Origin of the sequence: Phenylobacterium sp. (genome assembly GCF_037968635.1) — a bacterium.
In the GTDB taxonomy this organism is placed as follows: domain Bacteria; phylum Pseudomonadota; class Alphaproteobacteria; order Caulobacterales; family Caulobacteraceae; genus Phenylobacterium.
In genome coordinates, this window is record NZ_JBBKVV010000007.1 from 1 (window position 1) to 49348 (window position 49348).

Here is a 49348-nt window from a genome sequence, read left to right on the forward strand (position 1 = left end):
GAGCCAAGACATCGCCCGAGCGCCGGGCGACCTCGCGCCAGACGATGGCGGCCTCCAGGCGGCGCTGGGCGCGGTCGGCGGCGCCGATGCGACCGGCGGCGATGTCGGCGGCCTTGGCCTCGGCCTTCAAGAGTTCCAGGTCCAGCAGTTCCAGCAGCGAAGAGTCGCCACCAGTCAGACCGTCCCGAGGGGTGTGCATGCCTTCAGCGCCGAACAGGCGCTTAAGTTCACGACCGAACTCGAACATGACGCGGCTCCGATCACCCTGGCGTCTCAACACGGGACGCCCGACTTGGGTTCAGACCGGAAGGAGCAAAGCCGGGTCCGAGATCGTAAACAAGTGGTTAATCAGTCGGTTATGGTTAACAGAGTACGAATTTTCGCGTTTTGGGCGAATTGAGGCCCTTAGCTGAAGATCGCGGCTTCCCCGGCCTCATCCAGCACCCGCCACGCGCCTGCGGCCATATCCGCGGGCAATTCCAAACCCCCGATGCGATCGCGGTGCAGAGCGTTCACGTGGTTGCCCACCGCGGCGAACATCCGGCGGACCTGATGGTAACGGCCCTCGGTGATGGTGAGCGAGGCCTCAGTGGGCGAGACCGCCGTCAGTTCAGCCGGCGCCAGCGGCGTGTCCTCGCTGTCCAGCATCAGCTCGCCGGCGGCGAAGATCGCCGCCTCCTCCCCGCTCATCGGCCGGTCGAGGCTGGCCAGGTAGCGCTTGGAGACATGGGCGCGGGGCGAGATCACCCGGTGCAGCAGGTCGCCATCGTCGGTGATCAGCAGCAGGCCCGAGGTGTCCTTGTCCAGCCGGCCGATGGTGGAGAGGCCCGGCATGCGGGCGCGCCAGCGGGTGGGCAGCAATTCGTAGACGCTGCGCCCAGCCTCGCGGTGGGAACAGACCACGCCGAGCGGCTTGTGCATGATGAGCGTCAGGGGCGCGGGAGGATCGACGGGGTGGCCCGAGATGGTCAGGCGGGTCGGCAGCTCGCGGACAATCGGCACCTTGGCCCCGGCGTCCTTCAGCGTCACCCCGTCCAGCACCACGCCGCCCGCGCGGACCAGGGCGTTGACCTCGCGTCGCGAGCCGTAGCCCAGATTGGCCAGCAGGCGGTCCAGCCTGGCCATCGGGACCTTGCTCACTTGCGGGCCTCGTAAATCTTGTAGCCGCCGGCCTCGGCCCGCAGCTCCACCTTGGAGAAGGCGGCCGCCAGGGGCCGTTCGTACGGCAGGTGCCGATTGGCGGTGAGCCAACAGGTCCCGCCCTTGCGCAGGGCCTTGGCGGCGGTCTCGATGAAGGCCACGCCCAGGGCCCGGTCCTCAGCCCCGCCGTCGTGGAAGGGCGGGTTCATCACGACGAAGTCGAGGTCGGTCAGGCCCGCCTGGCGGACGTCGCCCCAGACGATGGTGGCGCGGGGATCGGTGACATTCTTGCGCGCAGCGTCGACGGCCCGGCGGTCGACGTCCACCAGGGCCAGGCTCTTCACCTCCGGGCTGGCCAGGACGGTGAGGGCCAGGATGCCGATGCCGGCGCCGAAGTCCGCGCCCTTGCCCTTCAGCGGCGGCAGGCTGGCCAGCAGGAGGGCGCTGCCCGGATCGACCCGGTCCCAGCTGAACACGCCGGGCTGGCTCCAGAGTTCGCCCATCTGCTGGGCCGCGCCCCTGGCGAGGACGGCGTCGAGGCCGGCGAGGGTCGGCGGCCGCGCCACCGTGCAGATGCGGTTGTGCTTGCGGGACTCCTCGAAGACCTCGCAGCCGAAGGCCTCAAGGGTCTTCTTCAGGCGGGAGCCGCCCTTGTCCTTGGGGGCGAAGGCGGTGAGCCGTCCCCCGACCTTGAGCGCCCGCAGTCCTTGCGCAAGGGCGTAGTCGCGCTCTGCAGTCCCTGGCGGAGCGGCGATCACCGCCTCGTCCTGGCTTGCCTCGGCCAGGCTCTCCAGGGCCGTCGACCCCGGCAGGATGGGCGAGACCTGGACCGCCCCGGCCGGCACGTCGACCAGGTTGTAGGGCGGGGTCCCGTAGATGATCGCGGCCGGCACCGGCCTAACCCCGCTCCCGGGTGCGGTGGAAGGCCACCGTCGGATAGCGCTCGACCACGTAGCCCAGCTCCCAGGCCGACTTGGCCAGGAACACCGGTTGCTCGTCGATGTCGGTGGCCATGGCGGTCTTGTGCTTGGTGTTGAAGTCCTCGATCTCGGCCTTGGTCCCGGTGATCCAGCGGGCCTCGGCGAAGGGGCTGGCCTCGAACTGGACCTCCAGCTGGTATTCGTTGGCCAGACGGTCGGCCATGACCTCGAACTGGAGCTGACCGACCGCGCCGACGATGAAGTCCGCGCCGAACTGCGGCCGGAAGAGCTGGGTCACCCCCTCCTCCGCCAGGCCTTCCAGGGCCTTCTTCAGGTGCTTGGCCTTCAGGGGGTCCTTCACGCGGACGCGCTGGAGGATTTCCGGGGCGAAGTTGGGCAGGCCGGCGAAGCGGATGGTCCCGGTCTCCGACAGGCTGTCGCCGACCCGCAGGACGCCGTGGTTGGGAATGCCGATTACGTCGCCGGCGAAGGCCTCCTCGGCCAGTTCACGGTCGGAGGCGAAGAACATGATCGGCGCATTGACCGAGATCTGGCGTCCGGTGTTCTGCACCTTCAGCTTCATGCCGCGCGCGAACTTGCCCGAGCACAGCCGCAGGAAGGCGATGCGGTCGCGGTGGTTGGGGTCCATGTTCGCCTGGACCTTGAAGACGAAGCCCGTGACCTCCGGATCGCCCGGTGCGATGTGGGTGGCGTCGCCGCCCTTGGCCGCGGCCACCGCCTTGGGCGGCGGAGCATAGGCGCCCAGGCCGGCCAGCAGCTGGTCGATGCCGAAATGGCGCAGGGCCGAGCCGAAGAACACCGGGGTCATGTGGCCTTCCAGGAAGGCCTGGGGATCGAAGGGCTTGGAGGCCTCCCCCACCAGCATGGCGGTCTCTTCCAGTTCGGCGCGTTCCTCCGGGTCGAGATAGCTGGACACCGCATTGCCGGCGAAGCCGATGGCGGCGGGGTGGCCCTCGTCCTTGTTGTCGGCGGTCTTCTTGGCGAAGGGCAGGAACTGCTGATTGCGCAGATCGAGCATCCCCTTGAACCGGCCGCCCGATCCGGCCGGCCAGTAGAGCGGCGCGGGGTCGAGGGCGAGCTTCGAGGCGATCTCGTCCAGCAGCTCGATGGGGTCCTGGGCCTCGCGGTCCATCTTGTTGATGAAGGTGACGATGGGGATGTCGCGCAGACGGCAGACCTCGAACAGCTTCAGGGTCTGGGGCTCGATCCCCTTGGCGGCGTCCAGCACCATGACCGCGGCGTCGGCGGCGGTCAGCGTCCGGTAGGTGTCCTCCGAGAAGTCCTCGTGGCCCGGGGTGTCCAGCAGGTTGAACATCAGGCCTTCGTGGTCGAAGGTCATGACGCTGGCCGAGACCGAAATGCCCCGCTCGCGCTCGATCTTCATCCAGTCCGACCGGGTCCGACGGTTCTCGCCACGGGCCCGCACCGCGCCGGCCGCACGGATCGCGCCGCCCGCCAGCAGCAGGTTCTCGGTCAGGGTGGTCTTGCCGGCGTCCGGGTGGGAGATGATGGCGAAGGTGCGCCGGCGCGCGGCCTCGGCGGCGGGAGAATTGCTCATGGGCGGGGACTAGCGCAGGCGGGGCCGCGACGCTAGCCGGTCAGCCTAGGCGGCGAGGCGTTTCCAAACCTGACGGTCGGTCCAGATCTTGTCCATCTCCCCGTCGTCCTGGCGCTTTGACAGCCGCGCCATGATCTCGAAGTCGACATTGAGATAGCGCATCGTCACATCCTCCGGGTCGCAGCCGAAGTAGGGCGCGGTGAACAGGGCGGCGTTGATCGCTGGGGCCTTGGCCATGATCAGCAGACCTAGGCGCTTGGCGCGCTCGGGCCGGCGGTGATGCAGCAGGGGGCTCTCGGCATAGAGTTCCTGGCCCAGGCGGCTGACGGCGTTGAACGGCAGGTCACGAAACCGTCGGTTCGTGATCTTGGGCGTCATCTTCATGCCGTCGAGGTTCAGAACCACGTCGTTCATCAGGAAAAGCATGGGCGGCTACGCGAAAGGCTGGGCTGGGGGAGCACAGGGCCAATGTCGCATGGCTGACTTTAAGGCCAGTTCACAAAGGCGGTGAATCGCCCGCTAACCCTGCGCCCCTAAGCGTCTTCCACCGGCTCGGTCAGGAAGTGGCGGCCCTGCTTGTCCTCGATGTCCACCACCCAGAGATCAGGATCGATACGCAGGGATCGCTGGATGTAGCGGTCGAGATCGGCCTCGTTGTCGAACAGGGACGGCCGCATCCAGATCCGCTCGCCGTCCCCACGGGTGGCCTCGGAATAGAGCCGCGTCGTCTTGTCATCGAGGTTCAGCACCTTGACCAGGACGCTCCCGGCCCGGGCGTCCCCCTTGCGGGCTACGACTCCGAAGCCCCCCGCCAGCTCAGCGCGGCGGACGAGAGCGGCCACCCAGATGTCCGTGGACAGCATCATGTCGCAGCAAGGTCTCTCGTAACGGTCCGGAAAGGGCGAGCAGTCTAGGTTCGGATCAAGGTTCCGAACATACGGGACTATGAGAGAGCATGACGAGCACAACGCACAATAAAGTGCGGCGCCCGGCGTGTTGGTGGATGGGGACTGCACTGGCCGTGGCGCTCTGCGTCGCGCCCGGACTGGCGAGCGCGAGCAGCGTCGACCTCTTCTACGAACGCGCCGTGATGACCGCGGCGGACGCCCGATGCGGCCTGTTCTCAGGGCCCGTGGGCTCGGCCCTGGCCGCCGCCCAGGCCCAGGCGCGGGGCGCGGCCCTGCGCGGCGGCGCCGACCGTGCGACGCTCAACGCCGTGGAACGCCGCGCCGCGCAGAAGGCCGGAGCCGTGGCCTGCGACTCCACGGACATCGACGCCGCCGCCGGTCGGGTGCGCACGGCCTTCGAAGGCTACGCCAAGCTCATCAAGATGGACTATCCCGGCGATGTCTCCGAATGGCGCGCCGACCGCAGCTCCTCCAGCGCCGGAGCTCGCTGGCGGCTCATCCAGGACACCACCTTTGACGGCGGCCGCATGGTGTTTGGGCTGGCCGGTCGGGCCGGCGCCAACAGGTTGATGGCCGTGGCCACCTTCTCCGACGGCGGCCAGCCCTACGCCGCGCGCCTCGTGCTGCGCGACGACGCCGTGACGCTCGGACCCTATCTCGACGCCCGGGGCGACAGCCTGGAGCACCTGCCGCTCACCCGCCGCCTGCCGCCCGCCGGCGCCCGAACCACCTATTCCGCCGAGGCGCGTAGCCGGGCGGGCCTGGACCTATTGCCCAAGGACGTAAAGAGCGGTTGGGCCTTCCGCTTTCCGGCGGAGGCGGCCCGAACGCTTTCGAGGCTCGATCCCCGCGAGGCGGTGATGGTGGAGTTCCTGTTCGCCGGCGACGCAACGCAGCGGGCCTATGTGGAGGTTGGCGATTTCGCCGCCGGTCGAGCGTTCCTGCAGACCGCGAGCCGTTAGGTCGTCGTCTCTTCGGTGGCCGACTCAGCCTCCGCCGCCACCGCCATTTCCATCACCGGCAAACGCACTGTGACGGTGGCGCCCTCCCCCAACTGGCTCTCGATGGCCATCTCGCCGCCGTGCAGTTCGGCGAAGGCCCGCACCAGCGACAGGCCCAGACCGGTGCCCACCGCGCGCTGATCGGCGGCCCCGGCCTGCTCGAAGGGCTTGCCCAGGCGCTGCAGGTCCGTCGCGCTGATGCCCACGCCGCTGTCGGCGACGATCAGTTCCAGCATCGGGCCTTCGGCATGGGCCGTTACGGTGACCGTGCCGCCCTTGGGCGTGAACTTCAGCGCGTTGGAGATCAGGTTCAGCGCGATCTGCTTCATGGCCCGGCGGTCGGCGGTGACCTCCAGCGGCTCCTTGGGCATCAGGCCCCGGAGGCTGACGCCCGCGCGGTCGGCCTGGCCGCGCATCAGGCGCATGACGGCGGAGATGGCGTCGCGGGCGTCAAACTCTTCGCGGTAGAGCTCGAACCGCTCGGCCTCGATCTTCGACATGTCGAGCACGTCGTTGATCAGCTCCAGCAGATGTTCGCCGCTTTCGTGGATCAGAGCCGAGTACTCGCCGTACTTCTCGGGCATGGGCCCGAACAGCGACTGCCGCATGATGTCGGAGAAGCCCATGATGGCGTTCAAAGGCGTGCGCAGCTCATGGCTCATATTGGCCAGGAAGCGCGACTTGCCGGCATTGGCGGCCTCCGCGTCGACCCGGGCCTGATCAAGGACCGCCTCACGGGCGCGCTGTGCGCCGGCGTCGCGAATGGAGCCGGTCAGCCGCTGGGGGTTCACGCGGCGCAGGGAGAGCTCGTGCCAGAGGGCCGGCGCACCGGCCGGCGCGAAGCCGATTTCGGACCGCCCCTCGACGAGGGCCTCCCGCAACGCCGCCTCAAGACGGGGACGATCGGCGGGCGTGGCCAATTGCGACAGCGGCCGGCCCGCCAGAACCTGGCCCTTCAGGCCGAGCGGGGCGTTGCCCCAGGCGGTGACCAGCTTGCCGCCGGGTTGGACCACCAGCAACAGGTGCGGCTGGTCCCCGAGAGCCTCGCGCAGGCGAACCTCCATCAGGGCCCGACGGCGGGTGTCCAGGATGACCCGGCGCTGCAGGACGATAAGCGCCAGGCTCAATCCAACGGCGGTGGTGATGATCGCCACGGCCCCCAGGCCTGACGCCAGGCCATGCGGCGGCGCGGGCGGCAGGCTGAGGGTCAGGCCGGCCAGCAGAGAGACGCAGATCGCCGCCAGGCTGATGGCCGCGCCCATGGCCAGGCGATCGATCCGGCCCATGGCGGCGGCCGCCGCCAGGGGCGCCAGGTGCCAGACGGTCAGGGGCCCGGCGACCCCGCCAGTGATCAGCGCGGCCAGGACTCCCCCCGCCCCCCAGTTGAACAGGATCAGACTGTGGGCCGCCACGTGACGTGACCGCGCCAGCAGAAGGCCCGCGAGGGCCGGGGCGCCGCCAAGAGCCAGCGCGATGATGGCCGATGCGGTCTGCAGAACGGGCGCGAACAGCAGTACGCCCACGCCGAGGCTCAGCACCGCGAGCCAGGTCGCGTGCCACCATATGAGCTCCCGCGACGGCTGGCCGCCGGGGGTCCCCATGGGTCGGGTGGACACGTTCTCGACCACGTCTAGTCTCGGGACCTCCGCCCATCGGCGCACGCACGACGCCAGCGCGGAACCTTACCTTTGCAGGTGAGTCCCTGCGAGACTCCTCGCGTCCTGGGGGATGAAGTCCAAGCCCATGATCTTTCAGGAGGAAACGAAATCGTAAGCGCCCGCGCCTCACATTGGGGACCAACACTTCAAAGGCGCGAACGTCTCTCATGGCCCAGCCGGCGGCCCTTCCCGACAATGACGATCTCTCGCCGACCGTCGCGGCCCGCCGGTCGAGCGCCCGCGCGCGACGTCAGGCCGCCCTCGACGACCAGCAACGCTCCTTCCTGCGAATGGTCAGCCACGAGCTGCGGACCCCGCTGAATTCCATCCTCGGCTTCTCGGAGATCATCTCCCAGGAACTCTATGGTCCGGTCGGCGCGCCGCAATACAAGGAATATGCCGGCATCATCCGCGCCAGCGGCCAGCGCCTGCTGAACCTGGTGAACCAGATCCTGGAGATTGCGCGCCTGGAGGGCCGAGCCATGGACCTGGAGCCGCGGGTTGAAGCCCTCGACCACGCCATGGACGACGCCCTGGATGGCCTGCGTGAGGAGATCGCGAACCGCCGCATCGTGGCGACGGTCCGCGACGAAGGCGCGTTGCCAAGGGTGAAGGCCGACCCGCGCGGCCTGCGCACGGTGCTCACCAACCTGATTCACAACGCCGTGGTGTTCTCGCCGGAGGGATCGCACATCGAGATCATCGCCACCCGCGACGGCGACGAGATCGACATCCGCATCCTTGATGAAGGCCCCGGCATCGATCCCGGCGACGTCGCGCGCCTGCTGCGGCCCTTCGAACAGGGCGACAGCGCGCTGACGCGTCGTAGCGAGGGCGCGGGCCTGGGCCTGCCCATCGTCAACCTGCTGTGCCAGGCCATGGGCGGTCGACTGAAGCTGTCGCCGGGACCACAGGGTGGCCTGCTGGCCAATGTCCGCTTGCCCGCCGGCTGAGGCCGCGGTTGCGCGCGGCGGCCTGGCCGCTTAAGTCGCCGACAGCATGCGCACCATCGAAGACGACCTTGCCGACCTGGTGTCGGAGTTCGAGCTCCTGGAAGACTGGGAGGAACGCTATCGTTATGTGATCGACCTGGGGAAGGATCTCGCCCCGCTCACCGACGCCGAGCGCAGCGAAGCCAACAAGGTGCGCGGCTGCGCCAGCCAGGTCTGGCTGGTCACCGAACCGCATGCCGACGGAAGCGTCACCTTCCGGGGGGATTCCGACGCCCACATCGTGCGCGGCCTGATCGCGGTCGTGCTACGGCTCTATTCGGGGAAAACCGCCGCCGCGATCGGCGACTTCGACGCCAAGGCGGCGTTCGAGACCCTTGGCCTGAGCGGGCATCTGTCGGCGCAGCGGTCGAATGGATTGGCCTCGATGGTCGGCCGCATCCGCCGGGACGCCGAAGCGCTGGCCTAGTTCAAGGGCGCGGACCGCTTAGGCCGCGCGGATGCCGCTGCTGGAACCGGTCTGGCCCTGGATGCCGACAACCGCGTCGTAGCCCAGGATCATGTCGACATCGACCCCATTGGTGGCCAGCGGCAGGCGCAGCCAAAGGATCGACATGTGGGAGGCGCCCCGCCACGACAGGCTGTGGACGCCCACGGCGGGCCGGCGCTCCTCGACGATCTTCCCCAGTTCGACACGCCAGTAGTCGGCCGCCGCGCTGTTGTAGACGTCGTCCAGGCCCCGACCCGTGATCTCGCGGCCATAGACGCTGTAGAGGCCCGTGCCGGCCAGGCGCAGGCGAAAATCCACGGGGTCGCGACGCACGTCGATCAGACTGACCGTCGGCAAGAGGCGTTTGAAGTCCTCGGGCTTGATATCGCCCCGCCCCGGCAGCCTGGGCCCACTCCGGAGCCCCGCCCAATAGGCATAGAGCTCCTCATGCGCGCGGGCGGCCGCTGCTGATGATCCGATCTGTGCCGCCATATTCAGATTCCTTAACAACCCCTTGGAATCACGACGAATCACTTATCGCCCGAGCCGCGAATCTGCGGCAAGGCGAAATCGTGACCAGGGCCAAGAAATCCGAATTTGCCGCAGGGGCGAGAGCCTGAGCCGCGGCCCAATTGACGCTGTCTTGCTCCAGACAGCAAAACGCCCGCCGGGTGGGCGGGCGTTCCGTCTTTCAACGCGAAAGAATTTGGAGTGGGTCCTACTTGCGCTTGCGGGGGGCCTGACGGCCGCCCTGGCCCAGACCCATCTGCTTGGCGAGGTCCGAGCGCGCCTTGGCGTAGTTCGGCGCGACCATCGGATAATCCTTCGGCAGGCTCCACTTGGCCCGGTATTCCTCGGGGCTCATGTTGTACTTGGTGCGCAGGTGCCGCTTCAGAGACTTGAACTTGCGACCATCTTCCAGGCAGACCAGATGGTCCGGCGTGATCGAACGGCGCACGGGAACCGCAGGTTCCTTGGGTGCGACTTCCTGCACGTCGGATCCCTGTGAAATACCGGAAAGGGCGCGGTGAATGCTCTGGATGAGCGCGGGCAAATCCGAGGCCGCGACCGAATTGTTTCCGACGTAGGCGGAGACAATATCCGCCGTCATCTCAATGACTTCCGACTTTTCGTCCATATTTCTCGATTCCGTATTGGGAAACTACCCAAGTTGGGGGGATGACTGATTCACGACATCAGTTATGGCGTAATTATAGGGGACTCACGTCAAGCACAAGTGGTGCAAATTGACGCCATCTTGGGCGAACGCGTTCTCTACAAAGACGAACGGGCGTTTTTCCCCGAATGGTGGCGCCGCACCGCAGTAGCGAGAACACGATAATCTCGATGACGACAGTCTGGTCGCCCAGTGATGATCAACAGAGAGTTGAAGGCAACTTCAGATCGGCCTTTTGCTCGCACGGAGCCTAACGGCCGAATTCCTTGGAGAGCGCCAGCATGGCCGCGCGTTGCGGCACCGAGTATTCGTCGACGCCGCCCTCATCGCCATCGCGGATGGCCCTCAGCAACGCAGGTGTAAGGGCCGAGGATAGAGACCAGTTCCAGTAGCGTAGAACGGTTTGCGCGCGATCCACCGCGATCATGTCATAGGTGGTGAGCACCCGTTCGAGGTTCGGGTTGGGACTTCCATCCGCCGCGGTCTCGGGGCGACGCAGGCCGCGCCACAGGGCCCGGACCGCCAGCTTTGGCAGACCGGTGGCCTTGCACAAAATCGCCAGGGGCTCACCGCCGGGATCGGTGAAGATTTTCGCGCCCGTCATCGGCTTCAGGCCGGAGAGGTACGAGATTTCCTCCGCCGTTTCGCGGGTCATCCCACCTTGCGCCGCAGCAACAGCGGCCTCGAGACTGTCGAAGGGTGATTTTTCGATCGCCGCACGGTTGCGTTGCCGGCGCTCGATAAATTGCAAAGCTTTCCGCGCGAGCGGGTCTTGCCAGTTTTCCGCCGCCGCCATGGGGAAGATGTCGCCGGTCGCTTCCTGCAGAACTTCGCGGGAGACGGCGAACCGCTGGAGGATGGTGCGGCGCGCGTCGGCGTCGGCCCACCAGAACAATACATAGGCGTGCGCGGGCCGCAATTCCGGGCGCCGCAGCAGGGACGGGACGGTGCGCGTATCTCCACGTGTGGAGGCGACGATGGCCTCAACGCAGGGGTTGGAGAGCTTGGCCAGGTCGTTCTTCAGCAGGCACTCTATGACCAGGGCCTCGCCGAACTCGATCAGCACCTCGCAGACCACCTCGCTGACCCCGCGCCGCATGGCGATCAGCCGTCGATGTTCCAACCCCGCCGAGCGGGCGCAGTCCAGCAGGTCGCTGTCCGACAACGAGGCGCAGTTCGTCAGCAAGGCCTCGGCGATCTCGACATGGTCGCGCAGCAACAGCCGCACCAGACTGGCGGGAATCTCCGACAGGTTGGCCAGCCGGCGAGCCACCTTCAGGCGATCCTCCGGCTCGGCTTCTCGCAGCATGTCCACCAGCAGATCGGCGGTCATGGCGCGCTCGAAGGCGTTCACCCGCGACGACGGCAGGCAGACGACGTCGGCCATACGCTTGAGCAAGGCGGCGCGCGCCCGGAAGATGGGCGGCTGTCCGGTCTCGGGAGGGGTCGCGGCTGGGTTCACTGAGCTGATCACACCATAGCCGCCTTAACCGGACGTTTTCACATCACTTGAACGTCGGCGCGCTCCACTGCTCCCAGATGTCCGGCACATCGGTGGAGACCTTGTCGGTAAAGGCCGGCGGGCGCTTCTCCAGGAAGGACATCACGCCCTCGCGGGCGTCGGCCATGGCGCCGCGGGTCTGGATTCCCCGGCTGTCGGCGCGGTGGGCCTCCATGGGGTGGTTGGCGCCGGCCATGCGCCACAGCAGTTGCCGGGTTATGGCGATGGAGACCGGGGCGGTGTTGTCGGCGATTTCGCGGGCCAGGGCGCGCGCCGCCGGCAGCAGATCCTCCGGCGCATGCAGCGAACGCACCAGGCCTTTGTCGAGAGCCTCCTGGGCCGAGAAGATGCGGCCGGTGTAGCACCACTCCAGAGCCGTCTGGACGCCGACCACCTTGGGCAGGAACCAGGACGAGGCCGCCTCAGGATTGAGGCCGCGCCGGGCGAAGACCAGGCCGAACCGCGCCTCGGTGGAGGCCAGCCGGATGTCCATGGGCAGTTGCATCGTGACCCCCACCCCCACGGCCGGGCCATTCACAGCGGCGATCACAGGCTTCAGGCTTTCGTAGATTCGCAGGGTCAGCAGGCCGCCGCCATCGCGCTGCACGCCTTCGCGGGTCCGGGCGGCCTTGTCCTCACCGCCGCGGGCGTCGTAGTCGAAGGTCTGGGCGCCGCCGGAGAGGTCAGCCCCGGCGCAGAAGCCGCGCCCGGCCCCGGTGACGATCACCGCCTTGACCGCGTCGTCGGCGTCGGTGACGTCAAAGGCCACGATCATGTCCTTCATCATCTGGGTGTTGAAGGCGTTCAGCTTGTCGGGTCGGTTCAGCGTGATCGTCGCGATCCCGTCCTCGACAGCGTAGGCGAGCGTCTCGAAAGTCTGCGTGGCCATCGTCTTTTCTCCCTGATTTTCTTCAGTTCGCACCGCTTGACGGACGGTCCGTCAAGCACCGCATCGTCGGATCAAGAATGATAATTTGGGAGGAGGCCCGGAGCGCCGAACAGGCGTCCTGGCCCCTGGAGATCAGGACCAGCCATGCATCCGGCCACGCACGCCACGACCCATCCCGACCGCGCCGCCTACATCATGGCGGGAACCGGGGAGACGGTGACCTATCGCGAGCTGGACGACCGCTCCAACCAGGGGGCTCAGCTGTTTCGCTCGCTGGGCCTGAAGACCGGTGACGTCATCGCCATTCTTATGGACAACAACCCGCGCTTCTTCGAGATCGCCTGGGCCGCCCAGCGTTGCGGCCTCTACTACGCCTGCATCTCGTCCAAGCTGACCTCGGGCGAGATTGACTACATCATGAAGGACTGCGCGGCGCAGCTTCTGGTGACCTCGGCGGGCGTCGGCCCGGTGATCGACGAGCTACCGGCCCTGCTGACGGGTGTGAAGCTCTACATGGTGGGCGACGCGCGCGCGCCCTACGCCAGCTTCGAAACGGCCCGGGCCAATATGCCCGCGGCCCGGGTGACTGACGAGGCGGCCGGCCGCGACATGCTCTATTCCTCGGGCACCACCGGCCGGCCGAAGGGCATCAAGCCCCCCCTGACCGGCGGGCCGATCGACGAGCCCGGCGGCGTCGCCAACCTGGCGGCGGGCCTGTTCGGCTTCAAGCCCGACAGCGTCTACATCTCGCCGGCCCCGCTCTATCACGCCGCCCCATTGCGCTGGTGCATGGCGGTCCACCAGTTGGGCGGCACGGTCATCGTGATGGAGAAGTTCGATCCCGAGGCCATGCTGGCCCTGATCGAGAAATACAGGGTCGACGTCGGCCAGTTCGTGCCCACCCACTTCGTGCGGATGCTGAAACTGCCGGAGGAAGTGCGCGCGCGATACGACGTCTCCTCGATGCGCTCGGCGGTCCACGCCGCCGCCCCCTGCCCCATCCCGGTCAAGGAACAGATGCTGGCCTGGTGGGGTCCGGTGATCCACGAGTACTACGCGGGATCGGAGGGCAACGGCTTCTGCTACGTCGGCCCGCAGGACTGGCTGACTCACAAGGGCACGGTGGGCCGGGCGATCCTGGGCGAGGCCAAGATCGTCGGCGAGGACGGCGAGGAATTGCCGCCTCGCAGCGAAGGCACGGTCTACTTCGCCGGCGGCGCGCCCCTGACCTACCACAACGCCCCCGACAAGATCGCCGAGAACACCAACAAGCAGGGCTGGACGACGCTGGGCGACGTGGGCTGGCTGGACGAGGAGGGCTTCCTCTACCTCACCGACCGCAAGAGCTTCATGATCATCTCCGGCGGGGTGAACATCTATCCGCAGGAGCTCGAGAACCTGCTGATCACTCACCCCAAGGTGGCCGACGCCGCCGTGGTCGGGGCGCCGCACGAGGAGATGGGCGAGCAGGTGGCCGCGGTGATCCAGCCGATGGATTGGGACGACGCCGGTGACGCCCTGAAGGACGAGCTGATGGCCTTCTGTCGCGCCAACCTCAGCCACGTGAAGTCGCCGCGCATCCTCGACTTCATGCAGGAACTGCCGCGCCACCCCACGGGCAAACTCTACAAGCGCCTGATCCGCGACGCCTACTGGGGCAAGGAAGGCTCCAAGATCGTCTAGACGGGTTGCGCATAAGGTGTAGTCTCAGCGCCAGCATGAGCCGCCGGACCCGCCTCGCCCAGAAAGTAGCCAATCCCTTCCCGGGGATTGGGCGCGCGCGAGTCTAACCAGACCTCTTCGCTCACCGATCCCCCGCAAGCCTGCGGATGGATCGGTCAACCCCTTTCTCCATCCGCGTCACAGATGGAGACCAAGACATGACCCAACCCGACTGGTGGTACGACGACCTCAAGCAGGTCGGCCTCGATTTCGAGGACGAGCAACAGGTCGCGACCTATGACATCCGCCAGGGCGGCGACCTGGCCGCCGACCGCGCCCTGCTCTCAGGGCTCGGCGTGAACCGCGACACCGCGCTCGCCGACATCGGCTGCGGGACGGGGCTTCTGGCCTGTGCCGCCGGCGGTATGGCCCGCTCGGTCCGGGCCATCGACGTCTCCGACACCATGCTGAACGCCGCCAAGGCCCGGGCTCGGGAGATGGGGGTGACCAACATCACCTTCGAACTCGGTGGCTTCCTGACCTTCCCGGCCTCAGGCGACCTGGACCTGATCATCACCAAGAACGCCCTGCACCACCTGCCCGACATGTGGAAGGCCGTGGCGCTCACCCGCATGCGCGACGCCCTGAAGCCGGGTGGCCAGATCTACATCCGCGACGTGGCCTTCAACTGCACGCCGGACGCCATCCCGCGCACGGTGGAGAGCTGGATCGGCTGGATGACGCGCGAGACCGGCTATAGCCGTGAAGAGGTGGCCTGCCATGTGCGGGAGGAACACTCGACCTTCGGCTGGATCCTGGCCCGGATGATCGACGACGCCGGCTTCCGCCTGCTGCGGCGCACCCATGACGGGGTCTACGCCACCTTCCTGGCCGAGGCCGTCGCCTGATGTGACTTTCCCTGGAGGCGCTCACCCTCTAGAGGTCGAACACCTGTTTCAAAGACGAGGGATTGAACGATGAACGCGGTGGAATTCAAGGACCTGCCCGGCCTGATCGGCCAAGAGACGGGCGTTTCGGACTGGTTGGAAATCACCCAGGAGCGCGTCAATCAGTTCGCCGAGGCGACCGGGGACCATCAGTGGATCCACGTCGATGTGGAGCGCGCCAACCGTGAGATGGGCGGCCCGATCGCCCACGGCTACCTGACCCTGTCGCTGCTGCCCTTCCTGGGTGGCGGGTTGATGCCGGTCAAGGGTGTGACCCGCGGGATCAACTATGGCTCCGACAAGGTTCGCTTCGTGAACATGGTCCGGGTCGGCAAGCGCGTGCGCCTGCGCCAGAAGCTGATCGGCGTCGACGCCAAGGCCGGCGGCGTCCAGATCCGCATGGAATGCACCATCGAGATCGAAGGCGAGGAAAAACCCGCCTGCATCGCCGAGACCCTGTCCCTGCTGTACGGGGCGTAAGCGCCGCGACACTCCTCCCTGCCTTCAGGCGGGGAGGAAACTCGTCCTACCAGTCGGGTGAGACAGCCTCTTCGGCCGAGGCCGCCCGGGCGCCCGTGACGACTTCGTTGGAAGCCGTGGTCACCGGGGCGTAGGGGTTTTCCACCAGACCGATGGTCTCGCGGATGTACTTGGCCTGGGTGACGATCCCGATCTCCAGACGCTCATTGTTCAATTCGACCTGCTGGGTCAGCAGACCGGCGATGAACTGCGCCGGTTGAGTCTCGGTGGCGCCGATGCGGCGGCGCGAGTTGTCGGCCATGAACACCGGTCCGCCCGAATTGCCCGGGAAGACGCTGAAATCCAGCAGGAAGGTCGGGAAGACCTTGGCCGGCGCGATCGGATAGGAGGCCACCCGGCCGGCCCGCAGGATCGGGAACCCGGCGCGGTTGGCGGCCAGGCCGCGCGGGAAGCCGAGCGCCATCATTTCATCGCCCGCGCCCACCTGCAGCGAGGCGAAGGTCTGGTCGTCGGCCAGCCAGCTCAGCGGGATGGCGGCCTTGGCGAATTCGTCCGGCGCGGTGATCGAGATGGCGGCGACGTCGCGGGAGGGGTGGTGCGTCCAGAGCTCACGACCCGCAGCGTCGCGGATCTTCAGGGTCTGGGGCGAATAGGTCCAGGAACCGTCGGCGTTCTCGATCCGGTAGCCGATGCGCGCCTCGGCGCCGGGCATCTTGGAGAGCACGTGGTTGGCGGTGACAAGGACGGTATGGGGCCGACCGTCGGGGCTCAGCGACTGGATCAGAAAGCCTGTGCCGACGGTTCGCGTTCCGTCGCCCAGAGGCTGTTCCACCTGTACCGTCGCGTGGATCAGTTCCACGGATAGGTCATAGACCATCGACGTCCCCGACAAAATTTCCGCAACTCACGGAACCAATTAGAGGGATAGTTCCTTAAGATCGTGGTTAACGCAAAGCGCCTTCTACCCTGGAGCCTCTGCGCCATGTTGCCGCGTGGCCAAAGGGTTACGCCTTGAGCGTGCCCTATCGGTGGGCCATCTAACGGGCATGACCCGTCCCACACCCCCCATCGCCAGGCGAGAGCCCAAATCCATCACCCAGCTCGGACGCACGCGCGTCGACGACTATGCCTGGATGAAGGACAACAACTGGAAGGACGTCCTGCGCGATCCCAAGGTGCTGCGGGCCGACATCCGCGAGCATCTGGACGCGGAAAACGCCTACACCAAGGCCCTGCTGGACGAGCCCACCAAGGCGCTGCAGGACGCGCTGTTCGCCGAGATGAAGGGGCGGATCAAGGAGGATGACTCCTCGGTCCCGGCCTCCGACGGCGCCTGGGACTACTATGTGCGCTACGAGATCGGCGCCGAGCACCCGGTCCACGGCCGCCGTCCGCGCGGCCGCACCGACGGCGAGGTCGTGCTGCTGGACGAGGAGGCGCTGTCCAAGGGCAAGGCCTTCTTCCAGGTCGGCGCGGCCCATCACAGCCCTGACCACCGGCTCTACGCCTGGGCCGCCGATGAGCAGGGCTCGGAGTACTACACGATCCGCCTGAAGGACCTGGCCACCGGCGAGACCCTGCCCATTGAGATCGAGAGCGCCTATGGCGACTTCACCTTCTCCCCCGACAGCCAGTGGCTGTTCTGGATCTGGCGCGACGAGAACGCCCGGCCCTCCAAGGTCTTCCGGCGTCCGGCGCGCGGCGGCGAGGACGTGCTGGTCTATGAGGAGGCCGACGAGGGCATGTTCCTGGGCGTCGGGACCACCTCGGACGACAGCCACGTCGTGGTGCATGTGGGCAACCAGGAGACCACCGAGATCTGGTTGATCCCGGCCGCCGATCCGACCCGCCCGCCCCTCGTGGCCGAGCCGCGCCGGGTGGGGGTGAAGTACGAACTGGACCACTGGACCGACCGCTGGGTGATCCGCACCAATGACGACGAGGCGGTGGACTTCAAGCTGGCGACCAGCACCGCCGAGATCCCCGCCAAGGCCAGCTGGACCGACTTCGTCGCCCACCAGCCGGGCCACTACGTCACCGGCTTCGCGGCCTATGCCGGCCACCTGGTGCGGCTGGAGCGGGTCAACGCCAACGACCGCATCGTGGTGATGGCGCGGGATGGCGGCGAGCATGAGATCGCCTTCGACGAGGAGGCCTGCGCCCTCTCGCTCAGCGGTGGTTACGAGTACGCGACCACGGCGACCCGGTTCATCTACCAGTCCCCCACCACGCCCCGGCAGTGGTTCGACTACGACATGACCAGCCGCGAGCGGACCCTGCGCAAGACCCAGGAAATCCCCTCGGGCCATGACCCGGCGAAGTACGTCGCGCGGCGCCTGACGGCCAAGGCCACCGATGGGGCGGAGGTGCCGATCACGGTCCTGATGCTGAAGGACACGCCCCTGGACGGCTCGGCGCCCCTGCTGCTCTACGGCTACGGCGCCTATGGGCACGCCATGGAGCCCAGCTTCTCGATCCGCAATCTCAGCCTGGTGGACCGCGGATGGATCTGGGCCACGGCCCATGTCCGCGGCGGCTCCGACAAGGGGTGGGGCTGGTTCCTGGACGGCCGCAAGGCGAAGAAGCCCAATACCTTCACCGACTTCATCGCCTGCGCTGAGCACCTCGACGCCAATGGCTACGGCAAGGCGGGCCGCATGGTGGCCTATGGCGGTTCGGCGGGCGGGATGCTGATGGGGGCCATCGCCAACCTGAGGCCTGACCTGTGGGCCGGGGTCATCGCCGCCGTGCCCTTCGTCGACGTGCTCAACACCATGAGCGACACCACCCTGCCCCTGACCCCGCCGGAGTGGCCCGAGTGGGGCAATCCGCTGGAGGACGAAGCCGCCTACGACACCATCGCCGCCTACAGCCCCTACGACCAGGTCGCCGCCCAGCCCTATCCGCCGGTGCTGGCCACGGGGGGCTTGTCCGACCCGCGCGTCACCTATTGGGAGCCGGAGAAGTGGGTGGCCAAGCTGCGGCAGTTCTCGACAGCCGAGGCCCCGATCCTGCTCAAGATCAACATGGACGCCGGCCACGGCGGGGCCTCGGGGCGGTTCGACTTCCTCAAGGAGATCGCGCTCGACTACGCCTTCGCCATCTGGGCTGTGGACAGGGGTTGGGAATGATCGTCAGGCCTTCGCAGGCAACAGATTCCGAGGCCCTGGCGGCCATCTACGGCCATGACGTCCTGCACGGCTTCGGCACCTTCGAGGAGGTCGCGCCGTCGGCTGAGGAGATGGCCGCGCGCCGCTTGGCCATCGTCGAGCGAGGCCTGCCGCACGTGGTGGCCGAGGCGGACGGCGAGGTGCTGGGCTTTGCCTATGCCGGCCTGTTCCGCCCCCGCGCGGCCTACCGTTTCACGGTGGAGGACAGCGTCTATGTGGCCCCCGACGCCCATGGCCGCGGGGTGGGCAAGGCGATGCTGACCCAGGTGCTGGGGGCCTGCGAGGCGCTGGGTCTGCGTCAGGTGATGGCGGTGATCGGCGACAGCGGCAACGCCGGGTCCATCGGCCTGCACACCTCGCTCGGCTTCGAGCCCGCCGGGGTCTGCCGCGGCGTTGGGTTCAAGCATGGCCGCTGGGTGGACACCGTCTGGATGCAGAAGCCGCTGAACGGCGGCGACACCAGCCCGCCGACCGCCGGCGGCCTGACCCTCACCGGGTACTGATCGCGCACATGCCGGTGGTCGCGGAGGGAAGATAAGGGCCTCTTGATCGAGGACCGGGGGCGCGGGGTCGCGTGGAGGGTCGACGAGGACCGCGACGGCAGCGACGTCCCCACCCAACTGCGGGCGGTCTGCGCCGCCAGCCCCACGCCCAGGCCCCACACGCCGGCCACGACAGGGACGCCATGCGCCGCCGACATGCGCCGACACCTGACGGTCAGGGTCCCACGGGGTCCGCCGGCAGGGTGACCTTGCGGGCCCAGCGGTCGGCGAAGAGGTAGAGGGGGCGGAAGGCGTCCAGGAGTTCGGTTCCGAGCGGGGTCAGGGCGTAGCCCTCCGGCCCGAGCGCGACGATCTGGCCGTCGCGCAATTCATTGATCCTGGCCTGGAGCACCGTGGGCGACAGGTCACCGGCGGCGGTTCGCAGCGCGCGGGAGGAAAGCGGCCCGGCGCGGAGTTCCCAGAGAATCCTCAGGGTCCAGCGCCCCCCCAGCAGGTCGAGGAGCGCCATGATCGCGCGGCGGTCTCCCACCCGCGGCGTCTCGGAAGCCTCACCCATGTCACCCGCCCTTGTATCGCTATCGTTTTAATAGCATATGGTCGCTATTCATTTGATAGCGGAAGCCATGACCCATGCCAAGGATCGCCCCTCTCCCGGCCCCCTACCCGGCCGAAGTCCAGGCCCACTTTGACCAGGTGATGCCACCCGGCGCGCCGCCCCTGGTGCTGTTCACCACCCTGGCCAGCAGCGATCGGGCCTGGCGCAAGTTCCGGGCGGGTTCGCTGCTGGACGGCCGGCTGATCAGCCTGCGCGAGCGGGAGATCGTGATCAATCGCACCTGCGCCCGGGCCGGTTGCGAGTACGAGTGGGGCGTCCACATCACGGCCTTCGCCAAGGGCGCCAAGCTGGCGGCGGCCGAAATCGCCGCCACGCTGGACTATCCGCTGGACCCCTCTAGGTGGACGCCCGGCGAGGGGGCGCTGCTGGCGACGATCGACGCCCTGCATGATCGGGCGACGCTGAGCGACGACGAGTTCGCGCAGCTGCGGGCACATTTCGACGACGACCAGATCCTGGAGGTGCTGCTGCTGGCGGGATTCTACCGGACCGTCGCCTACCTCGCCAACGGCCTGAACCTGCCGCTCGAGTCGACCGCCGCCCGCTTCGCCGACTTCGCGAGCGCGTGAGGCTTCGGAAGACGGGGACGCTGTATGAAATTGCTTGTTGCCAACAATCGCGGCCGGTCCGGGTGACTGTAGGGTTGGCCTATTTCATACAGTGTCACCATAATTGACAGTCCCTCCCCACCGCAATTACGCCCTCCTCCCGGTAGAGGAACCTGGGGGTGATGAGGTTTCCCGTCTTGAAGCCGCCCTCCGCCGAGGCTCGGGCCCTGGCGGGGTTGGGCTCGGTGTTGCTGGATGCGGCGCTGGCGGGCGTGCTGCTGTTCATGGTCGTCGATCGGACGGCGCCGCCGCAGGACCTTTTCTGGAAGCCCTTCTCCCTCGACCAGCCCCTCGGCCTGGCGACGTCGGGCAAGTTGGCGCGGATCGCGGCCGACCCGGCGCGGTGCCGGGCCGCCCTGGCGGCGGGTGAGGTCGCCTTCGCGCAGGCGCCGGCAAGACGCGACGGCTTCTGCTCGGTCCTCGACGCCGGCGCGGTGGGCGGCGCTGGACTGTCGCCCGCCGGTCCGGTGATGACCTGCAAGGAGACCCTGGCCTTCACGCTCTGGAACCGGCAGGTGCTGCGCCCGGCGGCGAAGGCGATCCTGGGCGCCGAGATCGCGGCCATCGACCACTACGGGACCTATGCCTGCCGCCGCGTCTATGGCCAGAGCGCGGGCCGGGTCAGCGAACATGCCCACGCCAACGCCTTCGATTTCGCCGGTGTTCGGCTAAGCGACGGCCGCCGGGTGACCGTCGCCTCCCACTTCCGCGACGAGGGCCCGCGGGGCCGCTTCCTGCGGGCGGTGCGCAACGGAGCATGCGGGGTGTTCCGGGTCACGCTGAGCCCGGACTACAACGCCGCCCACCGCGATCACCTGCACCTGGACATGGGGCCCTTCCGGACCTGCCGGTGATGCCCTCGGCGCAACGGTGACGCGGGACCGCGGGCGATGTTGTGGCTGGGGATTGCGGTTGAGGTGGGTGGTGCGCGCTGGAACAGATGCGCGGCCGCGACCGCCTAGGCCGCTGCGTCGGTTTCGGCGATCTTTTCGATGGCGGCGCGGAGCTTTTCGCCGACGGCGGCGGCCTTCACCTTCAGCTCCGCATTGTCGATGGCCTGCATGGAGGCGACGGGATCGATGGCGGCCACTTCGCAGCGGCCGTCGGCAAGCTGTTGCACCACGACGTTGCAGGGCAGCATGGCGCCGACCTTGTCTTCCAGTTCCAGCGCCTCGAAGGCCATGCGCGGATTGCAGGCCCCCAGGATGGTGTAGGGCCGGAAGTCCTCGCCGATCTTGGTCTTCAGAGTCTGCTGAACGTCGATCTCGGTGATGACGCCGAAGCCCTCGTCCGCCAGAGCCGCGCGGGTCGCCGCAATTGCGTCCGCGAACGGCGCACGCAGCGTTCTGCTGAAATAGTAGCCCATCTCAAGTCTCCTGCTCGTCGAGTGACTCTACCAACCCGCGCGAGCCGCCAGGGTTGCCAGATGGCGTGCAGCCCGCGCGATCCCGGCTTTTCATAACCCCGTCTTGGCGTAAATCTGGGTTGGGGTTGGCAACCAAACAGGGTGGGAGGGCTTTTGGGTTATTGCGCCCGCCCCTGTCCTGGCTTGTCGCGACAGTGTTTTAAGAGAGCGTGCCACCATCGAAGGTCCCCCTTTTCTGAACGGCGGCGGCGAACTGGGCGCCGCGATGCGGCGCCATGATTGGGCCGACATCTGGGGTGACCGCGACGCCTTCCCCAGCGTTGCCGGTCAGGGATTCTATCAGTTGCTGGACGAGGTCTACGCCACCGGCGAGACCTATCAGGCGCACGGGGCGGAGGTGCGCTACCGGCGTGAGCCCGAGGCCCCCGAGGAGATTCGCCATCTCGACTTCATCTATGCGCCGATCACCGATGAGGCCGGGGCGGTCACGGGCATTTTCTGCGACGGCTACGATGTCACGACGCGTCGCCACGCCGACGAGGAACTTCGCCGTCTGAATGCGGAACTCGAGCGCCGGGTCATCGAGCGCCCGCAGGCGCGCGGCGTCACCTGGCAGGTCAGCCCAGACCTGCTGGGCGCCCTGAGTTCCGAGGGCTATTTCGAAACCTCCAATCCGGCCTGTCAGAGCATGCTCGGCATGACCAGCCTGGCGCTTCGGGTGCGCGAGATCATCGAGACCTAGCCATGACGTCACGTTGAGCAACGTCGAGGGCCCTGACCGCCCGCAATTCCCATCCGAGCCGGTGGACGCTGTGGTCACGCCCGTGCAGCGGTTCATCCACACCGAGGTGTCCGGCGGACTGATCCTGTTGCTGGCCACCGCCGTGGCGATGTTCGCCGCCAATTCGAACCTTGCCTCCAGCTACCAGGCCCTCTGGCAGGTCAACATCGGCCTGCGGATCGACGGCTTCGTCTTCGAACATTCCCTGCGTCACTGGATAAACGACGGCCTGGTCACGCTGTTCTTCTTTGTGGTCGGGCTTGAGATCAAGCGGGAGCTTGTGCTGGGCGAGCTCAGCGTCCCGGGCGCCTTGGTCCTTCCCGCGGTGGCGGCGGCGGGCGGCATGATCGTGCCGGCGGCGCTCTATCTCGCCCTGGCGTCAGGCCCCGGGGCCTCGGCCGGCTGGGGGTCGGTGATGGCCACCGACATCGCCTTTGTCGTGGGTTGCATGGCCCTGCTGGGCCGCCGGATTCCCCATAGCCTCTACATCTTCATGCTGTCGCTCGCGATCATCGATGACATCGGCGCGATCCTGGTGATCGCGGTGGGCTACAGCCGCGACATCGACTTCCTGGCCCTGGGCCTGGGGGGCGGTGGTCTGGTGACCGTCGCCTTGATGCGCTGGCTGGGGGTCCGCGCTCAGCTCGCCTATTGGGCCGTCGGGGTGCTGACCTGGCTGGCGGTCTATGAGTCCGGCGTCCACCCCACCGTGGTCGGCGTGGCCCTGGGACTGATGACGCCGGCCAGACCGTGGGTGGACGAGGCGCGGTTCGACAGCTTCCTGGATTGGGGACGAAAGGCCGAGCAGCCTGAAGGTCCTGCCAACGCCAAGCCCGAAGTCGTCCATCAACGGCTCGCCCGCGCCGCCAAGGAAAGCCTCTCGGCTCAGCAACAGCTGGAGGCCCTGCTGCACCCGTGGACCGCCTTCCTGGTGCTGCCCCTGTTCGCCCTGGCCAATGCCGGGATCGCGGTCTCGGCCACAACGGGCCTGGATTCCATCGCCCTGGCGACGGCCGTCGGCCTGGCGGTCGGCAAGCCCCTGGGCATCGTGGCCTTCACCTGGCTCGCGGTGGTTCTCAAGGTCGGCGCCAAGCCGCGCGATGTCACCTGGCCCATGTTGCTGGGCGCAGGCATGCTGGCCGGGATCGGCTTCACCATGGCGCTGTTCGTGGCCCAGATCGCCTTCCAGGACGCCGCCCTGAATTCGGCCAAGCTCGGGGTTCTGGCAGGGTCGGTGGTATCGGCGATCGCGGGTCTGGGGCTGCTGTTCGTGGTGGGCAGGACTGCGGCGGGGGCCCGTCACGGCGCGGCGGAAGACTCTCCCAGATAGCGGCTGACCCAGGCCGATATGACCGCCGAGACGTAGAGAGAGTCGGCCTTGCGGGTCAGCAGATGATCGGCGTCGTCCAGCGACACGAAGCTCTTCGGATGCCGGGCGGCGCCGAAGATCGCGGTGGCGCTGTCGATCGAGACCACCTCGTCGGTCGGAGCGTGCAGGACCAGCAGGGCTCGCTTGAGATCGGCGATGCGCGCCGCCTGATCCTGCGAGCAGACGTCGCGAACAAAGTCCGCGCCGAGCTCGAATTTCCGCCCGCTGATCGTCACGGGCACGCGCGTCCCCGGCGCCGCATCGCTGAGGCTGGGTCCCAGGTGGGTCAAGACGTGGTCGGCGGCGAAGGGCGCGCCGATGACGGCGACGGCCTTGACGCTCGAGACGTCCGACGCCGCGGCGAGCACCGCGGCGCCGCCGAAGCTGTGGCCCACCAGGAGTTGAGGGCTCATGCCTTCCCTCTGCATCGCGCGCGCGGCGGAGACGACATCCTGGGTGTCGGCCGAAAGCCCCCCGCCAAAGCGGCCATCGCTTTCTCCCAGGCCGGTGAAATCGAAGCGAAGGACGCCGATTCCGGACGCCGCCAAGGCCCGGCTCACGCGGGTCGCCGCCAGGGACGCCTTGCCGCAGGTGAAGCAGTGGGCGAAGACGGCCCAGCCCCGCACTGGACCTTTTCGCGCCTCCAGCACGCCCGAAAGCTGTCGCCCGGCGGCGTTCTCGAAGTCAAACTTGCGGCTGGCCATGGATCCGGCGCCCCAACCGCAGCTCAGGGTTTCGGAGGGGCGGGGTCGGGGCCGTCCTCCTTACGGGTCGATGGCGGATCGTCGACCGTCGCGCCGCCTTCATTGACCCAGCGATTGAGGTTTCGCGTCTTTGGGTCGCTCGTGGGCGCAACGCCCTTGGGTGCGTCTGGCTTGGCTGAGGTGTCGCGCGACATGGCAGTCTCCATTCCGCCGCCGAGGCGGCGCCTATCATTGTTAATCGTGGAAGGTGTCCGTCGCGGCCTCGGGAACCGGATAACGGGACGGGCTGCGGCAAGCGCCGGTATCAAGGGCGATGGGAAGTCTTGCTTCGCCGGTCAGCGACGCCGGAAGCAGCCAGGCCTTCGCCTCTCCGCCCTTCGCCAGGATGTCCGCGACGGCGCATTGGGCGGAGGCTCTGGCGTCCTCTTCCTTCAGATAGTCGCCATAGAACCTGTCGTCCTTCGTGACCGTCCAGACGCTGGCGCTTCGCGCGACCAGAAAGGTGATGTCCGAGGCTCTCCCACCACTCAAGGGCGTCAGGGAGACCGTGTCAAAGGCAGCGTTCATTTCAATTCATTCTCCAAAGTGAGGTGGCGCGCCGACGGACCGTCCTTCGAAAACCTACGGCCCCAGGGGCGCGGCGGTGATCGCTTCAACCCCCTCCTGAGTGGGCGGGGTGAGGCCCATCGCGCTGGCGACGCGGACATCCCAGCCGTAGACGTCAGGCCGGAAGGTCACGGCGCCATCATCGTCGACCAAGGCGGTCAGATAGATCAGGCGGACCGGGATCGCCGCGCCAAGCGGCACGACACCGGTCTGTCCGGAGGCCAGGATGCGGTCGAAACGGGCGCCATTCCCACGGCTGGCGGCGAGCCGGCGCGCGAAGTCCACCGCGTCCTTGACCCTGACGCAGCCGTGACTGAGATGACGCTGACTGCGCGAGAACACCCCCTTCGACGGGGTGTCGTGCAGATAGATCGCGTGACGGTTCTGCATGTCGAACTTCACCTCGCCCAGCGCCGCCCACGGACCGGGCGACTGGATGATCCGCCCCCCCACCCGTCGCATGTGGTTGCGGGCCAGGTAGCCCGGACCTTTCGGCGTGATCTCGCGGCGCGCGATGGAGGCGGGCACGTACCAGGGCGGATTGACGACAAGCTGTTCGAAGCTGGCCTGGAGCTGGGGCGTCTCGTGTCCCGGACGGCCGGGAACCACGATGGTCGTCCAGGCGACCTGGCCGTCGACGACATAGCTGAGGGTGGAGGCGGCGGTGTTGACGTCGATACGGGTTGGCGGCGGCGCCCGCTGCAGCCATCGCAGCCGCTCAAGATTGACCGCCAGACGCCGCGCCTTGTCGCGCGGAGAGGCGTTCAGCAGGGCAAGGGTGTTTGGGCCGACGACGCCGTCCTCCGCCAGCCCCCGGGCGCGCTGGTAGATCTTGAGCAGATCCGCGTCCGCCTGGGTCCAGACATTGGCCTGATCGGGCGCGGCGGCCGGTGTCTGGCGTTCGCGGCCCAGGGCTGCGACGATCGCGGGGCGCCGGGCATCGATATCTCCGAGCCGGATCAGGGGGCCCGAGGGGATCGGGGCCGGTTCGGATTGGCCTGAGCGTCCGACCATCTCCAGATAGGCTGCGGAGAGCGCCAGATAGTGCGGACCCTGCGGCGCAAGGCTGCTGAACCAGGACGCCAACCGCTCCCCCGCCAAGGCGCCTTTCAGGCCCTCGACCAGGTCGGGCTCATCTCGCGCGAGCGTGTAGATGTCGAAGAGATCGGTAGGGTCGACCAGGCCCGTCGCCAGCGCCTTGGCGTAGGCCAGGGCCGTCCGGCTGAGATTCAGGTCGCGGTCAGCCGCAGAGTTGGAGCCGTCGATCACGGCAAGATAGGGCTGGGGGTCAAGTCCGTGAGCGCTGGCGCCGCCCAGGCTGCTCCGCAGGGCAGCCGCCGTCCGGGCCGACCAGAGCGTGCCGCCCTGCGCGCCATAGAGCCGCTGCAGGGCGCTGCTCGCCGAGCCCAGATCGACCTGGCTCGCACCTATATCCCCGAGGCCATGCCTCACACCGGATGCTTGGGCAAAGGCGCGAGCGCCGAGGGCTGTCAGAGACAGACCGACACCGAGGAGGACGGTTCTGCGGGAGGACGAGCGCCCTGGCCGACCCATGGGGATTGGCCCGTCCTACCAGTACGGCTTAGCGCCCAGCGGGGTGTAGTAGGTGTGGAACGCATCGCGGTTCATGGTGTCGTCCCAGCCGCTGAGCTCCGAAACGTCGAGCTTCGGGGCGAGGGTCAGGAACTCCTGGGTGATGTCCACGACGTAGCCGCCAACATCGGTGTCATAGTCCAGGACTGACCATGGCAGCGGCTGGTGCTTGTCCCCCATGCCGAGGAACCCCCCGAAGCTCAGGATCGCGTAGGCGACCTTGCCGGTACGCTTGTCGATGGCGATGTCTTCGATCTTGCCGATCTTTTCCTTGGCCTGATTGTAGACTTCCGCGCCGTTCACCCGCTGGGCGGGGATCAGGGGGTGCGCCATCTCGGCGTCGTCCACAGGCTTGGCCATTGCTTGGGTCGTCATGTTCTTGTCCTTTGTGATCTGTCGGGCACGTCAGACAGATGGCGTATTCCATCGATGTCGCTTCCCGCATTGAGTAAAACGAGAGCGGTCGACAAGCGATTTGGTTGCGGCTTGCAGAATGACAAACGCGTTATTACCGAAGTCGGCCGACGGATTATCTCAGAGAAACTGAAACGCGCGCGATTTTCACCGCAGAGTGCGATCACATCATTTGGGGTATCTAAAGTATAACTTTGGCCCTCGACCCATGAGACGCGAGGGATGACCTGCGCCCGCCAGCGTCGGCGCAATTCTAGATTGAACCCCTGAACCAACGCCCCAAGTATTGGCCGAGGCGATTCCTTCGAGCTCCTAGATTTCCACTGGACACCCGGTCCGATGTGGAGAAAGGATGGATGGCGTTAATATTGGTTCGGCGGTGACTTTAGTCCAACGCCTGCTTCTTGCGTCCGCTTTCCTGTCACCTGTCGAGATGATGATGAGTATTTCCAAACGAGGAATGCTTCAGGCATTCGCGAGCGTTTTTCTGGCCACATCGGCCCTGCACAGCCCGGCCCTGGCGGCCGACCCACCGCGGGCGCCCTTCACGGGGCTCAAGAAGACCATCGCCGTCGACACCTTCCAGGCCACCGACGCGGTCGGCGGGACCGTGACGGCCGACGGCATGACCGCCATGCTGACCGAGGCCCTGGCCAATGATGGCCGCTTCGTCGTCGTCGAGCGGCCGGGGCTGGCCAGCGTGCAGGCTGAGCAGGCTCTGGCTGGCGTCAAGCCGGAGACCGCGGCGGCGGGCGGCGGGCTGATCGGGGCCAGCGCCATCATCCGAGGGGCGGTGACCAAGTACGAGGCCAACGCCGGGGGCAGTTCCATGTCGCTCGGCGGCCCGATGGGCTCGATGCTGGCCGGCCGGGCCGGGCTGAAGAGTCAGAAGGCGGTGATGGAAATCTCCCTGCGGATGATCGACACCAGCACGGGTCAGGTGATCTCCACATCCAAGGCCCAGGGAACGGCCAGATCGTCGAGCGCCGACGCCGGGGTGATCAATCCCTTCTCCGGCGCCACGGCCGGCGCCGGGGCCTTTCACAACACCCCGATCGGCCAGGCCGGGGAGGATGCGATCGCCAAGGCTGTCGAGATGATCGCGGCCGGCATGCACAACATCCCCTGGTCAGCCCAGGTGGTCAGCGCCGACGGCGGCCGCGTCTATGTCAACGCCGGCGCCGACCGCAATGTCCAGGCCGGCACGGTCCTGACCGTCTATCGCCAGGGCAAGGTGCTCACCGACCCCTCCACCGGCGCGGTGCTCGACGTCGAGGTGGAGCGCATCGGCACGGTGCGGATCGACGCCGTGCGCGAGCGCCTGTCGACGGCCAGCGTGGTCAGCGGCGGGGCTCCGGCCCGGGCCGACCTGTTGAAACTGGACTAGGCACGATGACCATCATGATCTCCAGACACACCACCCTGGGCGCCGCCTGCGCCGCCCTGGCCCTCTTGGCCGCGCCCCAGGCCGGGGCGGCCCAGGGCGATCCGATTCCGGGCCGTGACATCGTCCTGGAGGGAGACCCTGGCGCGATCACGGTCGCCAGGGCGGTGACCGACGCAAAGGGCGCGGTGACCTTCCGCAACCTCAAGGCCGGGCGTTATGTCGTCGTCATGCCCAACACCTCCGGGCTGCCAGGCCCGGCCCGCCTGCGGATCAGCGCCGACGTCACCACCCTGCGGGTGCAGAACTACCTGTTCAACAACACCAGCGGTCAGGGCGGCAAGGCCTACGCCATCGACGAGGCCGGCAAGCGGCTGGTGATCCCGATGGCCAGGGACGGCGGACGGATTAGCCTGGAGCTGTCGATCTTCGACCGCTGGGGAAACCAGAAGCGATGACGCCGCAGGAGACCAGAGAATGAAATCCTCGATCCTCGCCGCCCTGGGCGCGCTGGCCCTGGCCAGCCTCGCCTCCGCAGCCTTGGCCGCCGAGGCCTCCAACCGCGACCACATCGACCAGGACGCCCAGAGAGGCGTCGGCAAGCCGGTGGTGGTCGATGTGCGCGACGGCGCCGGTCGGCTCGCGCGGTCCGCCATCACCGACCGCAACGGGGCTTTCACCCTCAAGGACCTGCAGCCCGGTCCCTATCAGGTGACCCTGTCTGGCGAGGGCATGACGCGGGCGACCGTCAACAGCAGCGGCGGGACCATCGCGGCCGAGCGGTCGTTTGTCGTCTTCCAGATCGGCGTCCTGCCGCCCGGCGGCCGGGCCGAGCCGGTGGCGACCGAGCGTCTCCCCCTGCCCGGCAAGTCGGCGGCCCCGGGCGTCACCTTCAAGCTGCTCCTGCCCCCGCCGTCGAGCGGCCCGGTCAACGGCATCGGCGGCCAGGGCGGCGGCCGCTACACCTTCAAGCCCGGCCAAGCCTTCACCTATCAGGGCCTGGTGACCTTCGCTCCTCGCTAGATCGCCACCGAACTGCCGCATCGATGAAAGGATCCGCATCATGAACAAGACCGCCCTCATCCTGGCCGGCGCCCTGACCTTCGACCTCGGTGTCCTGGTCGTCGGCGTCCAGGCGGCGGAGGCGCCCAAGAGCGCCGACGCGGCCCCCGGCCTCACGGTTCGCAAGGCCGGTGAAAAGCCCATAGAACACCTGAAGATCAAGATGGAGAACGTGCTCATCTCCGGCTACGCGATCGACCGGTCCGCCGTCGCCAAGACCGGCTGCGAACTGAAGCACGGCAAGGTCATCGACGTCGCCGGCTCCCCGATCTGCCAACTCTCCTCCACACCCCTCGCCAGATGACCCGCGCCCCGGCGCAACCTTCACAAGGATCCGCATCATGAAAACACCCGCCCTCATCCTGGCCGGCGCCCTGGTCTTCGATCTCGGCGTGGTCGTCGTCGGCGCCCAGGCGGCGGAAGCGCCGAAGCCGAGCGCGCCGAAGGCCGATGGGACCAGCCTCAACTTTTCCAAGGTCGAGATCGACTACATCTACATCAAGTTTGATACGGTGAACTCACGCCAAGCCTGCGCGCACAAGAGCGGCAAGGTGGTGGACGTCAAGGGCATCCCCATGTGCCAGCTGCCGAAGACGGCCGCGCCGGGCGGCCGCTAGGTCAGAGCGTCAAAGCCCCTGGCCGTGACCACCCAGGACAAGTATCCGCCGATGGCGCCGGTACGGCTGTCGGCGGGAGACCCTGACCAGGGTCCGCTGGCGACCGGCGCCGCCACCCTGGTGCTGGGGGGCGAGCCGGTGGCCTTCGAACTGACCGTCCCCGCCGGACCTGTCGCGGTGGAGGATGTGCTGCCGATCTTCCAGGGCCTCAGCAGTTTGCTGGCGGCGCGGGCGGCGGCCAAGGCCACGGCGGCTGGCCGATCGGTGTCCTGCCAGGCAGGTTGCGGCGCCTGTTGTCGTCAGCTGGTGCCGATCGCCCCGGCCGAGGCCCGGGCCCTGGCGCGGGTGGTGGACGCCATGCCCGAGCCGCGGCAAAGCGAGGTGCGGGCGCGCTTTGACGCCGCCGTGGCGACCGTGTCGGCGACCGACCTGTTCGAAGGCATGACCGAGCCGGACGTGCGCCGGATCAATGCCGGCCGCGACTATTTCAAGCTGGGGGTCCCCTGCCCGTTTCTGGTGGACGAGGCCTGTTCGATCCATCCCGACCGGCCGCTGTCCTGTCGCGAATACCTGGTGATCTCGTCCCCCGACCACTGCCGCGCCCTGTCGGCCGAGGGCATTGAAAAACTGGTCCTGGAGGGCGACCCGTCCCTGGCCGTGCTCAAGTCCGACCTGCGCGACGGCTGGCTGCCGCTGATCCATGCCTTGGTCTTCGACCAGTCCGCCCCGCCCTCGCCGAGGGATCGGACGGGACCGGAGATTCTGGCCGATGTTCTGGGGCGGCTGTAGGCCACCACGCCTTACGGGATCAGCAGCACGCGCCCCACAGCCTGGCGGCTTTCGATGAAGGCGTGGGCTTGGGCGGCCTGGGCCAGGGGGAAGCTGCGGTCGATCTGGACCTGGTAGTCGCCGGCGGCGATGGCGGCCATGTACTCGCCCACCATCTGGCGCACGCGGCTGGTCCCCATCTCCAGGCCTAGCCCCAAGCCCATGAGGGCGCGGTTGCCCGCCATCAGGGAGCGGACGTCGATCTTCATGTCCTCCCGCGCCGTGACGCCGATGAAGGTGGCGCGGCCCTTCCAGCCGAGGACCGCGACGCACTGCTGCAGGGAGCGGCCACCGTTGCCGTCCAGGGTGACATCGCAGCCCTTGCCGTCGGTCAGGCGCATGACCTGCGCCACCACGTCGGCGGTGGACGAGTTGATCCCGTGGTCGAGGCCGAGCGGATAGAGCGCGGCCAGGCGCTCGTCGGAGGAGGCGGTGGCGATGACGCGGGCGCCGGCCCGCTTGGCGATCTGGATTGCGGCCACGCCGACGCCGCCGGCGCCCGACTGGATGAAGGCGGTGTCACCGGCCTTCAGCTGGCCGTAGTGGCTCAGGCAGTTGTCGGCGGTGCCGAAGGGGATGGGGATGGTGGCGGCGACCTTGAGGTCGAGGCCCTCGGGGACCTTCCAGGCGGTGCGGCCGCTGACCGCCCGCAGTTCGGCGTGGGAGCCGTGGGTCCCGGTCACCGCGACCTTGTCGCCGACCGCGAAGTCGCCGGCCTCGGGGCCGACCCACAACACCTCGCCCGCCGACTGGTAGCCGACGATGTGGTCCCGCTCGGTCGCCTGCGCATAGGCGCGGTTGGTGAGGTCGCCGCCTTCGATACTGATGGCTTCATTGCGGATCAGGATCTCGTTCGGCTTGGGCGTCGGATCGGCGACCTCGATGTAGCGAAAAACCTCCGGAGGACCGCCCCTGCTGTAAACCGCCGCCTTCATCGCCTGTCTCCGCTGTCCGCCACCGCCGACTCGCGCGGGCGTACCTAGGCATAGAGAAACGGTGACGGCTTGCCGAGCCTTGGGCGGACATAACGGGATACAGGAACATCGGGAGCGATACCCGGGACAGGAGCCTGCGGCCCCGTCCCGCGCGTCGCTTCATCGCCGCTAGTCCACCGCGTCAGTCGGGGTCAGGTAGGCGGCGAAGACGAAGCCGTCCAGCAGGCCGTCGTCGTCGAGATCCACCAGGGCCCACTCACCGCCCGCGCCCGAGAAGGCGGTGACCGTCAGCTCGGTTCCGGCCTTCAACAGGACGCTGTGGGTGAAGTTTTCGCCAGGGCCGCCACGCAGCTTCAGGCCGTTGCGGGCGATCACGGTGTTGCGGCCGATCCGCGCCTTGGCGATGGCAGCGGCGGCGGGCGGCTGACCCCACCCCTTGGCGGCGGCCACCTTTAGCCAGGCCGGGGCGTTCACGGCCTTGCCGCCCGCGCCCCAGACCAGCTTGGTCCCGAACCCAACATGGATGGTCTTGGTGCCCATATAGGCCGCCCCGGCGCCAATGCCGGTGGCCCCCAGGCTGGCGGCGGCGGTGACGAAGGCTTCGAACCGCTGGCGCTGGACGTCGAAGTCCAGGACGTCGCCGCGGTCCAGCAACTGGATGTCGGCGGCCTCGCCATTGTCATGACGGGTGGAGCCGGTCCGCCGCGCGTTCGGCGCGCCCAGGGAATCCTGGCCGCCCGAGGTCACCGACACCTTGTCGATTCCCGACGCTTCGGCGGCGTCGGTCAGCAGCCGTTCAAGCTGTGGCTTGAGCTTCTTGTTCCGGGTCTTACCCGCGTTGTTGTAGACCAGCGTCGCCATTTCGAGCCCCCATGACCGAGCCGAAGGCTAGCGTGCGGGATGTTGATACGCAATCTGAAGCTGCGAACCGAGGCCTGCACGGCGAGATGCTGGGTCAGGTCGAGCGAGCGGCGGTGGGGTCGAAATAGTCGATGCTGCCCGGCTCCAGCGGGATCAGGCATTCCGAGCAGACCAGGGTCGGGCGGAAGGTGTGGCCACAGGCCTTATGGCGGCGGCCGAGAGGCTTCGAGGTGGGGGTCGGCAGCCAGGCGTCGCCCCACTGGGCCATCATCATCAGCACGTGCCCAAGGGCCCTGGCCTTGTCGGTGGGCAGGTAGTCGAAGCGTTCGGGGCGGGCCTGGTAGGCCTTGCGCTCCAGGACCCCGGACTCCACCAGGTTGGTCAGCCGCCGCGACACCATTTCCCGGCTGCAGCCAAGGCGGGCCTGGAAGCCGTCGAACCGGGTGACGCCGCGCAGGGCGTCGCGCAGGATCAGGGCGCTCCAGCGGTCGCCGATCACCGACAGGGTCCGCGCGATTGGGCAGTCATCGAACGCAAGCTCATCCCACCGCATGGGCTTTTCCTCCGTTTCCGAGGGGGCGGTCAAGACGCGCGTTGACCCCGCTGGAAACGCCTCCCATTGTGAGTACAAAAAGTAGACTCGTAAATGGGGAGGCGATCATGGTCCGTCAGAAACCAACCGCGTTGAGACGGCTTTCGGCAGCGTCGTGCCTCGCCCTGGCCTGCGTCGTCGCGACGCCAGTCCTGGCCCAGACGCAGGCGCCGGCCGGGCGCGGCGAGACCTCCGAGGCCGGCGCGACCTTCCCCGCCGCCTTTTTCGCTCAGTACAACCCGGTGACGGCGGCCGACATGGTGGCCCGCGTGCCGGGGTTCGAACTTCGCGATGGCGATGACCGCCGGGGTTTCGCGGCGACCGCGGGCAACCTGCTGGTCAATGGCGAGCGGCCCAGTTCGAAGACCGCACCCTCCGAACTGCTGAAGCGCATCCCGGCCGGCAGCGTGCTGCGGATCGAACTGCTGTCGGGCAGCAACGCCGCCATCGATATCCGCGGGCAGTCCCAGGTGGTCAATGTGGTGGTGAACCAGGCGGCGCGGGCCGACGCCGGCACGACCTTTGTCGCCGGCCTGCGGCACATCCAGTACTCCAACCGCATCGGCTGGGCCCTGCAGGCCTCACGCACCGTGTCGCTGGGACCCAAGGCCGTGCTGGCCCTGGACATCCAGGCGCCCAACACCCTGGGTCGCGGGGTGGTCCGCGAGCGCCTGAGCAGCGGCACAGGCGTCCATACCGGGTCGCGCTATCAGGTGAGCCAGGCGGAAAACCGCAGCCTCCAGGGATCGGCCGGCCTGCGCTGGCGGCCCACGCCGGCGGACTCGGTCAATCTCAACCTGCAATATGTTCCGGTCTGGAACGGGTCGGAGTCGGTTCAGCTGGAGACCGCCGCCAACGGGGCCTTGCGCAGTTCCCTGGCCGGCACGATCGAGTACCAGAACAACTATTCGGCCGAGTTCGGCGGCGACTGGGAACACCGGTTCGGCCAGACGCTGACCGTCAAGCTGATCGGACTGGTGTCGCGCACCAGCGTCGACCAGCTCGACAGCTTCGACATCTTCACCGCGCCCGCCAGCCAGACGCTGCGGACCCAGGACCGCTCGACCCTGACCGGCGAGCGGATCGGCCGGGTGCAGGTCAAGTGGAACGCCAGCGACGCCCATACCGTGGAGTTCGGCGGCGAGGGCGCCTTCAATTTCCGCGACACCTCGCTGGACATCATCAACCAGCCGCAAGGCGGTCCCCCGGTTCGCGTGCCGCTGGCGGTGGCCAACGCGCGGGTCGAGGAGCTGCGGGGCGAGGTCTACGCCACCGACATCTGGGCCCTGACCCCCAAGCTGTCGGTGGAGACCGGGGCCAATTTCGAGGTGTCGCGGATCACCCAGACCGGCGATCAGAGCAAGGAGCGGAGCTTCAGCTATCTGAAGCCGCATCTGACGGCGACCTATGAGGTTGATCCTCGCACCACCGTGCGGCTGATCCTGCAGCGCGATGTGGCCCAGCTCGATTTCGCGGAGTTCAGCAGCGCGGTGGACTTCCTGAACACCTCCACCATCCAGGGCAATCCCGACCTGGTTCCGGAACGGGCCTGGAAGTCGCGGCTGGAGCTGGAACGCCGCTTCGACAGGAAGGCGGCGCTGACGCTCGCGGTCTTCGCCGACTGGGTTGAGGACGTCCACGACCTGGTCGTGGTGGGCGGCCTGGACGCCTACGGGAACATCGGCGCCGGCACGCGGGCCGGGGTTGAGGCCCGGGCGACCATCCCGCTGGCCCAGGTGGGCCTGCCCAACGCCGAACTGCGGGTCAGCGGCCTCTATCAGCAGACCCGGGTGACCGATCCCATCACCAGGGAACGCCGGTCGTTCTCCATCCCCCTGGAGCGTCAAGGGACCCCTACCGGCTCGGCCACGCTGAACGCCGGCAACAAGGACTGGGCCTATCTGGTGAACTTCCGCCAGAACCTGCCCGACATCTCGGCGGCCTGGGGCGCGACGCTCTTCCAATGGGCCGGGCGCGAGGAATACCGGAAGGCCGAGATCATCGCGTATGTCCGCGAGAAACCCCGGCTCGACCTGTTCTTCGAGACCACGGCGATCAAGCCGGTGACCGTCCGGCTGTTTGTGAACAACATCCTGGTCGCCTCCGAAGCGCGCACCCGGACCTTCTTCCAGACCGATCGCGCCTCGGGCGTGGTGCAGCGGGTGGAAGACCGGACGTCACTGGGCGGCCCCGAAGGGTCGCGGACGGTGGGCTTCGTGGTGTCGGGAAGGTTCTGACCGGGCCGATCCAGAGTCGGATATTGGCTTGGCGGCCGAAAGCTGACAGTTCTCTTGCGATTGAAACCGCGCCATCCATTTCAAGGATCCCTCATGAAGTTTGACGACGTCATCCTCGGTCGCCGAAGCATCCGCGGTTACAAGCCCGATCCCGTTCCCAAGGCGCTGATCGAGGAAATCATCGGCCTGGCGATGCGCGCGCCGTCGTCGATGAACACCCAGCCGTGGAATTTCTACATCATCACCGGCGAGCCGCTGGACAAGATCCGCGCCGGCAACACCGAGCGCATGGTGGCCGGGGTGCCGCAGTCGCGGGAGTTCCGCCAGGGCCAGGCCTTCGCCGGCCAGCACCGCGACCGCCAGGTGGGCGTGGCCAAGCAGCTGTTCGCCGCCATGGGCATCGCCCGCGACGACAAGGACATGCGCCAGGACTGGGTGCTGCGCGGCTTCCGGCAGTTCGACGCGCCGGTCTGCGTGATCGTGACCTATGACAAGGTGCTGGACGGCAGCGACGACACCCCCTTCGACTGCGGCGCGGTGACCACCGCCCTGGTCAACGCGGCCTGGTCGCGCGGCCTGGGCGCGGTGATCAACAGCCAGGGCATCATGCAGTCGCCGGTGGTTCGCGAGCATGCCGGTATCGCCGAGGATCAGGTGATCATGAAGTCCATCGCGCTGGGCTGGCCCGACGACGACTTCCCGGCCAATGCGGTGGTGTCGGAACGCAAGGCGGTGGCCGAGGCGACGGTGTTTGTGGGCTTCGGTGACTAGCTCGAGCAGCAGGTATGGGCTGGGGCGTCGTCGTATTCGTCGTGCAGGCGGACCCAGTTCATGGGGCCTTCGCCCTCGTTGCGCCCCTTCGGCGTGAGGTCGAGCCAGTTGAAGGCGCCCAGCAGGGTCTCTGAGGCGCGCGCGTACTGGGAATAGGTGTGGAAGACGGCGCCGGCCTCATCCCTGGCGAAGACGCTGAGGCCGTGGAGGTCGCCCGCCCAGCCCGGCGTGGTCCCATAATTGTAGTCCGCCCGGCCGGCCGCCACCTGTTCGGGGGTGTAGAAGACGCCATAGTCGGCGTTGAAACTGGTCGCCCCAGACGAGGCCCAGTCGAAGGTCCAGCCCATCCGACGCTTGACGGCGGCGATCTCGTCCAGGGGTGCGCGGGAGATGGCGGTGAAGGTCAGGTCGCCGTGCTCGAAGTGGCGGCGGGCGGCGTCGACGTGGTCGCACAGGAAGCTGCAGCCGGGGCAGAGATGGTCCGAGCCCGGCGCCAGCATGAAGTGATAGACCGCCAGCTGGGAGCGGCCGTCGAACAGCTCGGCCAGGCGCCTGGGGCCGGCCGGGGTGTCGAACACATAGTCGGTCTCCACCGCCACCCACGGCAGAGCGCGGCGCTGGGCGGCCACGGCGTCGCGGTGACGGGTCAGCTCGCGCTCGCGGGCGAGCAGGTCGAGGCGCTGGGTCAGCCAGGCGTCTCTGCTGACAATGGCGGGCGTGACGGATTCTGCTCTCATCGTGGGGCTCCGGTGATCCTCTGCTCCAAGGACGTCCGAGGTCGCGGGTTCCCGACAACGGGCAGGCGAGGCCGGAGTCCCACACCTGGCGGGCGGCGGCCAGGGTCGCCTCCGACAGGTCCGTGAGGCCCTCAGGCCCGGCCGCCAGGCGCATGGACCCGGCCTGGGGCAGCATGACGATAGCCGCCCGGCCCGCCAAGGCTGCGGCCTGGTCGGCCAGCACCCGCGCGGCCTCGACCGGAGTGGCGGCCGCCGACAGCCGGCGGCTGGCCTCGAACAGGGCTTCCAGGTGTCCGGCCCGCCGCGCGGCCCGGTGGGCCTAATCCCGGGCCCGGCCGGCCAGCCATCCGGTGGAGAGGGCCACGGCGAAGAAGACCACGAAGGTGAGCAGATCGCCGGGGCGCTCGATCGCCAGTGTCAGCCGCGGGCTGAGGAAGAAGAAATTGTAGCTGAGGGCGGCGGCGCAGGCGGCGAGCAGGGCGGGGCCGAGCCCGAAGCCCAGGGCGCAGAGCAGCACGCCGAGCAGGAACAGCATTGCGAGGTCCGCGCCGTTGAGGCGGCCGGCGGCCAGATGGCCCGCCAGGTTGGCGGCGGCCACCAGCCCCATGGCGGCGGAGTAGCGCAGGACGAGCCTGACACGCGCTGCGGCTGCGGTTGGAGGATCACGCGCCATGGTGTCGGACGGCCTGCACGCCGAGACCCTACCCGCCTGCGGAACGCGTGGCCACGGGAGCCTACTCCTCCACGCAGCCGCCCGGATCGCGGCAGGGCCAGACCCGGCGTTCAAGGTGATAGAAGACCCGCTGGCCCTGGATCGACTCGACCCGGAGCTGGACCTCGCTGCGGACGGTCTCGGGGAAGACGCTGCCGGGGTCCTGGACCTGGCCTGGCCTGACCGAGAACCGCACCTCGGTGGCTTGCGGCGTCGAGGTGTCCAGGTCGCGGGCGTTGCGGCGTTCCCGATAGACGAAGTCCGCGCCGCCATTGCCCACCCCCACCAGGCGGATGGAAGCCTCCTCCCACGACCGGGGATCGGCCCGCAGGCTGAGAGAGACGCTGCTGACGCGCCGAGGGGACGGACAGCGGCCAAGCGTCCAGGTGAGGGCGGCGCGCCAGGGCGCTTCCACCGGGGCGCAGGCGAAGGGCGGCGGGGTGTCCGGCCGCCGGCCGGCGCCGTGAAAATAGGTTACGGGGGCATAGTAGCGGACGCCGCGCAGCTCGCCGATGGACCGCCAGTCGCCGATTCGCCGCTCAACGGCCTCGCCGGTGGCTGGGACGTGGCCCGCCAAGGTGACGTCGCCCAGGCTCCAGGCATAGATCTCGTGCCCCCGCAGCCAGACGAGGTCGCCGGGGTCCGCCCAACGGACGATGCTCTGGGAATAGCCGTCCTGGAACTCGCGCGGATAGACGGTGGTCAGCATCGAGGTCTGCGGAACCACCGTCGAACAGCCCGCCAGCAGGCCGGTCAGGATCAGGGTGAGCGCACGGACCGGCATGAGGATCAGCGCCTCAGTTCCAGATCGCCGGCTTGCGCGCCGCCCAGGGCAGTTCCTTTTCCAGTTGGCCGGCCAGGCGGTAGAGGGTGGCCTCGTCGGCGAAGCGGGCGGTGAACATCATGCCGATGGGCAGGCCTGACTCCGATTGCCAGAGCGGCAGGGACAGGGACGGCTGGCCGGTGAAGTTGGCCGGGGGCGTCGTGGCGTAGGTGGCGCTCTGGCGCTTGTCGAAGTCCTTGGGATCCAGCGCCGGGTCCAGCCAGTCCACACGGGGCGGCGGGGTGCTCATGGTGGGCGTCAGGAAGACGTCGAAGGCCTCATAGGCGGCCAGGATCTGGCGGTTGAGGAGGCGCAGCTGCTGGAAGCCCCAGAAGGCCTGCTGGCCGGTGATGCGTTTGCCGGCCTCGTAGCCGCGCCGGGCGAGCGGTCCCAGCTCGTCGTCGCCAGGCTCGCGGCCCAGACGCTCGATCCAGCGCAGAACATTGGCCGAGAAGTTGGAGGCGCTGGCCAGGGACTGGGCGCGGTAGAGGCTGCGGTAGTCGATGCCCAGGCCCTGTTCGAACACCTCGTGGCCCAGGTGCTTGAGGGCGTCCACAGTGCGGGCCATGGCGGCTGTCATCTCCGGGTCGATCTCACGGCCGTTGGGGGTCTCCAGGGACCAGGCGATGCGAAGCTTGCCGGGTGAGCGCTCCACGTCGGCGAGATAGGGGCCGTCCTTGGCCGGGGCCTGGAAGGGGTCGCCCGCCTGGGCATAGCCGGTGGCGTCCAGCATGGCGGCGCTGTCGCGCACCGTGCGGCTGACCACGTGGTGGACGGAGAAACCCAACGCGCCGTCGGAGACCTCGCAGATCGGGGTGCGGTCGCGGGTGATCTTCATCCCCACCAGGCCGCAGCAGGCCGCCGGGATGCGGATCGAGCCCAGGCCGTCGCTGGCGTGGGCCAGGGGCACGATGCCCGCCGCCACCGCCGAGGCCGCGCCGCCCGAGGAGCCGCCGGAGATGTGATCGGGGTTCCAGGGATTGCGGCAGGCGCCCAGCTTGTCGGAATTGGTGACGCCGGGAATACCGAACTCCGGCGTGTTGGTCTTGCCCACCAGCACGACGCCTGTGGCGCGGTAGCGTCTGACCAGCTCGCTGTCGGCGTCGTCAGACGGGACCTGGGCGAAGTGGCTGCCCGAGGTGCGGGGCCAGCCCTGGACCTGGGCGCCGAGGTCCTTGATCAGGAACGGCACACCGCGGAACGGACCGTCAGGCAAGGCCGCCGACGCCGTGGCGCGGGCCTCGTCATAGGCCTTGTGGACCACGGCGTTCAGCGTGCCGTTGTGGCGCTCGATCCGATCGATGGCGGCGTCGGTCAGCTCGGCTGGGGTGATGTCGCCGCTGGCCACCAGGGCGGCGAGGCCCAGGCCGTCATAGTCGGCGTATTCCTTGAAGGCCATGGTCGCGCTCCGTGCCTGATCAGCGATCAGGTTGGGCGAAAAGCGAAGGGAGCGACAGGCCTAACTTGCGCCGGCCTTGAGCCAGGACGCGTCGCGCGGATCGAAGGTTGTCATGTCGGTCTGGGACAGGGTGATGAGTTGCGGAGTCGGCGGCTCGGAGGTCTCCTCCGGGCCGGGCCGAAGCGCCGCGCCGCTGGCGGCGCCCACGCAGGTGGCGGAGGCCAGGGCGGCGAGCCAGAGTCGAAGGCTGAGACGTGCGGGCAGGGTCATGGGGGGTGACCGGTTGGAGGAGGAGCCTATCCAACCGTCCGGCGACCGGTCGGTTCCGGCACGGGCGCCGTCGCGCCGCCTTTTTCACCAAGAACCACACCGCCGCGCGAGATCAGATGATCACGGCGGGGGCGGCGTCGCCAGGCGGTGGCCGGGGAACGGGTTTGCGGATCAGGCGGCCGACCCGGGCCAGGAGCTGCTGATCCTGGAACGGCTTGGCGAGAAAGTCCGAGGCGCCCAGCTTCAGGGCCTCCTGCACGTCGGACCTCTGGTTGCGGGCGGTCAGCACCAGGGTGGGCACCGCAATGCCCAGGGCCTTCATGCCCTTCAGGACCCCGAACCCGTCGAGCCGGGGCATGTTGATGTCGAGCACCATAGCGGCCGGCGACACTTCCTTTAGCCGTGCCAGACCCTCATAGCCGTCGCGAGCGTTGAAGGTGTGGAAGCCGGCCAGGCTGAGACGGGTGGTGATGAGTTCCAGGACCATGGGATCGTCCTCGACCACCAGGATGCGAGTCTGCTTGATCTCATGAGGCATCGGCGCTGTCCGCGGTGTCGAAGGCCAGATCCCATCGCGTCCAATGGGCGATCGCCTGGATCAGGCTCGCGGCGTCCACGGGCTTGCGCACGACGTCGTCGAAGCCGTCCTGCTCGGCGTAGCGTTCGAGGTCGGCGTCCGCGGAGAAGGCCAGGATCGGAATCGACGCATTCGGGCCCGGTTCGGCGCGTAGGCGCCGCAGCGCCTCCGGCCCGTCCATCACCGGCATGCGGATGTCGAGCAGGATGACATCGAAGGGAAGCTGGGTCGCGGTGAGCAGCCCCTGTTGGCCGTCACCGGCCTCTGTGATCTCGGCGCCGGCGGATTCCAGCACGGCCCTGGCCAGTTCCCGGTTCATGGGATTGTCGTCCACCACCAGTACCCGGACACCCTCGAGATCAAGACCTTGCCGCCCCTCCTCGGCCGTGGGCGAGACCGCTGCGGCGACCGGTGCGGCGATGAAGAAGGAGAAGGTCGAACCCTGGCCCGGCGCGCCGGTCACGCCGATCTCCCCCCCCATGGCCTCGGTGAGGCCCTTGCAGATGGCCAGGCCCAGGCCAGTGCCGCCGTGGCGGCGGGTCGAGGAGGCGTCGACCTGGGAGAAGCGCTGGAACAGGCCAGCCTGTTGTTCCGGGGTCAGGCCCGAACCGCTATCCTGCACGGCGACATGGAGCCGCTGCAGGCCGGTGTCGTAGCGCAGGCGCAAGCAGACCAGGCCCTGATCGGTGAACTTAATCGCATTGCCCACCAGGTTGAGCAGAACCTGGCGCAGGCGCTCGGGGTCCAGGGACAGAGCCTCTGGCACGCCATCGTCGGCCTGGAACTCCAGGGCCAGTCCCTTGGCCTCCGCCTGGGGCGCGAACATCAGCAGAGCCTCGTGGGCGACCTCGACCGGGCACACCGGGCGCGGCTTGATCTCGTACTGTCCGGCCTCGAGCTTGGAGAAGTCGAGGACGTCGTTGACGATGGACAGCAGGGCCTGGCCGGCCCCGGCCACGCGGTCGACATGGCCGCGAGCGATCTCGTCCAGCCCTTCGCGGGCCGACAGCAAACCCGTGAAGCCGAGAATCGCGGTCAGGGGGGTGCGGATTTCGTGACTCATATTGGCCAGGAATTCCGCCTTCGCGGAGGCGGCGGCCTGGGCGGCGGCGGTGGCCTCTTCGAGCGCGGTCTCCTGGGCGACCTGGGCGGTGACGTCGCGGATCACGTCGAGGAAAATCTGCTCCTCAGGCGGGCGATCGCCGTGCAGCAGGGAGGGATTGGACTCCAGCCATACCCAGCCTTCATCGTGCTTGTGCCAGACCCGCCAGCGCACGGCCTCCCCCGGCAGACCCAAGGCGACATTGGTAAACACCCGCAACACCTCGGCGGCGTCGTCGGGATGGGTGAACTCCATCGGCCGCATACCGATCAGCTCGGCGCTGTCGTAGCCGGTAATCGCGCGGGAAGACGGCGCTGCGAAGGTGATCGCGCCGTCCAGGTTGGTGGTGACGATCATGTCGGTGGCGTTTTCCGTCATCAGACGGAACTGGGCCTCAGCCTTGGCCAGGGCGGCATAGGCCGCGCGCCGCTCGGTGATGTCGCGCATCTGGGAGACGACGGCCACCGGCCGGCCGGCCTCGCGGATGACGGTGGAGCCGCTCTCCATCCAGGCGTGGCCGTCATGGTCACGCAGGCGCAAGCTGCGGTCCCGGGATGGATCGACCGCGATGCCAGCGGCGACCTGCGCCACCTCGTCCAGCAGCCGTTTCACGTCGTCGGGGTGGATCAGCTCGGCCCCGCGGCGACCGATCAACTGCTCCGGGTCATGGCCGTAGCGGCGGATCGAGGGCGAGATGTACTGGATGACGTCGTTCATATCGACCTTGAGGACGACGTCGGTGGAGGCGTCGGCCAGCAGCCGGTAGCGGTCCTCGGCCTCCCGGCGGGCTGTGAGGTCCTCGATCTGCGAGACGAAATGCTTCGGCCGTCCAGCGGCGTCATAGACCTGGGAAACCGACAGCCGCACCCAGACGGTCGCGCCGTCCCTGCGGATATAGCGCTTGTCCATCTGGTAGCTGGGGATCTCGCCGGCCACGAGACGCGCCAGATGGCCGAGATCAACGTTCACGTCGTCGGGATGGGTGATGGCCTGGAAGTCCAGACTCAGCAGTTCGGTCACCGGATAGCCGACGATGTCGCAGAAGGCCCGGTTGAGTCTGAGGAATCCGCCGTCGAGGCCCACCAGGGCCATCCCGATGGGCGCATGGTGGAAGGCGTTCTCGAACTGGTTGTGCTGCACCTGTTGCCGGATTTGGGCGGCGACCAGTTCCGCCTCGGCCTGTTTTCGCCCCGTCACGTCGCGGAACGCGTTGATGATCTCCACGGGCCGGCCGGCGTTATCGCGCAGCAGCTGCGGATTGCCCTCCAGCCAGATCCAGTCCCCGCTCTTGGCGCGGTATCGATGGGCGCGGTCGGTGGCGGCGTCGATCACGCCGCCGCTCAGGCCCTTCATGGCGGCATCGAAACGCGCCATGTCCTCGGGGTGCAGCAGGGAGGCTGGCAGTTGGCCGATCAGTTCCTCCGGCTCGTAGCCCAGGAGACGGCAGGCCGTCGAAACGTAGAGAATCCTGCCGTCCAGACTGGCGCGGACCAGGATGTCGCTGCTGGCCTCAACAAGCAGATGATAGATGTCGGCGTCCGTCGCCGGCCGCTTGATGTCGCCGCCTGTGTACATTTGACTCCCCCCGGAGGCCGTGCCGCCCGCACTGAGCGAACGTCGTTCAATCCTCTTCGCAAGTTATGAATTCAAGAGGCCGGAAGGCCGATCAACTGCGACAAAACACCAGCGCGCGCGCGCTGGTTGTCGGGCCAGATGACCGAAGCCACCTGGGGTGGCGGTCGGTGCGAAATCGGACGTTCCGACGTCTCGCCGGGGCGGACCTGCGGTGACCGCACGAACCACGACCATCCGACGGTTTCGGACCGTCGGACTCCGGTGTCCTGAAGGACGGGGAAGATTGGCTGGGGAACTAGGACTCGAACCTAGAACGACGGTACCAAAATCGGGCAGTTCTACTAATCATTCAGGCCCTTAGCTGTAAACCGCCATCTAATCCGGCCGCATGTTTTCAGGCACTTAGCGCTGCCGGGTAAATGCGTGGACCAGCCTCGATGCATATGCGCGCACCTGGAAGGTGGTGTCTGCCTTGCGCTCGCTCTCCAGGATCTCGGGGTAGGCTAAGCGCGAGGCGTCATCGACGCAGACATGCGCGGGCCCTGACATGACGCTCAGGCATGCTGCCAGTTTCGGAACGGCCGCAATGCATGCAATTCTGGAGGCGTTCTATACCGCTGGCTGAGTCTGGGCATTGCGGCCCGGCCAACTCTACTTGTCAGCACAGGCTGTCCGCAACGTGTCGGGTGGCGCGGACTATAGGGGAAAGACACGAAGCTGACGCGGTGCGACCCGAAGCGTTACGCCGGGTTTGACGAAATTCGCCAGCCGTCCCGGGCTCAGCCTGCGCAGCACCAGGCCGACCGTCGAGCGCGCCATGCCCAGACGGCCGGCGATCGCCGCGCCGGTCAGTCGTTCACGCCGCAGGGCTTCGATCTCGCAGACACGCGCGGCGGCCGACGCGGCCTTCACTGTCCAACCACAGGCCACACGATCGGACAGCAAGGCTCGACCCGACGGCGTCAGACGGGCATTCTTATGGACGTTCATCCGGGGTCTCCCGGTTAGAGTTTGGAGCTTCGCAACCCCACTTTCTCAACCCGATCCCGGGTGAACAACCTTCATAGCTTCGACACCTAGGCCACTCCCCGCTTTCCTGAAGTGGAGGTCCAGGGTTCGAGTCCGACGCCCAGGAAAGGAACGAAAGAGGCGACCGAGGTTCACGGAAGATCAGCTCATTTAAATCCTCCGAGAGCAGGATGCCGGCGTCCAGATTCGGGCTTTCGTCACCGGCTACAAGCGCCGGACGAGCCGGTGGCGGTAAACCGGACCTCAACCTTCCTCCTCCACACTGCGCCCTGCCTGGAGAATGCAGGCGTCCGGCCGCTGGGCTCCGATAATGGGTTCGTGTGCATGATCCCGGTTGGTCCGGAACGCACCCGCCGCACGCCCTCCTTCTCCTCAACGAGACCAAGGGTGGCGGGATGTTGAAGGAATTTGGACTGGCGACCCGAGCGGTCGCCCTCATGGCCGCAGTGACGATTGCGAGCCCGGCCTCCGCCGGTATCGCCATGATCGACCAGGTGGGCGCCGGCAACGTGTCCGATGCGTCGATGAGCCAGGCCGCATCCGGCGCCTGGACGGCGATGACGTCCGATCTCGCTTCAGAGGTGCAGGCCTTGACGGCCCTGGAGGCCGGCGCAGCGTCGGCCCCGGTCGACCGCGGCGCCCGCAGCCTGATAGAGCAGGACGGCATTGGCCTCTATGCGGAGGTGCGCCAGACCGTGCCGGACGTGCAAAGCATCATCCTACAATCAGGCTCCGGCAACACAGCCCAAGTCTACCAGACCGTCAACGCGAGTTCGGTCTCGACAATCATCCAGTCTGGTAGCGGAAACCTCGCGATCGTCCGCCAATAGGCCGACGCTCCGGCGCGCAGAGAACTCAGGACGCGGAGGGACGGAAGATGACGTGGCCAACACCTGCGGTGGGGAACATGCCCGTTCGGCTTATCACTCGCCAGGTGCTTGAGCATACCTTCCACGCCAGTATGGGTTGGAAACAAGCATTCGACGGTCACCACCTGAGCATGCTTACGTGGCTCTCGATTGACCTCGCCAATACCGAGCACCTTATTGCCCAGTCAGACCTGCCGCTCTTGCTTCAGGAAAATCGTTTCGAGGATCGCGATCGCCGGCCGATCTCCACCCGCGCGCTCGGAAACAGCCTGGGCCTCGACGTCGAAACCGTCCGGCGCTGCGCCAGTCGCCTGGTGGATCGGGGATACTGCGAACGTTTGGCCGACGGTTTAATTGTGCGTTCGGACGCTTATGAAAGAGACGAAATCCGCATCGCGTCGGAGGGGGCTCTAGAGGAGTTATCGTCGCTGTTCCGAGCCTTGGAATACTGGGCTCCACGGTCTGAAATTGGCTGGCCACCGGTCGTCCAATCCCGCCCCTGGGACGACAAGATCAACAGTTCCGGCCTGTTTTCCCGAATTATCACGCTCCTTTTCATGCAATTTATCGTGCGATTTGGCGTTGAAATGCAGTCCGCGTTTGATCGAAATGTGATTACATCAGATGTATTTCTTTGTGTGTTTACTGCGAACTACCGACCTTTACTAAGAAATAATGAACTGAATTTCAAGTATGCAACTTGGGACACGCCTCCGCCTGCGGCTTTGCGGGAGCCGATCAGCATTCGCGGTATCGCGAGGCGCCTCAACACCGCCGTGGAAACCACTCGCCGCCATGTGGCCCGCCTCGGGGAGTTAGGGTTGATCGAGAAGCAAGGCGGAGGGTTCGTGGTCTCATCAGAGGCAATAGCGAGACCGTCGTTCGTAAAGGTCGTCGGCGACATCAACGCCTCACTTCTGCTGATGCTGCGCCGCATGGAAAGGGTCGCTGCCGCTCAGGCCGGGGAGGATTAAGTCAGCCGCCCTGGCGACCCATTCTGCGGCGCATCAGTTGCGCCCTTCGCCTCAAAACGGGACAGTAAAGCTTTCCAGGCCCCAGACCTTCTGCTTTCCCTCACGGCGGAAGTTTAAACGTTTTGGGGGATCGCGATGACCGCGCTCCAGCCGGCCGCGGAAAATCCGATGGCCAGGCCTATTGCCCGCATCGTGCTCGAGCACGCCTTCCAGATCTCGATGTCCTGGCGGTGGGCCTTCGACGGCGATCACATGTGCGCGCTCATCTGGCCGGCCATTGACTTGGCCAACATCAAGTATGTCTTTTCCCAGCCTGACCTGCTCGAGCGCTACCTGGAGGGCGGTTTCCCTGACCATCAGCGCCAGCCCATTTCCATGCGCGCGCTCGGCGCCACCCATGGGGTAGACAACGAAACGCTCCGGCGGGTCATCAAGCGCCTGGTGGCGCGAGGCCTTTGCGAGCAGCTCCCAGGTGGGGTGATCGTTCGCTCGGCCTCATACCAAAATGAGCATGTCGCTGCGGCTTCACAACGGACACTAGATATTCTGAGCGAGATGGTTGGCGAGCTCGACCGCTGGATAAATCCCGTCCAGGCCGACCGCCTCGCACCGCTTGTACGCCGACCCTGGGAGCGCGCGCCGACGATCAGCCGCCAACCATTCGTCTTGTTCTTGGCGGACTTCCTATTCCTGTTCATGATCGAGAACATCAGCCTTCTCGACAACAATGTGGCCCGGGCCGACACCTTCCTTTGCATCTTCACAGCGAACAACCGCCCCTTGCTTGAGGACGACGACCTGTCGGCGCGATACGGCCGAACCGACCAACCGCCCCCAGAGATCCTGCGCCGTCCGATCAGCGTACGCGCCGTCGCCCGGCGCATCGACCGTTCCTTGGAGACCACACGCCGCCACGCCAATCGCCTCCTCGTCGACGGCTTGGTGGCGCGGCGAGGCGACGGCTTGGTGGTGGACGATTCCATACTTTCGCGGCCGGAACTGTTGGGGATGATGCATGGCATCGAGGCGTCCCTGCGGCAGATGACCTGCCGGATCGAGCGGCTGGCCGCCTTCCGGGGCCGCGATGCCGGGGCGCCGTAGATCCCCCGGGTTGAACTTCGTCGAACGCCATCAGCCTGCCTGCGCCCAACCGCCCGTCAAAATCCCCTTAAGCTCCCCCCTCAATTGCAGGCGCCCGAGCGCCACCGATCTCAACCAAGAAAAGCGTGCGAATATCGAGATACACCTTTGTTTTTACGACACTTTGACCGCCGTCGGTCGGTCGGCCCCGCCGGACATGAGCTCGCAGAAAGTGTCTCATTTTGAGGCGCATGGCAGCAGCCAACGCCTCAAAATGGGTCGCTGGGCCTTTGGAAATCACATGTTCTGCGACTTAGTGACGACTTCTGAGGAACACCCGCGGCCCCAATAGGGGGAGACACAATGATCGTGATGCATAGGCAGAAACACTCCACGCCCTAACCGCCGAAACCTCGGTCTCAGCTGAGCTCCGGCCTTCGCGGCGACCCGCACCCCAACATCACTGACATTTCCTGAGGAAAGCATGCCTTTCTCGAAAGCGCCGCTGTGCGCCCTGACCCTGCTCGCCTGCTTCGCCCCTCCCCTGTGCGCCGCCGCAGCACCTCTGACCTACCAGCCTGTGAACCCGTCGTTCGGTGGCAACCCCGGCAATTCGGCGCATCTGCTGGCCATCGCTGGAGCGCAGAATAGCTACTCGGCTCCGGCCGTGACTGGCGCCAGCGCCAGCGAAACCCAAGCGAGCCAGTTCCTGCAGCAGCTGCAGAGCCGCTTTCTCTCAGCGCTCGCTTCGAACGTCACTGACGCGATCTTCGGGGCCAATCCTCAGGAGAGCGGCCAGATCGTCTTTGGAAGCCAGACCATCACCTTCAATCGTGGCCTCGACGCGGTGAGCATCGACATCCTCGATGCGACGACAGGGCAGACCACCAACATCTCGGTCCCGATCCTTCTGAGCGGCCGCTAGGAGCACCTCGCATGGCCATTCGATCCCATTCCCTCTGGTTTGCCACCTGCGCCGCACTGGCGCTGGCCGGATGCGCCAGCCCAGGCGCCCAGGGCTTTTCTCGCCCCCATCTCTACAGTCAGCCACAGGCAGCCAGGATGTCCTCCGCATCGCAGGACCTCATCAACCTGCCGTACCCGAGCCAGCCTGTGGCGGTGGCGGTCTATGGCTTCACCGACCAGACCGGTCAATTCAGCCCGACCGACAATATCCAGACCCTGTCACGGGCCCTGACCCAGGGCGCCACCTCGGTCTTGATTCAGTCCCTCCGCGAGGCCGGGGGCGGCAAGTGGTTCACCGTTCTGGAGCGCGAGCATCTGGATAATCTCCTGAAGGAGCGCCAGGTCATTACCGAGATGCGCAGCCGCTATCTGGGCGAAAAGGCGGTCAATCCGGAGGCCCTGCCCTCGCTATTGTTCGCTGGCGTCCTGCTGGAGGGCGGCGTCATCGGCTATGACACCAACACCCTCACCGGCGGCGCCGGCGCGCGCCTCCTGGGCGTCGGCGCCAACGCCGACTACCGGCAGGACACCATCACCGTCTACCTGCGCGCCGTGGCGACCAAGACCGGGGAAGTCCTGACCTCGGTGGTGGTCCGCAAGACCGTCGCCTCGGCCGGGCTGCAGGGCGGCGCCTTCCGCTATGTCAGCTACAAGAACCTGCTGGAGGCTGAGACCGGTATCACCGCCAATGAGCCGCGCACGATTGCGCTGGAACAGGCGGTTCAGAAGGCGGCTTACGACCTGATCGTTGAGGGCGCCCACCAGGGCGTCTGGTCCTTTGGCGACAAGGTTGCAGCCGCTGCCTTGATCGACAAGCACCTGGCCAGCCTCGGCGGCCGGTCCACCGCCCCGCGGTCGCCCCAGACCATTCCGGCCAGCAACCCCGTGGCCGCCCGCAGGACCCCGACCCCGGCCG

52 protein-coding genes and 2 pseudogenes are annotated in these 49348 nt (G+C 67.4%); 25 read left to right on the forward strand and 29 right to left on the reverse strand.

All coding sequences use genetic code 11. The features are described from left to right. The 6 genes and pseudogenes from AAC997_RS00645 to AAC997_RS00670 form a co-directional block, all read right to left on the reverse strand. Positions 1-247: pseudogene (locus tag AAC997_RS00645) on the reverse strand (hypothetical protein); the annotation flags it as partial. Between the two features lie 158 nt (positions 248-405). Next, entirely contained in the window at positions 406-1140 is a 735-nt protein-coding gene (locus AAC997_RS00650; protein ID WP_340643763.1) for a 16S rRNA pseudouridine(516) synthase, read from the reverse strand. Beyond that, positions 1137-2033, reverse strand: coding sequence for a class I SAM-dependent methyltransferase (locus tag AAC997_RS00655; RefSeq protein WP_340643764.1), 897 nt, complete (start codon positions 2031-2033; stop codon positions 1137-1139). The genes AAC997_RS00650 and AAC997_RS00655 overlap by 4 nt, the downstream gene beginning before the upstream one ends. 4 nt (positions 2034-2037) lie before the next feature. After that, a complete protein-coding gene (locus tag AAC997_RS00660; RefSeq protein ID WP_340643765.1) occupies positions 2038-3639 on the reverse strand; it encodes a peptide chain release factor 3 in 1602 nt (533 codons plus the stop codon). Positions 3640-3684: 45 nt separating this feature from the next. Further along, the gene (locus tag AAC997_RS00665; protein WP_340643766.1) at positions 3685-4065 is read right to left on the reverse strand and encodes a hypothetical protein; all 381 of its coding nucleotides are present in this window, start codon (positions 4063-4065) and stop codon (positions 3685-3687) included. Between the two features lie 107 nt (positions 4066-4172). Further along, a complete protein-coding gene (locus tag AAC997_RS00670; protein ID WP_340643767.1) occupies positions 4173-4505 on the reverse strand; it encodes a DUF1491 family protein in 333 nt (110 codons plus the stop codon). Between the two features lie 137 nt (positions 4506-4642). Here AAC997_RS00670 and AAC997_RS00675 point away from each other — a divergent pair, with 137 nt between their 5' ends. Continuing rightward, positions 4643-5509 (forward strand): hypothetical protein, encoded by an 867-nt coding sequence (locus AAC997_RS00675; protein ID WP_340643768.1) that lies wholly within the window; start codon positions 4643-4645, stop codon positions 5507-5509. Here AAC997_RS00675 and AAC997_RS00680 read toward each other — a convergent pair. Further along, entirely contained in the window at positions 5506-7164 is a 1659-nt protein-coding gene (locus tag AAC997_RS00680; protein WP_340643769.1) for a HAMP domain-containing sensor histidine kinase, read from the reverse strand. The two genes, AAC997_RS00675 and AAC997_RS00680, sit on opposite strands and share 4 nt — an antisense overlap. 209 nt (positions 7165-7373) lie before the next feature. On the opposite strand from AAC997_RS00680, the gene AAC997_RS00685 reads away from it, so the two are divergent. Then, the gene (locus AAC997_RS00685; protein WP_340643770.1) at positions 7374-8159 is read left to right on the forward strand and encodes a HAMP domain-containing sensor histidine kinase; all 786 of its coding nucleotides are present in this window, start codon (positions 7374-7376) and stop codon (positions 8157-8159) included. Between the two features lie 46 nt (positions 8160-8205). Next, positions 8206-8625 (forward strand): SufE family protein, encoded by a 420-nt coding sequence (locus AAC997_RS00690; RefSeq protein WP_340643771.1) that lies wholly within the window; start codon positions 8206-8208, stop codon positions 8623-8625. 18 nt (positions 8626-8643) lie between these two features. Here AAC997_RS00690 and AAC997_RS00695 read toward each other — a convergent pair whose 3' ends face one another. The 4 genes from AAC997_RS00695 to AAC997_RS00710 form a co-directional block, all read right to left on the reverse strand. Beyond that, complete coding sequence (locus tag AAC997_RS00695; protein WP_340643772.1) at positions 8644-9138, reverse strand: PAS domain-containing protein; 495 nt, start codon at positions 9136-9138, stop codon at positions 8644-8646. A 226-nt stretch (positions 9139-9364) separates the two neighbouring features. Further along, entirely contained in the window at positions 9365-9784 is a 420-nt protein-coding gene (locus tag AAC997_RS00700; RefSeq protein WP_340643773.1) for a MucR family transcriptional regulator, read from the reverse strand. Positions 9785-10073: 289 nt separating this feature from the next. Beyond that, a complete protein-coding gene (locus AAC997_RS00705; RefSeq protein WP_340643814.1) occupies positions 10074-11285 on the reverse strand; it encodes a DUF2336 domain-containing protein in 1212 nt (403 codons plus the stop codon). Positions 11286-11328: 43 nt separating this feature from the next. Further along, a complete protein-coding gene (locus AAC997_RS00710; RefSeq protein WP_340643774.1) occupies positions 11329-12213 on the reverse strand; it encodes a crotonase/enoyl-CoA hydratase family protein in 885 nt (294 codons plus the stop codon). Positions 12214-12357: 144 nt separating this feature from the next. On the opposite strand from AAC997_RS00710, the gene AAC997_RS00715 reads away from it, so the two are divergent. The 3 genes from AAC997_RS00715 to AAC997_RS00725 all read left to right on the forward strand — a co-directional run bounded on the left by AAC997_RS00715 (position 12358) and on the right by AAC997_RS00725 (position 15302). After that, positions 12358-13896, forward strand: coding sequence for an acyl-CoA synthetase (locus AAC997_RS00715; protein ID WP_340643775.1), 1539 nt, complete (start codon positions 12358-12360; stop codon positions 13894-13896). A gap of 197 nt (positions 13897-14093) precedes the next feature. Then, entirely contained in the window at positions 14094-14783 is a 690-nt protein-coding gene (locus tag AAC997_RS00720) for a methyltransferase domain-containing protein (RefSeq protein ID WP_340643776.1), read from the forward strand. A 69-nt stretch (positions 14784-14852) separates the two neighbouring features. After that, a complete protein-coding gene (locus tag AAC997_RS00725; RefSeq protein WP_340643777.1) occupies positions 14853-15302 on the forward strand; it encodes a MaoC family dehydratase in 450 nt (149 codons plus the stop codon). 46 nt (positions 15303-15348) lie between these two features. On the opposite strand, the gene AAC997_RS00730 is transcribed toward AAC997_RS00725, so the two are convergent. Further along, positions 15349-16179: a serine protease gene (locus tag AAC997_RS00730; RefSeq protein ID WP_340643778.1), complete on the reverse strand. Its 831-nt coding sequence runs from the start codon at positions 16177-16179 to the stop codon at positions 15349-15351. A 169-nt stretch (positions 16180-16348) separates the two neighbouring features. Between AAC997_RS00730 and AAC997_RS00735 the strand changes: the two genes are divergently transcribed. Then, positions 16349-18433: a S9 family peptidase gene (locus AAC997_RS00735; RefSeq protein ID WP_340643779.1), complete on the forward strand. Its 2085-nt coding sequence runs from the start codon at positions 16349-16351 to the stop codon at positions 18431-18433. Further along, positions 18430-18975 carry an N-acetyltransferase family protein gene (locus AAC997_RS00740; protein WP_340643780.1) on the forward strand — a complete coding sequence of 182 codons (546 nt, stop codon included), beginning with the start codon at positions 18430-18432 and terminating at the stop codon, positions 18973-18975. Before AAC997_RS00735 ends, AAC997_RS00740 begins: the two co-directional genes overlap by 4 nt. Before the next feature lie 214 nt (positions 18976-19189). Here the strand turns inward: AAC997_RS00740 and AAC997_RS00745 are convergent, their stop codons facing one another. After that, positions 19190-19531, reverse strand: coding sequence for a helix-turn-helix domain-containing protein (locus tag AAC997_RS00745; RefSeq protein ID WP_340643781.1), 342 nt, complete (start codon positions 19529-19531; stop codon positions 19190-19192). Between the two features lie 74 nt (positions 19532-19605). Here AAC997_RS00745 and AAC997_RS00750 point away from each other — a divergent pair, with 74 nt between their 5' ends. Together AAC997_RS00750 and AAC997_RS00755 are read left to right on the forward strand one after the other, a co-directional pair. Further along, positions 19606-20160 carry a carboxymuconolactone decarboxylase family protein gene (locus AAC997_RS00750; RefSeq protein ID WP_340643782.1) on the forward strand — a complete coding sequence of 185 codons (555 nt, stop codon included), beginning with the start codon at positions 19606-19608 and terminating at the stop codon, positions 20158-20160. Between the two features lie 161 nt (positions 20161-20321). After that, positions 20322-21053, forward strand: coding sequence for an extensin family protein (locus tag AAC997_RS00755; RefSeq protein WP_340643783.1), 732 nt, complete (start codon positions 20322-20324; stop codon positions 21051-21053). 104 nt (positions 21054-21157) lie between these two features. Here AAC997_RS00755 and AAC997_RS00760 read toward each other — a convergent pair whose 3' ends face one another. Further along, on the reverse strand, positions 21158-21565 hold the full coding sequence (locus tag AAC997_RS00760; RefSeq protein ID WP_340643784.1) for a DUF302 domain-containing protein: 408 nt from the start codon (positions 21563-21565) through the stop codon (positions 21158-21160). A gap of 265 nt (positions 21566-21830) precedes the next feature. On the opposite strand from AAC997_RS00760, the gene AAC997_RS00765 reads away from it, so the two are divergent. Together AAC997_RS00765 and nhaA are read left to right on the forward strand one after the other, a co-directional pair. Beyond that, positions 21831-22307, forward strand: coding sequence for a PAS domain-containing protein (locus tag AAC997_RS00765; protein WP_340643785.1), 477 nt, complete (start codon positions 21831-21833; stop codon positions 22305-22307). Positions 22308-22320: 13 nt separating this feature from the next. After that, positions 22321-23676, forward strand: coding sequence for a Na+/H+ antiporter NhaA (gene nhaA / locus AAC997_RS00770; protein ID WP_340643786.1), 1356 nt, complete (start codon positions 22321-22323; stop codon positions 23674-23676). Here the strand turns inward: nhaA and AAC997_RS00775 are convergent. From AAC997_RS00775 to AAC997_RS00790, 4 genes are all read right to left on the reverse strand, one after another. Continuing rightward, positions 23646-24419: an alpha/beta hydrolase gene (locus tag AAC997_RS00775; RefSeq protein WP_340643787.1), complete on the reverse strand. Its 774-nt coding sequence runs from the start codon at positions 24417-24419 to the stop codon at positions 23646-23648. The genes nhaA and AAC997_RS00775 overlap by 31 nt on opposite strands. A 234-nt stretch (positions 24420-24653) precedes the next feature. Next, complete coding sequence (locus AAC997_RS00780) at positions 24654-24986, reverse strand: hypothetical protein (protein WP_340643788.1); 333 nt, start codon at positions 24984-24986, stop codon at positions 24654-24656. Positions 24987-25040: 54 nt separating this feature from the next. Continuing rightward, positions 25041-26477 carry a L,D-transpeptidase family protein gene (locus AAC997_RS00785; protein ID WP_340643789.1) on the reverse strand — a complete coding sequence of 479 codons (1437 nt, stop codon included), beginning with the start codon at positions 26475-26477 and terminating at the stop codon, positions 25041-25043. 117 nt (positions 26478-26594) lie between these two features. Continuing rightward, positions 26595-26993, reverse strand: coding sequence for a PRC-barrel domain-containing protein (locus AAC997_RS00790; RefSeq protein ID WP_340643790.1), 399 nt, complete (start codon positions 26991-26993; stop codon positions 26595-26597). Between the two features lie 499 nt (positions 26994-27492). On the opposite strand from AAC997_RS00790, the gene AAC997_RS00795 reads away from it, so the two are divergent. Genes AAC997_RS00795 through AAC997_RS00820 form a run of 6 tightly spaced genes read left to right on the forward strand, consistent with a single transcriptional unit; the run spans position 27493 to position 30884 of the window. Continuing rightward, complete coding sequence (locus tag AAC997_RS00795; protein WP_340643791.1) at positions 27493-28419, forward strand: CsgG/HfaB family protein; 927 nt, start codon at positions 27493-27495, stop codon at positions 28417-28419. 5 nt (positions 28420-28424) lie between these two features. Then, positions 28425-28874 carry a carboxypeptidase-like regulatory domain-containing protein gene (locus AAC997_RS00800; protein WP_340643792.1) on the forward strand — a complete coding sequence of 150 codons (450 nt, stop codon included), beginning with the start codon at positions 28425-28427 and terminating at the stop codon, positions 28872-28874. Positions 28875-28893: 19 nt separating this feature from the next. Then, a complete protein-coding gene (locus tag AAC997_RS00805; RefSeq protein WP_340643793.1) occupies positions 28894-29439 on the forward strand; it encodes a carboxypeptidase-like regulatory domain-containing protein in 546 nt (181 codons plus the stop codon). A 40-nt stretch (positions 29440-29479) separates the two neighbouring features. Then, positions 29480-29782 (forward strand): hypothetical protein, encoded by a 303-nt coding sequence (locus AAC997_RS00810; protein WP_340643794.1) that lies wholly within the window; start codon positions 29480-29482, stop codon positions 29780-29782. Between the two features lie 37 nt (positions 29783-29819). After that, positions 29820-30095, forward strand: coding sequence for a hypothetical protein (locus tag AAC997_RS00815; protein WP_340643795.1), 276 nt, complete (start codon positions 29820-29822; stop codon positions 30093-30095). Positions 30096-30119: 24 nt separating this feature from the next. Then, complete coding sequence (locus AAC997_RS00820; RefSeq protein WP_340643796.1) at positions 30120-30884, forward strand: YkgJ family cysteine cluster protein; 765 nt, start codon at positions 30120-30122, stop codon at positions 30882-30884. Positions 30885-30895: 11 nt separating this feature from the next. On the opposite strand, the gene AAC997_RS00825 is transcribed toward AAC997_RS00820, so the two are convergent. From AAC997_RS00825 to AAC997_RS00835, 3 genes are all read right to left on the reverse strand, one after another. Next, entirely contained in the window at positions 30896-31858 is a 963-nt protein-coding gene (locus tag AAC997_RS00825; protein WP_340643797.1) for a zinc-binding alcohol dehydrogenase family protein, read from the reverse strand. A 168-nt stretch (positions 31859-32026) separates the two neighbouring features. Beyond that, positions 32027-32719, reverse strand: coding sequence for a hypothetical protein (locus tag AAC997_RS00830; protein ID WP_340643798.1), 693 nt, complete (start codon positions 32717-32719; stop codon positions 32027-32029). A gap of 94 nt (positions 32720-32813) precedes the next feature. Further along, positions 32814-33272 (reverse strand): helix-turn-helix domain-containing protein, encoded by a 459-nt coding sequence (locus AAC997_RS00835; protein ID WP_340643799.1) that lies wholly within the window; start codon positions 33270-33272, stop codon positions 32814-32816. A 107-nt stretch (positions 33273-33379) separates the two neighbouring features. Here AAC997_RS00835 and AAC997_RS00840 point away from each other — a divergent pair, with 107 nt between their 5' ends. Together AAC997_RS00840 and AAC997_RS00845 are read left to right on the forward strand one after the other, a co-directional pair. After that, positions 33380-35548, forward strand: coding sequence for a TonB-dependent receptor (locus AAC997_RS00840; protein ID WP_340643800.1), 2169 nt, complete (start codon positions 33380-33382; stop codon positions 35546-35548). A gap of 93 nt (positions 35549-35641) precedes the next feature. Then, positions 35642-36319: a nitroreductase gene (locus AAC997_RS00845; protein WP_340643801.1), complete on the forward strand. Its 678-nt coding sequence runs from the start codon at positions 35642-35644 to the stop codon at positions 36317-36319. On the opposite strand, the gene AAC997_RS00850 is transcribed toward AAC997_RS00845, so the two are convergent. The 8 genes and pseudogenes from AAC997_RS00850 to AAC997_RS00885 all read right to left on the reverse strand — a co-directional run. Continuing rightward, a complete protein-coding gene (locus AAC997_RS00850) occupies positions 36316-37056 on the reverse strand; it encodes a thioredoxin family protein (protein WP_340643802.1) in 741 nt (246 codons plus the stop codon). The two genes, AAC997_RS00845 and AAC997_RS00850, sit on opposite strands and share 4 nt — an antisense overlap. Before the next feature lie 319 nt (positions 37057-37375). Further along, positions 37376-37729, reverse strand: coding sequence for a DUF4118 domain-containing protein (locus AAC997_RS00855; protein ID WP_340643803.1), 354 nt, complete (start codon positions 37727-37729; stop codon positions 37376-37378). Positions 37730-37790: 61 nt separating this feature from the next. Further along, on the reverse strand, positions 37791-38552 hold the full coding sequence (locus AAC997_RS00860; protein ID WP_340643804.1) for a hypothetical protein: 762 nt from the start codon (positions 38550-38552) through the stop codon (positions 37791-37793). Positions 38553-38565: 13 nt separating this feature from the next. Then, a complete protein-coding gene (locus tag AAC997_RS00865) occupies positions 38566-39990 on the reverse strand; it encodes an amidase family protein (RefSeq protein ID WP_340643805.1) in 1425 nt (474 codons plus the stop codon). Between the two features lie 60 nt (positions 39991-40050). Further along, positions 40051-40260: a hypothetical protein gene (locus AAC997_RS00870; RefSeq protein WP_340643806.1), complete on the reverse strand. Its 210-nt coding sequence runs from the start codon at positions 40258-40260 to the stop codon at positions 40051-40053. A gap of 112 nt (positions 40261-40372) precedes the next feature. Continuing rightward, a complete protein-coding gene (locus tag AAC997_RS00875) occupies positions 40373-40798 on the reverse strand; it encodes a response regulator (protein ID WP_340643807.1) in 426 nt (141 codons plus the stop codon). Continuing rightward, on the reverse strand, positions 40788-43514 hold the full coding sequence (locus tag AAC997_RS00880; protein WP_340643808.1) for a PAS domain S-box protein: 2727 nt from the start codon (positions 43512-43514) through the stop codon (positions 40788-40790). Before AAC997_RS00880 ends, AAC997_RS00875 begins: the two co-directional genes overlap by 11 nt. 882 nt (positions 43515-44396) lie before the next feature. Beyond that, positions 44397-44504, reverse strand: a pseudogene (locus AAC997_RS00885) (leucine zipper domain-containing protein); the annotation flags it as partial. 434 nt (positions 44505-44938) lie between these two features. On the opposite strand from AAC997_RS00885, the gene AAC997_RS00890 reads away from it, so the two are divergent. The 5 genes from AAC997_RS00890 to AAC997_RS00910 all read left to right on the forward strand — a co-directional run. Next, entirely contained in the window at positions 44939-45373 is a 435-nt protein-coding gene (locus AAC997_RS00890; RefSeq protein WP_340643809.1) for a hypothetical protein, read from the forward strand. A 77-nt stretch (positions 45374-45450) separates the two neighbouring features. Next, a complete protein-coding gene (locus AAC997_RS00895) occupies positions 45451-46386 on the forward strand; it encodes a hypothetical protein (RefSeq protein ID WP_340643810.1) in 936 nt (311 codons plus the stop codon). A gap of 135 nt (positions 46387-46521) precedes the next feature. After that, entirely contained in the window at positions 46522-47487 is a 966-nt protein-coding gene (locus AAC997_RS00900) for a hypothetical protein (protein ID WP_340643811.1), read from the forward strand. 463 nt (positions 47488-47950) lie between these two features. Further along, on the forward strand, positions 47951-48391 hold the full coding sequence (locus AAC997_RS00905; RefSeq protein WP_340643812.1) for a curli assembly protein CsgF: 441 nt from the start codon (positions 47951-47953) through the stop codon (positions 48389-48391). Positions 48392-48528: 137 nt separating this feature from the next. Continuing rightward, the coding region (locus AAC997_RS00910) for a CsgG/HfaB family protein (RefSeq protein ID WP_340643813.1) at positions 48529-49348 on the forward strand (820 nt) is incomplete at its 3' end.

Coding starts and splice junctions, on each gene's coding strand:
- AAC997_RS00660 (WP_340643765.1), bottom strand. CDS start 3,639: ATGAGCAATTCTCCCGCCGCCGAGGCCGCGCGCCGGCGCACCTTCGCC.
- AAC997_RS00665 (WP_340643766.1), bottom strand. CDS start 4,065: ATGCTTTTCCTGATGAACGACGTGGTTCTGAACCTCGACGGCATGAAG.
- AAC997_RS00670 (WP_340643767.1), bottom strand. CDS start 4,505: ATGATGCTGTCCACGGACATCTGGGTGGCCGCTCTCGTCCGCCGCGCT.
- AAC997_RS00675 (WP_340643768.1), top strand. CDS start 4,643: ATGGGGACTGCACTGGCCGTGGCGCTCTGCGTCGCGCCCGGACTGGCG.
- AAC997_RS00685 (WP_340643770.1), top strand. CDS start 7,374: ATGGCCCAGCCGGCGGCCCTTCCCGACAATGACGATCTCTCGCCGACC.
- AAC997_RS00690 (WP_340643771.1), top strand. CDS start 8,206: ATGCGCACCATCGAAGACGACCTTGCCGACCTGGTGTCGGAGTTCGAG.
- AAC997_RS00695 (WP_340643772.1), bottom strand. CDS start 9,138: ATGGCGGCACAGATCGGATCATCAGCAGCGGCCGCCCGCGCGCATGAG.
- AAC997_RS00700 (WP_340643773.1), bottom strand. CDS start 9,784: ATGGACGAAAAGTCGGAAGTCATTGAGATGACGGCGGATATTGTCTCC.
- AAC997_RS00710 (WP_340643774.1), bottom strand. CDS start 12,213: ATGGCCACGCAGACTTTCGAGACGCTCGCCTACGCTGTCGAGGACGGG.
- AAC997_RS00715 (WP_340643775.1), top strand. CDS start 12,358: ATGCATCCGGCCACGCACGCCACGACCCATCCCGACCGCGCCGCCTAC.
- AAC997_RS00720 (WP_340643776.1), top strand. CDS start 14,094: ATGACCCAACCCGACTGGTGGTACGACGACCTCAAGCAGGTCGGCCTC.
- AAC997_RS00725 (WP_340643777.1), top strand. CDS start 14,853: ATGAACGCGGTGGAATTCAAGGACCTGCCCGGCCTGATCGGCCAAGAG.
- AAC997_RS00730 (WP_340643778.1), bottom strand. CDS start 16,179: ATGGTCTATGACCTATCCGTGGAACTGATCCACGCGACGGTACAGGTG.
- AAC997_RS00735 (WP_340643779.1), top strand. CDS start 16,349: ATGACCCGTCCCACACCCCCCATCGCCAGGCGAGAGCCCAAATCCATC.
- AAC997_RS00740 (WP_340643780.1), top strand. CDS start 18,430: ATGATCGTCAGGCCTTCGCAGGCAACAGATTCCGAGGCCCTGGCGGCC.
- AAC997_RS00745 (WP_340643781.1), bottom strand. CDS start 19,531: ATGGGTGAGGCTTCCGAGACGCCGCGGGTGGGAGACCGCCGCGCGATC.
- AAC997_RS00750 (WP_340643782.1), top strand. CDS start 19,606: ATGCCAAGGATCGCCCCTCTCCCGGCCCCCTACCCGGCCGAAGTCCAG.
- AAC997_RS00755 (WP_340643783.1), top strand. CDS start 20,322: ATGAGGTTTCCCGTCTTGAAGCCGCCCTCCGCCGAGGCTCGGGCCCTG.
- AAC997_RS00760 (WP_340643784.1), bottom strand. CDS start 21,565: ATGGGCTACTATTTCAGCAGAACGCTGCGTGCGCCGTTCGCGGACGCA.
- AAC997_RS00765 (WP_340643785.1), top strand. CDS start 21,831: ATGCGGCGCCATGATTGGGCCGACATCTGGGGTGACCGCGACGCCTTC.
- AAC997_RS00775 (WP_340643787.1), bottom strand. CDS start 24,419: ATGGCCAGCCGCAAGTTTGACTTCGAGAACGCCGCCGGGCGACAGCTT.
- AAC997_RS00780 (WP_340643788.1), bottom strand. CDS start 24,986: ATGAACGCTGCCTTTGACACGGTCTCCCTGACGCCCTTGAGTGGTGGG.
- AAC997_RS00790 (WP_340643790.1), bottom strand. CDS start 26,993: ATGACGACCCAAGCAATGGCCAAGCCTGTGGACGACGCCGAGATGGCG.
- AAC997_RS00795 (WP_340643791.1), top strand. CDS start 27,493: ATGCTTCAGGCATTCGCGAGCGTTTTTCTGGCCACATCGGCCCTGCAC.
- AAC997_RS00800 (WP_340643792.1), top strand. CDS start 28,425: ATGACCATCATGATCTCCAGACACACCACCCTGGGCGCCGCCTGCGCC.
- AAC997_RS00805 (WP_340643793.1), top strand. CDS start 28,894: ATGAAATCCTCGATCCTCGCCGCCCTGGGCGCGCTGGCCCTGGCCAGC.
- AAC997_RS00810 (WP_340643794.1), top strand. CDS start 29,480: ATGAACAAGACCGCCCTCATCCTGGCCGGCGCCCTGACCTTCGACCTC.
- AAC997_RS00815 (WP_340643795.1), top strand. CDS start 29,820: ATGAAAACACCCGCCCTCATCCTGGCCGGCGCCCTGGTCTTCGATCTC.
- AAC997_RS00825 (WP_340643797.1), bottom strand. CDS start 31,858: ATGAAGGCGGCGGTTTACAGCAGGGGCGGTCCTCCGGAGGTTTTTCGC.
- AAC997_RS00830 (WP_340643798.1), bottom strand. CDS start 32,719: ATGGCGACGCTGGTCTACAACAACGCGGGTAAGACCCGGAACAAGAAG.
- AAC997_RS00835 (WP_340643799.1), bottom strand. CDS start 33,272: ATGCGGTGGGATGAGCTTGCGTTCGATGACTGCCCAATCGCGCGGACC.
- AAC997_RS00840 (WP_340643800.1), top strand. CDS start 33,380: ATGGTCCGTCAGAAACCAACCGCGTTGAGACGGCTTTCGGCAGCGTCG.
- AAC997_RS00845 (WP_340643801.1), top strand. CDS start 35,642: ATGAAGTTTGACGACGTCATCCTCGGTCGCCGAAGCATCCGCGGTTAC.
- AAC997_RS00850 (WP_340643802.1), bottom strand. CDS start 37,056: ATGAGAGCAGAATCCGTCACGCCCGCCATTGTCAGCAGAGACGCCTGG.
- AAC997_RS00855 (WP_340643803.1), bottom strand. CDS start 37,729: ATGGCGCGTGATCCTCCAACCGCAGCCGCAGCGCGTGTCAGGCTCGTC.
- AAC997_RS00860 (WP_340643804.1), bottom strand. CDS start 38,552: ATGCCGGTCCGTGCGCTCACCCTGATCCTGACCGGCCTGCTGGCGGGC.
- AAC997_RS00865 (WP_340643805.1), bottom strand. CDS start 39,990: ATGGCCTTCAAGGAATACGCCGACTATGACGGCCTGGGCCTCGCCGCC.
- AAC997_RS00870 (WP_340643806.1), bottom strand. CDS start 40,260: ATGACCCTGCCCGCACGTCTCAGCCTTCGACTCTGGCTCGCCGCCCTG.
- AAC997_RS00875 (WP_340643807.1), bottom strand. CDS start 40,798: ATGCCTCATGAGATCAAGCAGACTCGCATCCTGGTGGTCGAGGACGAT.
- AAC997_RS00880 (WP_340643808.1), bottom strand. CDS start 43,514: ATGTACACAGGCGGCGACATCAAGCGGCCGGCGACGGACGCCGACATC.
- AAC997_RS00890 (WP_340643809.1), top strand. CDS start 44,939: ATGTTGAAGGAATTTGGACTGGCGACCCGAGCGGTCGCCCTCATGGCC.
- AAC997_RS00895 (WP_340643810.1), top strand. CDS start 45,451: ATGCCCGTTCGGCTTATCACTCGCCAGGTGCTTGAGCATACCTTCCAC.
- AAC997_RS00900 (WP_340643811.1), top strand. CDS start 46,522: ATGACCGCGCTCCAGCCGGCCGCGGAAAATCCGATGGCCAGGCCTATT.
- AAC997_RS00905 (WP_340643812.1), top strand. CDS start 47,951: ATGCCTTTCTCGAAAGCGCCGCTGTGCGCCCTGACCCTGCTCGCCTGC.